The organism is Proteus sp. G3927, from assembly GCF_963894685.1.
Taxonomy (GTDB): Bacteria; Pseudomonadota; Gammaproteobacteria; order Enterobacterales; family Enterobacteriaceae; genus Proteus; species Proteus mirabilis.
The window spans coordinates 1-49,769 of the sequence record NZ_CAWQGX010000008.1 but is presented as its reverse complement, the minus strand read 5'-3'; the positions used below and the strand labels follow the sequence as shown (position 1 = coordinate 49,769).

Genomic DNA, 49,769 nt, shown 5'->3' with positions numbered 1-49,769 from the left:
CACATAACACGTATCTCTTAGGTAAGGAGGTGATCCAACCGCAGGTTCCCCTACGGTTACCTTGTTACGACTTCACCCCAGTCATGAATCACAAAGTGGTAAGCGCCCTCCCGAAGGTTAAGCTACCTACTTCTTTTGCAACCCACTCCCATGGTGTGACGGGCGGTGTGTACAAGGCCCGGGAACGTATTCACCGTAGCATTCTGATCTACGATTACTAGCGATTCCGACTTCATGGAGTCGAGTTGCAGACTCCAATCCGGACTACGACAGACTTTATGAGTTCCGCTTGCTCTCGCGAGGTCGCTTCTCTTTGTATCTGCCATTGTAGCACGTGTGTAGCCCTACTCGTAAGGGCCATGATGACTTGACGTCATCCCCACCTTCCTCCGGTTTATCACCGGCAGTCTCCTTTGAGTTCCCACCATTACGTGCTGGCAACAAAGGATAAGGGTTGCGCTCGTTGCGGGACTTAACCCAACATTTCACAACACGAGCTGACGACAGCCATGCAGCACCTGTCTCAGCGTTCCCGAAGGCACTCCTCTATCTCTAAAGGATTCGCTGGATGTCAAGAGTAGGTAAGGTTCTTCGCGTTGCATCGAATTAAACCACATGCTCCACCGCTTGTGCGGGCCCCCGTCAATTCATTTGAGTTTTAACCTTGCGGCCGTACTCCCCAGGCGGTCGATTTAACGCGTTAGCTCCAGAAGCCACGGTTCAAGACCACAACCTCTAAATCGACATCGTTTACAGCGTGGACTACCAGGGTATCTAATCCTGTTTGCTCCCCACGCTTTCGCACCTGAGCGTCAGTCTTTGTCCAGGGGGCCGCCTTCGCCACCGGTATTCCTCCACATCTCTACGCATTTCACCGCTACACATGGAATTCTACCCCCCTCTACAAGACTCTAGCCAACCAGTTTCAGATGCAATTCCCAAGTTAAGCTCGGGGCTTTCACATCTGACTTAATTGACCGCCTGCGTGCGCTTTACGCCCAGTAATTCCGATTAACGCTTGCACCCTCCGTATTACCGCGGCTGCTGGCACGGAGTTAGCCGGTGCTTCTTCTGCGGGTAACGTCAATTGATAAGGGTATTAACCTTATCACCTTCCTCCCCGCTGAAAGTACTTTACAACCCTAAGGCCTTCTTCATACACGCGGCATGGCTGCATCAGGCTTGCGCCCATTGTGCAATATTCCCCACTGCTGCCTCCCGTAGGAGTCTGGGCCGTGTCTCAGTCCCAGTGTGGCTGATCATCCTCTCAGACCAGCTAGAGATCGTCGCCTAGGTGAGCCTTTACCCCACCTACTAGCTAATCCCATATGGGTTCATCCGATAGTGCAAGGTCCGAAGAGCCCCTGCTTTGGTCCGTAGACATTATGCGGTATTAGCCACCGTTTCCAGTAGTTATCCCCCTCTATCGGGCAGATCCCCATACATTACTCACCCGTCCGCCGCTCGTCAGCAAGAAAGCAAGCTTTCTCCTGTTACCGCTCGACTTGCATGTGTTAGGCCTGCCGCCAGCGTTCAATCTGAGCCATGATCAAACTCTTCAATTAAAAGTGTTTGATGCTCAAAGAAATCGAAAACTTAGCTTATTCATTATATGAATTAACTTGTTAGTCACTCTTCAAGACTTGATACATCTAATTTTTTAGAAGATATCGTCTCTGCGAGTGCCCACACAGATTGTCTGATAATTTGTTAAAGAGCAGTGCAACTATCGCTGCCGTTTCCGGTCTTCTGCGTTGTTGCGAGGAGGCGTATATTACGCTATTCCTCTGAAGAGTCAAGAGTTTTTTCAAACTTTTTTCTTTTCTCTTCCCTTTCCGTCGTTGCTGTTGTCAGCTCATCGTCGGTCAGTGGGTGCGCATTATAGGGGCTTCTCAGATTAGCGCAAGTGTTTTTTGAAAAAAATTCACCGTTCGATTAAAACCCCAACAATACGTACAAAAAACAGGTCACAACGAACAGATATCACTCAATTTTGGAAAATTTTGTCGCAAATTCGCTAACTTTATTCCAATCAGTATATTCGATTTCTTTTGTTGGATCGGTTTCACCCTTAGTCATCTTCATAATAAGCTGGATCATCACTCTATCAATCCATTTATAACGTGGGTAAAGAAGCGCGCCTGCAAAAACACCTGTTAATCTAGGCTTCCATGGAGTCTTATCTAAAAACTTACGCATATAAGCATTGGTTTCGGGTGTACTCTTTTCAGCTTTTCTTGCCGTAAGGTTCACCCCAAAAAAGGCGGATGGCATACTATTTAATTGAGAAAGGTGTTGGGTAATAAATTTATCCAGTACTTTATTAAAATAGCCATATCTAATTGATGCCCCAACTAACACTTTATTATAAGCAGATAAATTAAGGCTATGGTGAACAGCAGTTAAATCCCTTACATCACATTCATAGCCCTGTTGTCTTAGTTCATTAGCTATGTGCGTCATTATTTTTTTAGTTTGACCATCTGTACTGCAGTACAGCAACAGCGCGCTCATACATCACTCCTTGTTTTTGGTTAATCACGCCAAAATGTTGGTGTAAATAAAACCAATAATGTGAAAACTTCTAATCGGCCAAATAACATGGTGACAACAAGTATCCACTTAGCGGCTGGATTCATTGTTGTAAAGTTATCAGCAACAATACCTAATCCTGGACCCAAATTATTAAGTGTTGTAGTAATAGCAGAAAAAGCAGAAAACTCATCAACACCTGTCGCTATTAATAGCATTAAACTAATAATAAACACTAAAGCATATGCTGAGAAAAAGCCCCAAACCGCTTCTATAATACGCTCTGGTAATGCTCGATGTCCTAGTTTAATCGTATAAACCGCATTAGGGTGTACAAGACGTTTTAATTCACGAGAGCCTTGTAAAAATAGCAGTAAGATACGGATTACTTTTAATCCCCCCCCCGTTGAACCAGCACAGCCCCCGATAAAGGCAGAGCACAACAGTAACAGAGGTAAAAAAGTTGGCCACTGGGCAAAACTATCTGTTGCAAACCCTGCGGTTGTTGCCATTGAAACAACTTGGAAAAAAGCTTGATTAATTGTTGTCCATCCAGAGTCATATACCGAATAGAGCCATAGAATAAGGCTACAAATAATCACTAATCCGAGCTGTATAAAGATAAACATGCGAAATTCAGGATCACGCCAATAAATATTGAGGCTTCGCCCTGTTAAAACCGAAAAGTGTAAAGCAAAGTTACACCCTGAAATTAATAGAAAAACACCAATAATGACGTTAATTGTTGGACTATTAAAATAGCCAATGCTTGCATCATGGGTAGAAAATCCACCGATTGCAATGGTAGAAAAACTATGCGAGATAGCATCAAACACGTCCATACCCGCAATCCACAACGCAAGGGCACAAATAATAGTGAGTAAGACATAAATCAGCCACAATGCTTTTGCAGTTTCTGCGATCCTTGGGCGCATTTTATTGTCTTTCAAAGGCCCCGGCATTTCTGCCCGATAAAGCTGCATTCCCCCAACGCCTAACAGTGGAAGAATTGCCACCGCTAATACGATGATCCCCATTCCCCCTAACCATTGCAGCATTTGGCGATAAAATAAAATCGCTTTAGGTAAGCTATCCAACCCAACAAGTGTCGTAGCCCCTGTGGTTGTTAATCCGGAAAAAGATTCAAAAAAGGCATCGGTAATCGATAGATGAGGTTGTTCCGAAAAAATAAAAGGCAATGCCCCTACGCTGCCTAACACAGTCCAAAATAAAACCACAATAAGAAAACCTTCTTTGGGTTTTAGATCACTTTTATTGTTTCGATTGGGGATCCACAACATTAGCCCAATAATAAGAGCGACAATAAATGTTTGACTAAATGCTCGTCCTGCACCATCCCGATAGATCAACGCAACGATACCGGGGATGATCATCGTGACAGAGAATAAAATAACAAGTAGCCCAACAATTCGGGTTATTGAACGAAAATGCATTTAGCGATTTCCTTGGTAGCAACGATTATTCATTCGGTTCTAAACATATTAATTGCATACTGCCACGACTGATATCGCGTAGTTTACTTTCAACTTTTTCACTCTCTACTGCTGGCAATGATAGTTCAAAAGTGACTTTATCAGTATATTCACTAGAGAGGATCTTCCCTTGATATTCTGCAACAACTTGCTCAAGTAATGACACCAAGGAATATTCACACTCCACAAGAAATCGGCGCTGAGGTACTTTAGTTTTCGTTGGCAAAAGTTTTAATGCCTGCTGTACCCCACTGCCATAAGCACGTACTAATCCACCAGTGCCTAATTTGATCCCGCCGAAATAACGTACCACAACCGCAGTCACCTCTCCCATACCACTCCCTAACAGGGGTGCTAGAATAGGTTTTCCGGCCGTGCCTGTTGGTTCACCATCGTCAGAAAAACCTAACTGCTGTGAATCATCAGGTCTTCCGGCAACAAATGCCCAACAATGATGCCGAGCATCGGGAAACTGCGCTTTAATTGATTGGATATACGCTTTGGCAGCCTCAATCCCTTCAGTATGAGCAATAAATGTAATAAAACGGCTCTTCTTTATTTCTTCACTGAATTCTACCGTTTCAGCGGGGATCAAATAAGCTTTCATCAGGCTAAATGTAAGTCTCTTGTCATATTTTCAATTTTGTTATCGTGAATAATAATATTATCTTCAATACGAATGCCACCAAAAGGCTTGAAGTGTTCAATCAAATGCCAATCAAAATGACTACGATATTTCCCTTCACGCCAAGGTGCTAATAACGAATCAATAAAATAGAATCCTGGCTCAATGGTAAGTACCATTCCCGGCTCTACAATACGTGTACAACGTAAGAAAGGATACATGGCTGGCGCAGCTAAATGAGTCCCTTTATCATCCTGCATAAATCCACCCGCATCATGAACTTGTAAACCTAGCGCATGGCCTAATCCATGTGGTAAGAAGGGAGTTGTTAATCCTTCACTCACCATCTCTTCTTCGCTAATCCCCTTAACGATACCGTATTTATGTAATAATCCGGCAATACGTTGATGCATTTGAATATGATATTCGCTGTAGCGTACTCCCGCTTTCATTGTCGCTATCAATGCCTGTTGCGCATCATTCATATCTTTGACTAAAGCAGTAAATTCATGATTTTCTTTCGCTGAATAAGTACGCGTAATATCCGCAGCATACCCATTATACTCTGCTCCCGCATCAATAAGGAAACTACGATATTCATCTGGCGATTGATGATCTAATTTGGTGTAATGCAAAACAGCAGCATGTTCATTTAATGCAACAATATTGCCATAAGGTACATCTGTGTCCCGATGTCCTGTTGCCATTAAATAAGCCATATTAATATCAAATTCACTTAACTCAGCTTGGAATGCCTCACGAGCGGCGATATGTCCATTGACTGCCATTTTCTGCGCTTCGCGCATACATGCCAGTTCATAACCCGTTTTATAAGCACGATAATAATGATAATAGTTAAGAAGAGATTGGTTATTAACATTATCAAGACTGACACCTAATGAATCAGCCCGTTGTGTATTTGGCCCAATATAAGCAGTATTTTTATTAATAAAAGGTGCTAGCTCTTTTTGAATATCATCGACATTTTTTAAATGGATCAGCTCAATTTCATGGGTCCAATAGCTACTTGGTAAAGCTTCAACACTATGCCAATAATCAACAGGTGAATAGAACCAGAGTTTTGGTTTATTGACACCATCAACCAATAACCAACAATGTGGCACATCAGTTACTGGCACCCCCGCTTTAAAGTGTGCATTCACTTTAAAAGGGTAATCACTATCATCAAGGAAAACACCAATAGGTTCACCAGAGTGAATCAAGACATTATCAAGGTGGTGTCTAGATAAAGCATCACGAGTACGATTTTGTAGTGTTTTGATATGTTCTTGATACAGAGAAAGCAATTTTTCCATTACTAATCACCTATCTTTATTTATTGTTAATTATTCAGCTTAACACGCCAACTCTTTTACAGGGTAACACCATAGCAAAAATAGCTTACCATGACTTATTACTATGTTTTTACGATCCTTAATTATGCTGATTTATTCATTTAAACCAATCATATAAAAATCAATATATTAGATAATTTCATTGTGATCAGCCCTACATTTCCTTAATCAAATATTTGCAATTAATTAACATTGTATTCACACTCTAATTATCTGGTCATACCAGTTTATACTTTAGGGAGAATACAAATGCTCTATCAAAGCGAAAATATTCAAGCCGATTGGGTGAAGCAAGGTATTGTTGAGCTCGTTTTCAATGCTAGCGGTTCTATTAATAAATTAGATACAAAAACGGTGGCAATGTTAAGCGAAGCGTTAACAGTATTAGAAAACACATCTGATCTAAAAGGGGTTATTTTACGTTCAGAAAAACCCGCCTTTATTGTTGGTGCCGATATTACCGAATTTTTATCACTTTTTGATGCACCGGTTGAAGAACTGACACAATGGCTACATTTTGCTAATCATATTTTCAATCGATTAGAAGATCTCCCCGTTCCTACTGTTTCTGCCATTAATGGCTACGCCCTAGGCGGTGGCTGTGAATGTGTATTAGCAACGGATTTTCGTATTGCATCACCGGATTTACGCATTGGTTTACCCGAAACAAAACTTGGTATTATGCCGGGTTTTGGTGGCTCTGTTCGGCTACCTCGCCTTATTGGCGTTGATAATGCCTTAGAAATTATTACCGCAGGTAAAGATATTAATGCCGAAACGGCACTTAAGAATGGCTTAATTCAAGCTATTGTCCCTGTTGATAAGCTAAAAGAAAGTGCCATTTCACTGATAGAGCAAGCCATTGATGGCAAATTTGACTGGCAAGCTGCTCGTCAACCTAAAACTGTGGCGTTAAGATTAACGGAACTTGAACATAAAATGTCATTTGCTGTGGCAAAAGGCATGGTGATGAAAGTCGCAGGCCCTCATTATCCAGCCCCAATGACCGCCGTTAATACGATAGAAAAAGCCGCATTTCTAGATAGAAAAGCGGCACTTGAATTGGAAACAGAAAACTTTGTCAAACTGACCCGCACCGATGTTGCCAAAGCATTAGTGGGTATTTTCCTTAATGATCAATATGTGAAAGGCATTACTAAAAAGCGTCATGCTAGCTTGCCAAAACAAGCGGCAGTATTAGGCGCGGGGATCATGGGTGGCGGAATTGCCTATCAATCTGCACTAAAAGGCATTCCTGTTACCATGAAAGATATTAATGCCAACTCCCTTGAATTGGGTATGACAGAAGCACTCAGTCTGTTACAAAAACGTCAAGAAAAAGGACGTATGAGTGCCGTTGATATGGCAAAAACCCTCGCTTCTATTCATCCTACCCTAAACTATGCCAGTGTAGCTGATGCACAAATTGTGGTCGAAGCGGTGGTTGAAAACCCTAAAGTAAAAGCCTCTGTACTTGCTGAAACCGAAGCGCTCCTTGCTGATCATGCTGTACTTGCTTCGAATACCTCAACAATCCCCATTTCGCTACTTGCCAAATCACTAACACGCCCTGAAAATTTCTGTGGAATGCACTTCTTTAATCCCGTTCACCGCATGCCTTTAGTTGAGATCATTAAAGGTGAAAAAACCAGCGAAGAGACGATTAATCGCATTGTCAGTTATGCTAGCAAAATGGGTAAAACGCCAATCATTGTTAATGACTGCCCGGGGTTCTTTGTCAATCGCGTGCTCTTCCCTTATTTCGCCGGATTTTCTCTTTTATTAAGAGATGGTGCTGATTTTATTGCTGTAGATAAAGTGATGGAAAAAGCCTTTGGCTGGCCAATGGGTCCGGCTTATTTACTGGATGTTGTCGGTATCGATACAGCGAATCATGCTCAAGCAGTGATGGCTCAAGGTTTCCCAGACAGAATGGGAAGTATTGATAAAGACGTTATTGCGCTTTTATATCAACAACAACGCTATGGTCAGAAAAATAATCATGGTTTCTATGACTACACTATTGATAAGCGTGGTAAAAAACAAAAGCAGGTAGATAACGATATTCACAGCCTTATTGAACATCATGTCGGCAAAAAACAGGAATTTAACCAAGACACTATTATTGCTCGTATGATGATCCCAATGATCAATGAAGTTATTCGTTGCTTAGATGAAGGCATTATCGCCTCACCTGCAGAAGCCGATATTGCATTAGTGTATGGTTTAGGCTTCCCTCCTTTCCGTGGTGGTGTCTTCCGTTACCTCGATACCATTGGATTAGCACAATTTGTTGCAAATGCAGAGCAATACTCAGAATTAGGGCCACTTTACCAAATTCCTGAGAGCTTAAAACAAAAAGCATTACGTAACGAAACCTACTATCCAAAGCCTGCAAAAGTAGATGTTAACATCAGAGAACTCGCTTAAGGAGAGAAGAAATGGAAAAGGTTGTCATAATTGATGGTGTTCGCACCCCAATGGGACGTTCAAAAGGCGGGGCATTTCGCCATGTAAGAGCTGAAAATCTCTCTGCGCAATTAATGCAAGCTTTGCTTAAGCGTAACCCTGATATTGATCCCAATGATATTGGCGATGTGATTTGGGGCTGTGTGCAACAAACTTTAGAGCAAGGCTTTAATATTGCACGTAATGCCGCACTATTAGCAGAATTACCGCATAAAGTTCCGGCAGTAACCGTCAATCGTTTATGTGGCTCTTCGATGCAAGCCTTGCATGACGGTGCTCGCCAAATTATGTTAGGAGAGAGCCAAGTTGCTTTAATTGGTGGCGTTGAACATATGGGTCATGTACCGATGACCTATAATGCTGACTTTAACCCAGCATTAAATCTTTCTGTGGCAAAGGCTTCATTCTCAATGGGGTTAACTGCAGAAATGTTAGCAAAATCATTTCAAATATCTCGTGAAGAACAAGACAAATTCGCCTATCGCTCACACCATTTAGCCGCCCTCGCGACCCAAAAAGGCTATTTTGACAACGAACTTGTTGCCATTAATGGTCATGATGCAGCAGGAGATTTTATACGCGTCAGCACGGATGAAGTTATCCGTTATAACCCAAGCCTTGATGAATTAGCACAACTTAGACCCGTGTTTGATCCCGCCACGGGCTCCGTCACTGCGGGGAATTCATCGGCCGTCTCTGATGGGGCATCCGCGATGTTTATCACGAGCGAAAGTTATGCTAAGCAACATCATTTAAAACCCCGTGCAATTATTCGTTCGATGGCGGTAACAGGTTGTGATCCGGCAATCATGGGATATGGTCCCGTTCCTGCCACTGAAATAGCGCTAAAGAAAGCAGGGTTAACCCTCAGTGATATTGATATCTTTGAACTTAACGAAGCCTTTGCAGCGCAATCCTTAGCTTGCATGAAAAAAATGAACTTACTCGATAGCATTGATGACAAAATCAATCTTAATGGTGGTGCTATTGCACTTGGGCATCCATTAGGTTGTTCTGGTGCCAGAATAACCACCACGCTATTAAATATTATGGAGCGTAAAGATGCACAATTAGGATTAGCGACAATGTGTATTGGATTAGGCCAAGGGATAGCAACCATTATTGAGCGAGTTTAATCAAGATGATTTTTCATTTTGAGTAATATCACTTGGTTGACATGTTTGATTGCTTGGTTTTTTAACCATTTTCCCGCCGTCAGGGGCGGGTTTTTTTATGGTTTTTTTATGGTTTTTTTATCGTTATTGCTTATTAAATAAACTCAAAAGCATCACTAAATAAGCGTTCTCTATCAGCATTACGCTCATTACAAAAACGATCTCGCGCTATTTTAGCCATTTCAAAACGTCCTGCGATATAAATATCATAGGATGATAAATCGCCAAAATCTTCACTAATTGCCGTTAATACAGTCCCTTTTCTACCACGCCAAGCGTCATCAGGTTGTTCAACAACAGGTACGACTGATAATGAGGGATACTTTTCCGTTAAATCTTGCAACTCATTAAGATCATAAAGATGTACCTGCTCTCGTCCTCCCCAATAAAGCGTTATCGCACGTTGAGGATTTTCTTGTAATGCCGCTAGCAAGATAGAGTGAGTATAAGAAAATCCTGTTCCTCCTGCGATAAGCAACAAAGGACGTTGGCTCTGTTGTCTAAACCACGCATTACCATGGGGAATATCAATCTTTAATTGTTGAGTTTCTAAAATAAGATCGAGCACAGCCATTGCGTAAAGATTCAGATCTGACGCGCCAATATGAAGCTCAATAAAGTCTTTATTTTCGGGAATAGAGGCAATAGAGAATGGGCGCTTATCTCGCTCATCCATAACCGCTAAAAGGTATTGTCCAGCCTGAAAATCAAATGGGCCATCAGGTAATAATCTTACCCGATACACCGTATCTGTTATCGGCTCAACGAGTGAGACTTTACAGTTCAGTATCGCCATGTTGTTCCTCTATTATTATTTAACAATATCGAGCTGTTCCCAAATAGTATCGACCCGCTGTTTTATTTCATCCGTCATTACGATAGGTCGCCCCCACTCTCTCTCTGTTTCACCGGGCCATTTATTGGTCGCATCTAACCCCATTTTGGAGCCTAAACCTGAAACAGGTGAAGCAAAATCAAGATAATCAATTGGCGTATTTTCCATCATAATGGTATCTCTTGCGGGATCCATTCTAGTTGTGATAGCCCAAATCACATCTTTCCAATCTCTTGCATTCACATCATCATCGCAAACAATCACAAATTTAGTATACATAAATTGTCGCAAATAAGACCAAACTCCCATCATTACGCGTTTAGCGTGACCAGCATACTGCTTTTTCATGGTCACAACCGCTAAACGATAAGAGCAACCTTCAGGAGGTAAATAAAAATCGACAATCTCAGGAAATTGTTTTTGTAATATCGGTACTAATACTTCATTAAGCGCAACGCCTAATACTGCCGGCTCATCCGGTGGACGCCCTGTATAAGTAGAGTGATAGATAGCATCTTTACGACGTGTTAGATGTGTTATGGTAAATACTGGAAAAGAGTCAATCTCATTATAATAACCAGTATGATCACCATATGGCCCTTCTGGTGCAAGCTCACCGGGTTCGATATACCCTTCGAGAATAATTTCGGCACTTGCCGGGACTTCCAAGTCATTGGAAAGGCATTTAACGACTTCTGTTTTATTACCTCGCAATAATCCAGCAAAGGCATATTCAGATAATGTATCTGGTACTGGCGTTACGGCACCTAAAATTGTCGCAGGATCAGCCCCTAATGCAACAGAAACGGGAAAACGTTCTCCTGGGTGTTTTTGACACCATTCTTGGAAATCTAACGCGCCACCGCGATGAGATAACCAACGCATAATCACCTTATTTTTGCCAAGCACTTGTTGGCGATAAATACCTAAATTCTGGCGCTCTTTAAAAGGCCCTCGCGTTACTGTAAGTCCCCATGTAATCAAAGGGGCTGCATCTTCAGGCCAACAATGCATCACGGGGATCTTAGTTAAATCAACATCATCGCCAGTTAACACAACCTCCTGACAAGGGGCTTTGCTCAGGCGCTTAGTTGGCATATTTAAAACTTGCTTAAATTTAGGTAACTTATCAAAAAGATCACGAAATCCTTTCGGAGGATCAGGCTCTTTTAAAAATGCTAATAGCTTACCCACTTCATGTAAGGCTTTAACATCATCTTGCCCCATCCCCATAGCAACACGCTCAGGTGTACCAAATAAATTACATAGCACTGGCATATCAAACCCTTTAGGATTTTCAAATAACAGTGCAGGCCCACCAGCACGTAATGTTCTGTCCGCTATTTCGGTCATTTCAAGGTAGGGATCTATTTCAAAGGTGATGCGTTTTAATTCACCTTTTTCTTCGAGTAATGAAAGGAAATCTCTTAAATCGCGGTATTTCATCATAATCTTACGAGCCAGTGAGTGAGAGAAAAGAGGGCAAAGCCCTCTTTGAAACACTATAAGCTAAACGCATAACTCACTAAAAAGCAATGCCTTTTATATGAGATTGCAAATTATTATTATAAACAGCGAAATGGAACCCATTTTGCCAACATTTTTGTATCAAACTGTTCTGGAAAAGTTTTTCCATGTTGGAAAATTTTAAAGCCTTCATTTTTAGCGCTGTAATAACGTAACTCTTCACCCTGAATATATAAGTAACTACCTTCACGAATGGCAACCACTATCTCGTCTGGGTTCATCGCACAAAACTCCGCAATACGCTCATCTCGAGTTTCGCCCATATGTCCACTAATGGTGGCATCAATATAGTGCGGGTTAATTTGTACAGGGAATAATCCCAGTGAAGGCATAACAACAGAACAGCGCACAGGCATATCATTTGTAGTACGGATAGTCGGAGTGGCAACATTACAACCCGCACTCCAACCGATATAAGGGATATTACGTTCACGAACTGCACGCTGGATAGGAACCACTAATCCTTTCTCATGCAGCATTTGGTTTAATAACCACGTATTCCCCCCACTAACTAAAATACACTCAGCATTGTTAATGGCTTCCACTTCTGAATCAAAATGTTCAATACAAGTCACTTCAATACCTAATACTTCTGATAATTCACGAGCACGTTGGTCGTGATCAGAACGAATAACCGCATATGCAATAAGCACGGCAGAACGAATACCACGCTTTTTAATCATGCTGTCGATATTATCTTTGGCGTAACTTAACCATTGTGGGTCCCCGGCAATCTTCCCATTACTCAATAAAAAAACTTCCATTTGAAAACCTCTTTATAATTATGGATCAGGATCTAAGATAATTATCTTGGGAGTTTTTTCTTGTTTTTGCCATCATTTTTTTGTCAACTTGTTACCTCTATCTGAGATAAGATTGAAACTTCTCAAAACCACTGCATTTATTGCGTCTGAACACGGTTTCAGTGATCATTTTCTAGTATAAAATTGCATTTCACTTGTTACATTTACCGACAGATGACTGTTACCTTTATCATAAATTTGCTATTATCCTCCTAATTAAGATCAACTAACCCTTTGTCTCTATTATGAAAAACTGGCACCTTCTGTATTGTAAACGCGGACAAATCGCTCGGGCGATCGAACACTTAGAACGTCAGCAGGTGATCTGCTTTACGCCGATGGTGACAATAGAAAAGTTAATAAGAAATAAAAGAACTTTGGTCACCGAGCCTTTGTTCCCGAATTATCTATTTATTCAATTTGATCCAGAGGTCATTCATACCACTACGATAAATTCTACCCGTGGTGTTAATGCCTTTGTGCGCTTTGGACGCTATCCTGTCACAGTGCCACAAGAGGTTATAGATACCTTACAATCGCCGTCACCGTCTTCAGTTATCTACAGTGAAGAAAATGTGCCGCATAGTGGTGATTATGTATTAATTACGGAAGGTGTTTTTCAGGGGATCAAAGCGATATACCAAGAGCCAGACGGCGAAACTCGCTCTATTTTGCTATTAAAAATATTAAATAATGAAGTGAAAAAATCCGTTGATAATAAAGAGTTTAAAAAAGAGCCTTTCTAAAAAGTTAACCCAGCCTTAGCTGGGTTAATAAATTATGTTTTTAGAAAACTCACTTCCTAAAATTATTTCTGCTGTTCTGTTGCTTGCGCCTCAGCCTCTTCAGCTTCTTCTTCTGGTGTTTTTCTTCTGCCATTATTGACATAAAAACGGGACACCAAGACACCAATCTCAAACAATAAATACATCGGTATTGCTAATAATGTTTGAGAAAAAACATCAGGTGGCGTTAATACCATGCCAATAACAAAAGCACCCACTAAGATATAAGGACGTTTTTTCTTTAATGCATCAGGTGTTGTGACACCACTCCAGCACAGCAAGATGATCGCAATAGGAACTTCAAATGCGGCCCCAAACGCCATAAACAGCGTCATTACGAAACTTAAATACTTACTGATATCTGGAATAAAGTTAACCCCTTCTGGGGTAGTATTCACAAAGAAACCAAATGCAAGTGGAAACACAACAAAATACGCAAACGCCATACCGAGATAAAATAATACGGTACTTGAAACCAGTAACGGTAACATTAAGCGACGTTCATGTTTATACAGTGCTGGTGCGATAAAAGCCCATACCTGATAAAGGATCACAGGAACAGAAGCAAAAACGGATACCATAATAGTCAATTTAATCGGCGTCAAAAAAGTTGAGGCAACATCAGTCGCACTCATATTTGACCCCTGCGGCAACTTATCAAGTAAAGGTGCCGAGATTAATTGATAGATATCGTTAGAAAAATAAACCAAAGCCAGAAAAACCACTAGAACTGAAACTAAGCTGTACATTAGACGCTTACGCAGTTCTATTAAATGGCTGATCAGCGGTTGGGTATCATTTACTGCCATGTTTTAGTGCTCACCATTTGCCTGATCAGTTGTTTTCTTCTCTACTGTTACTGTTTTGGTAACAGGAACATCTGGCTTAATAACATGTTCTGTATTTTCAGTTACCGTTTTGGAACTGTGTTGAACATCGTCATTCGCTTCATTCGCTTCAGCCAGTGCCGCTAAATCAGAAGGCGTAGGTTCCGTAGAGTCGGTTTTTACAGACTGCTCTGTCTCTGTAGATCCTGGCGTTGTAGGTGCTTGATAAGTTTCTTTTAAAGACTGTGCAGCCTCTTTTAACTCATCCATCGACGCTTTTAGCTCAGGGGATAATGTTTGCAAATTCGCTTTCTCTTCCACTTTCTTCAGGCTCTCTTGAAGCTCTTGAAGTTTTAGTTCTTGAGTTAGCTCATTTTGCACATTCGCCGCCAAAGAGCGTAATGCCCTTACCCAGCCAGCAATTGTTTTTACTGCTACGGGCAATCGTTCTGGCCCCAGAAAAACAAGACCTATCACCATGACCAATAGCAGCTGACTAAAACCAATGTCAAACACGGTTTACACCTGCTCTTTATTTTTGCTCTCAGTGGTTGACTTCTCTTCTGTCGAAGTCTTCTGCGCTAAATTTTTAGTATCAAAATCTGCGTCGTTCGTGGTTTTTTCTGCGTTGTTGGTCTCTTTTTGGTTTTCGTCACCCATCGCTTTTTTAAAGCCTTTGACTGAAGCACCCAAATCTGAGCCTAAAGTGCGCAGTTTATTAGTACCAAATAATAAGACTACGATGACAGCGATGATGAGTAATTGCCAAATGCTAATACCGCCCATTTTATGTTCCTCAACTATTTTAGGAGTTATACTTTACAACAGTGCCCATTATATACATCGAATTCAATTTTCGGGAATCTCGAATTCATATTATAAATTGTTCAAAGACAAACTTTGATGTGTTTTTATTGTGCATTACCTGATTTAAACCAGCCCCAAATCCATGCGAGAAGGCCTAAACTGATAAAAACACTAAATAATGTTTTAAAACCAGAAACAAAAAACAGGCTACCGCATAAAAATAGCGTTGTTCCCATACCCAATAAAAAATAGGACTGTCTTTGTTTGACTCTCTGTGAACTTATTTGTTCCGTCAATTTTTCTAGCGTTAACTTCATATTTTTGTGTTGTTTCAGGCTATCATAAACCAATTCAGGCAATTCAGGCATCTTTTCAATCCAGTAAGGCGCCTTACTTTTGATACCATTTACCAACGCAGTAATACCAATTTGACTATGTAGCCAATCTTCTAAGAAAGGTTTTGCCGTTTTCCAAAGGTCAAGCTGTGGATAAAGCTGACGACCTAAGCCTTCAACATACAACAAAGTTTTTTGCAGTAAAACCAATTGCGGTTGTACTTCCATATTAAAACGACGAGCCGTATTAAAAAGATTCAGTAGCACATGCCCAAAAGAAATTTCTGACAAGGGTTTTTCAAAGATTGGCTCACACACTGTGCGAATAGCAAATTCAAAATCTTCTACATTGGTATCAGCAGGTACCCAACCAGAATCAACGTGTAACTCAGCCACACGACGATAGTCACGATTAAAGAATGCTAAGAAGTTTTCCGCTAAATAACGTTTATCTTCTTTATTCAGTGAGCCGACAATACCACAGTCAATGCCAATATAGTATGGATTTTCCGGATGATCATAACTGATAAATACATTACCTGGATGCATATCTGCATGGAAAAAACTGTCTCTAAATACTTGAGTAAAAAAGACTTTAACCCCACGCTCTGCCAATAGCTTCATATTGGTATTTTGGGCATTTAACGCATCAATATCTGAAACAGGAATACCATAAATACGCTCCATCACCATTACATTTTCATGGCAATAATCCGAATACACTTCCGGAATATAAAGCATAGAGCTATTTTCAAAGTTACGACGCAATTGAATGGCATTTGCCGCTTCACGTAATAGGTTTAGCTCATCAAGTAATGTTTTTTCATATTCGCGGATCACTTCTTTAGGCCGTAACCGACGCCCATCGGGTAAAAATGGCAATAAATTCGCTAACCGATACATCAAACGAATATCCGCTTTAATAACAGGCTGAATATCAGGACGGATCACCTTTAATACCACTTCTTTACCATTTTCTTTCAATGTAGCGGTATGAACTTGTGCAATAGACGCAGAAGCAAGAGGTGTTTCGTCAAAATCATCAAACCATTTATCGATAGGGCCACCAAATGATTTTTCAATATATTGTCGCGCTTTTTTACCATCAAAAGGGGCTACTTTATCTTGCAGTAACGCTAACTGATCAGCGATATGAGGAGGAAAAAGATCACGTCGAGTCGATAACATTTGACCCAGTTTTATCCAAACAGGCCCTAATGTTTGTAATGCAAGTCGTAAGCGCTCACCTAATGGTTTATCGGCATGCTGATTTTTGATCCAAAATAGTGCTCGGCACCCCAATCTTGCAGGCAAGGTAATTCGATGTTTAGGAATTAACTCATCAAGCCCATAAGATAAGAAGACTTTAATAATATGATAAAGGCGCTTTAACTCACTGAGGAGCATTATTTTTTCTCCAAGGTGCTTAACCGTTTTTCTAACTCGGCTGTTTGCTGTGCCAGTTGTTCTATTTCATCATAAAAATGGACAGTCTCTAATGTTGAGGGGGCGGTTTTCCACTCTTCAATCAAAGCGTCTCTTAAATAAGCTTTTTGTCGGCCAAATAGTGTAGTGAATAATTTGAGCCCTTTACTTGCTGCAAGCGATAATCCTTCAGCAGCCAAATCACCAATATAAGGCGCTAAATATTGCGCAGGCTCCCAGGGTGCCATATCCAGCAAGGCAGACCAGTTTTGTACCACCTGCATATCGCCTTCAATGGTAATATCACCACGATTAATTAATTCAGACAACTTTTGTCGGTCAGTGAGTTTAATTAAGGTTAATAATTTAGTTTTTATCGTGCAATCAGTCTCATCATTCCATTGAGTTAACACATCAACTTGCTGTTCGCTGAAAATTAAATAGATAGATTGAGGAAACTCATTAATAGAAAGCGCCAAGACTTTGCCCGCAAGGCGATTGCGGGCAGGTTTAAGCACATTTTCCTGATATAAAACATGATTAAGTGCCGTTTCCATCGATGCAGTTATCAGTGGATAGAGCACTTGAGAAGCAATATCATGAGAAAAAGTGGCTTTTTCCATCTTAGAATTTAAACCCTTTGTGTAATGCAACTATACCTCCAGTCATATTGGTATAGGAAACCTGATCAAACCCAGCTTCTTCCATCATTCCTTTTAATGTTTCTTGGTCTGGGTGCATGCGAATAGATTCTGTTAAATAGCGATAGCTATCTGCATCATTCACAATCACTTGACCAATTCTTGGTAATATATGGAAAGAGTAAGCATCATAAATCTTACTTAGCGGATCAAGAACGGGTTTAGAGAATTCAAGGACTAATAGACGTCCACCGGGTTTTAGCACACGGAACATAGAACGTAACGCTTTGGCTTTATCAGTCACATTACGTAAACCGAACGAGATAGTGATACAGTCAAAGTAATCATCAGGGAATGGCAACTCTTCTGCATTTGCTTGTACATAACTGACATTACCAACAATACCGTGATCACGCAGTTTCTCACGTCCCATTTTTAACATGGAGTCATTGATATCAGCTAAAACCACTTCACCATTCTCTCCCACTAAACGAGAGAATTTTGCCGTTAAATCACCGGTTCCACCTGCCAAGTCAAGTACACGTTGATTACGTCTTACACCACTTGCCTCAATGGTATAGCGTTTCCAGACACGATGGATGCCAAAAGACATTAAGTCATTCATTAAATCGTATTTAGATGCAACAGAGTGAAAAACCTTGGCCACCATGGTTTGTTTTTCATCTTTGTCAACGGTTTGGAAACCAAAATCTGTTGTTTCCTTAGATTGTTGAGTCATATTATTTGCCCGCTAATTAATCAAAATTTAGTAAATTCAGTACATTTCTTGCCCGGAAACCGCTATTTTTATTTATGTAAATCAATCAGAAGCTGATTTTTCAACCAGATCATTATCAATGGTCTTTTTTATCTCAACCCCTAAGGATTTAAAGCCTTCTGCTTGGCTGATAAGGTTTCCACGACCTTCAGAGAGTTTTTTCATCGCTAATAGATAGCCCGATTGCGCTTTTTGAATGCTATTACCTAGCCCTTGCATATCATCAACGAAAAGTCTTAATTTGTCATACATTTTAGCCGCTCTATCAGCAATTTCTTGCGCATTTTGGCTTTGGTATTCATAACGCCACAATGCGGCTATTGTACGCAAAGCAACAAGTAAAGTAGATGGCCCAACCAACATTATATTATTTTTCAATGCTTCTTCTAATAAATCTGGAGAATGACCAATAGCAACGAGGTAAGCAGGCTCTATCGGTATAAACATTAAAACGTAGTCTAACGAAGTCACTCCCGGTAGCTTATGATAATCTTTGAGACTTAAGCCTTTAATGTGCGCTCTGATAGAGTTCACATGAGCATGCAGCGCTTGTTTTTGTTCATTTTCATCACTGCTATTAAAGTATCTTTCATAAGCAATCAGCGACATTTTAGCATCAATAATCACATCTCGACGATGCGGTAAATGCACAATCACATCGGGTTGATAACGACTGCCATTTTCATGGCGAATACTGACTTGAGTTTCAAACTCGTGCCCTTCGCGTAAACCAGATGACTCTAAGATCCGCGCTAATACCGTTTCTCCCCAGTTGCCTTGGATTTTATTATCCCCTTTTAAGGCATTAGTCAGATTAACGGCTTCTTGCGCCATTTTGACATTGAGTTGTTGCAGTTGGCGAATTTCATGTACCAGTGTATGCCTTTCTCGCGCTTCTTGTCCAAAACCTTCTTGTACCTGCCGACGAAAACTCTCTAGTTGCTCTCGAAATGGAGAAAGGAGATGGGTTAAACCTTGACGATTAAGCTCTTGCGCTTTACGTCCACTTTGCTCAAAAATGCGGTTAGCCAGATTTTCAAACTGAGTGGCTAGTCGTTGTTCACTATTAAGCAGTAAACGCTGTTTCTCTTCAGCGGATATTCGGCTCTCTTCCCAACGCGTGGTCACTTCCCTTAATTCGGCCTCTTGAGAAGTAATTATTTCACGTTGTGCACGTAACTCTTGCTCTAAGTGCGCTATCTGTTGTTGTAAAGAAGGGATCACCAATGCTTTTTGTTGTGCAACCGCAAGCTGAGTATAATTTTCACGTAATAGGTTTTCTTTTTCGGCTAAGCGTTGTTGGATAAGCCACCAAACGGCGATCCCCCCCACCAAAACACCGCCTAATAAACCGATGATCCCGTATAACAACTGAATATCCACTCAAGTAACCTTTTTATTTTCTAGCGGGCTACGTTAAAACGCATCAGTAACATTGTCTAGCAACAATTTACATCATACGCTGATTTGCGATAAAGGACGCAATTATCCTATCCATTTCGCCAGCCATTGCAGGCCAAACGCCCCTGGAGCCAGAATACCAAATGCCCAGATCATCGCAGAAGCCAAATTCGCCAGCTGAAAATAGCGTTGTGGCATAGCACAAATCCCCGCAACTAAAGGCACTATTGCCCGAAAAGGCCCAAAAAATCGCCCAATAAATACCCCCCAAACACCCCAGCGATTAAAAAATTGATGCCCTCTTACCAAGGTCTGCGGTGAGCGAGAAATCGGCCATAAGTTTCTTACCCCTTCTTTATAGTGATAACCCACCCAATAGGAGATCCAATCACCAAAAAAAGCGCCTAGGGCGGCGGCAAGCCAAATTGGCCAAAAGAGTAGACCACTTTCACCTATTAATGCTCCTAGGCCTAATAGGATAACAGTGGCAGGTATTAATAACGAGATAAAGGCAAGTGACTCACCAAATGCGAGTAAGAACACGATAGGCACAGCCCATATTTCGTGCTCTTTTACAAACAGAGTGATGGTATGAATAATGTCTTGTACTGTCACAATAGAGACCTTAAATTCGGTTAATTTCAGTAAAAAAGCACAACATCTTTAACCGAATATAAATCACTTCACTATTCGAGAAAATAGTTTTGTAAGCTTTCTCTACTTTGCGCATCCAAGCCAATATCTTTTTCAAGCCAAGTATCGATATTGCCATAGTGTTGATTAATACTGGCAAGGGCTGTTTGCAGGAACTCTTCTTGTACTGAATAAACATACGCAAATTTATTCACCACATTTTCACTCAGTGTTTTAGCATGCTCTTCTAAAAGATAAGCGCGGAAAGGCGCTAATGTTTCATTGGTGAGTAAGTAATCTTCCATCACCACATCTAATGAGGCCCCTAAGGCAAATAGAACTAAAGCAGAGCCCACCCCCGTTCTATCTTTACCTACTGCACAATGTTGTATGACACCGCCTTTTTCTGGTTGCTTCAACAACGTTGCCAACTGTTTATAAGCCGGATTATTAATAGGTAGTAATTTATATAGCTGAAACATAAATGCTTTAGCATCAAACTGTTCCAGTATTTCTGGGGTGAGTTTTTCAAGGTTAGCTGACACTTCTTTCGATAATGGATTGGCTGGAGCATGGTAATATTGTGCCCCTTCCCATACTCGATCCGGCTTATCAACAATTTCACCTGTGTCACGATAGTCTAAGATTTGAAAAAGATTTTTATCAATAAGAAGCGCTTGATCGGTATCCGTTAATCTATCCAGTGAACCGGAGCGAAAGAGTAAGCCGGGTTTGATAATACCGCCATTACTGAGCTTTTTTCCCCCTAGATCACGAAAGTTAATCCCACCTGTTAAAGGCAACACCGAAGGATGTGTTTGTAAGATATCAGTCATAATGCCTCTTCTCATTGTTGTATTGTTAAGACCATCAAGACCTTAACAGAAATCTATAACGGTTGACATATTAACATGATGAATTACCGCACAAAAAAAGCCTTTAATACACCAATGTATTAAAGGCTTTAGTATTTCATTTAGAAAACTTATTTCATTAAAGTGCGAGCAGCTTCAATCACGATACCTAATGCATTATTTTCAGTTTTCTTCAGTAATTCAGCATCGGGGATCTCTTGTTGAGTACGGTTAACAATAACACCTGCAACCATACCTGCACGTAAGCCTTGGCTTGCACACATGGTTAATAATGTAGCGGATTCCATTTCATAGTTCATCACACCCATTTCTTGCCACTCTTTCATAGAGCCTTTAAAACGACGAACGACTCGACCAGTATAGGTGTCGTAACGCTCTTGGCCTGGGTAGAAGGTATCAGAAGAGGCTGTAACACCAACGTGAACCGTTGAACCATTGTCTTTAGCCGCTTTATACAGTGCATTCATACATTCAAAGTCAGACACTGCAGGGAATTCCATTGGTGCAAAGTGCAAACTTGCCCCATCTAAACGAACCGCTGCTGTGGTTACTAAGATGTCACCAACATTGATGTGCTCTTGAATAGCGCCCGTTGTACCAATACGTAAGAAAGTACGAATACCTAATTGTGCTAATTCTTCCACTGCAATTGAGGTTGATGGACCACCGATCCCTGTAGAACAAACGATCACTGCTTTTCCATCAATTTCACCACGCCATGAGGTGTACTCACGTAAAGAGGCCAGATGAACTGGGTTATCCATTAATTTGGCAATTTTTTCAACACGCTTAGGATCACCTGGAACAATTGCTAAAGTGGCACCCTGTAGGTCATTTTTGGTTAAACCTAAGTGAAATACATCAGACATATCGGACTCCTCAATGGGACAAAACCAATGTTCATTAAATTAAGTGTTACTTTATCAGTTTTTTAGACCTTTTTAGTGATTGACGTCACCTGTCAGGTAATAAAAAAAGTAACAATTTCATAAAAACGTGATAGCTATCACAAATAACAGTGTCGAATAGTGGCGGCATTATCAATATCGCTTTGGCGTAATAAAATCCTGCATTCTATTCTTGCTTAGTCGGATAAATATCACTTGAGTATAGATGAAGATACTAACTTCACGTACACTACTCGCCTTTAAAATTAACATCTCAATATAACGTAATAATGCGTTGATAGTTATTGGAGCAAGCATGAGCTTATTTAACCAAATCGCAAGCCTGTTGGGCGGTGAGAAAATTAATCAATTCAAAACAGTACTCGAATGGGTAGAAACCCAAGGGGGAATTGAAGGCTTGGTTAAACAGTTTAATAGCGCAGGATTAAGTGAGCTGATCCAATCTTGGATTGGCACAGGCAGTAATTTACCTATTAATGCCGAGCAAATCGTACAAGTTTTTTCATCTCCAGTGATTAATGAATTGGCGGCAAAGATCAATATGAATACCGCTGAAGCCTCTGATATGGCTGCACAATATTTGCCAAAATTGGTTGATAAACTCACGCCAGAAGGTGTTATCCCCAAAGAGTTAGATTTAATGAGCGCCGGTATGGATATGCTTAAAGCAAAAATCTTTGGTGGCTAATAAATTAAATGATGGCTATGGCGCTATTGTTTCTTAACCAATCAAGCGCAATAGCCATCTTGTTTTCTATAATCAATCGCTCTCATCACTGCATTAAAGCGTAATTAGAGAATACCTTCCTCTATTAATGCCTCATGAAAACGTTGTTTTTCTTCTTCTGTTGCTTGAATTCGAGCTAAGGGAACATCTAATACATAAGGAATATTTTGTTGTGGCTCGTACACCGCCAAAACATAAGTTTTGCCTTCCATTTCTAATGTAATAGGTGGCGTTTTCTTATTACCTGAATAAGTAATTGAAGTCTCTTTTCCGGCAACATTGGTTTTATAGGTAGCAATAAATTGTTTATTACTCACAACGACCTTAGCAGGGATAGCCGTTAATTTTAAAGGTTTGGTGCCTACTGAAAGCAATGCTTTTTTGACTTTATTGCTGATCATTTGACGATAAATGAAAAAGATCACGCAAAAAGCAAATAATGCAGTAAAAACTAATGCACTAATTAAGCGTAACCAAATATTATCAATTGCCACATCGACGGTCATTTTAGTCAGATCGTTTTCATCTGCTACTGGCTCAACCAATATATCTTTATTGCCAAAATCAAGAAAAGTAAAATTTCGTGAAACCTCATTACCTTTATAGCGTAAGTCAACACTACAATTGGTTAAAACAAATAGTTTTGAACGGCAAGAGCCATCAACATCGGCATCAATAAATACGGGGTTTTTACTAATTTGATAATCATAAACAATATTAGGAATTTGATAAGCACTAAATACTGTCATCCCTAACATTGCAATCACTAAAAATAAGGTACGGAATAAACCGCCATCCCCTTTTAATGGAGATAATGTTAAAGCTCGAGTAGGAAATGCATTTAATATTTTTTCTGACAGGTGAATACCATTTTGCACAATATCTATATCCATAAAATTAAGTTTTGTGCAGTATAGCAATATTAAAAAATATCAATAATAAGATTATCTCTTATTTTTATTTACCTATTAATAAACATTTTTGATTAATAAGAAAAAAATAGCCTATTATATTGATAACATCAAAATAACAGGCTACTAAAATGTATTATTTAAATATTATTATACGTTCTGGCGTAAATATTTAGCCGCTTCAACCATATTTGCCAATGCTGCACGGGTTTCACTCCACCCCCGCGTTTTTAAACCACAATCTGGATTTACCCATAAACGTTCCGCAGGGATACGCGATTGCGCTTTTCTTAACAATCCTACAATCCATTCTACATTCGGTACATTAGGCGAATGAATATCGTATACCCCAGGACCAATTTCATTTGGATAATCAAAATGTTCAAAGGCTTCTAATAACTCCATATCTGAGCGTGATGTTTCAATGGTGATCACATCCGCATCCAATGCAGCAATCGCCTCCATAATGTCATTAAACTCGCAATAACACATATGTGTATGAATTTGTGTCTCATCATCAGCGATAGCTGCACTGAGCTTAAAGGCATCAACAGCCCAATCTAGGTATGCTTGCCACTCATCACGACGTAACGGTAATCCTTCGCGTAATGCAGGCTCATCTATCTGAATAATACCGATACCGGCTTTTTGTAAATCATCCACCTCATCACGTAACGCTAACGCAATTTGTTTAGCGATAGTTTCACGGCTGACATCCTCACGCGGGAAAGACCAACATAAAATAGTCACCGGCCCAGTTAACATACCCTTAACAGGCTTATCGGTTAATGATTGAGCATAAGTCGCCCAATCTACCGTAATCGGTGCAGGACGACTAATATCACCAATGATCACCGGCGGTTTTACGCAGCGGGAGCCGTAGCTTTGTACCCAGCCATTTTGAGTAAAGACATAACCTTCAAAATGCTCGCCAAAATATTCAACCATGTCATTACGCTCAGCTTCACCATGAACCAACACATCAAGCCCTAAGCGCTCTTGTTCATCTATGGCTTGCTTAATATGCTCGCTAATATTAGTGCGATAAGCAGTGGTATCAATACGCCCTTTTTTAAAGTCTAAACGTACTGTGCGGATCTCGGTAGTTTGTGGGAATGAACCTATGGTTGTCGTTGGCCACAGAGGGAGATTAAACCGAGCGCGTTGCACTTTAGCTCGTTGTTGATAAGGCGATGTTCTCTCACTGTCTTGTGCATTAATCGCCTGCAAGCGTGCGGCCACTTTTGCATTATGTACACGACTAGAGTGTTCACGTTGACGAATGGGGACACTGTATTGGGCAAGTTGTTCGTCATATTCACCTTCTGGTGCATTTAATGCTTTTGCGAGTAACGCCACTTCTGCACATTTTTGCACCGCAAAGGCAAACCAGCTTTTCACTTCATCATCAAGCTTAGTCTCCGCACTTAAATCAATTGGACTATGCAACAAAGAGCATGATGTGCCAATCCATAATGGACGCTTACCTTTTAATGCAACTACTTGTTGATAACGGGTAGTTAGATCCGCTTTCCAGACGTTGCGACCATTAATGACCCCTAACGATAACACCCAGTCTTTAGGCAATGCTTGGTGTATAACTTGCAATGCGTCCTGTCCTGCACATAGATCAATATGTAGTCCATTTACCGGTAAGTTTTTAATAATATCAAGATGATGAGTAATACCATCAAAATAGGTAGTCAATAATAGTTTAACCTGTCCAGTCAATGCTTGATAAGCAACTTGATAAGCATTTTGCCACTCAATGGGTAAATCAAGTACCAGTGCAGGCTCATCAATTTGTACCCATTCGATACCTTTTTGCTGTAACTGACTCAATACTTGCTGATAAACAGGTAAAATAGCGTCTAACAGTGACAATCTATCAAACTCAGGTCCTTTAACTTTTCCTAACCATAAGTAGGTGATCGGCCCCAAAAGTACCGGTTTCACATTATGACCTAATGCTAAAGCCTCATCGACTTCATCAAGTAGCTGTTGCCACGCCAGTGTAAATGATTGTCCTTGCTGAAATTCTGGCACGATATAGTGATAGTTAGTATTAAACCATTTTGTCATTTCTGAGGCGGCCGCAGGTTTACCCGTTGGTGCTCTGCCTCTCGCCACTCGAAATAGAGTATCAAGATCTAGGCGACCATCTTCATTACGATGGCGTGGCGGTATATTGCCTAATAGGAGACTAGTACCCAAGACTTGGTCGTACCAAGCAAAATCGCCAACGGGTAATAATTCGACTCCTGCATTAGCTTGCTGTTGCCAATGACGAGCGCGTAATTCTTTACCAACTGCCAGAAGTTCTGCCTGAGAAATATTACCAGCCCAATAGCTCTCTTGTGCCTTTTTTAGCTCTCTATTTAAGCCAATACGTGGGAAACCTAATGTGTGATTGCGAATTGTCATAATAAAAAATCCTGTTTTTAGCCGTCTAGATGTTTACACATCCATAATCTACAGGTAGTGTATAAACCACAAGCGCAAATTTTTCATTCACAACCTGAAGGTTTCTCATGATAGAAATAAAACACTTAAAAACGATATTGGCACTTAAGCAAACAGGCTCTCTTGCCAATGCGGCAAATCAGTTACATCAAACACAATCCGCACTCTCTCACCAGTTTAGTGAATTAGAGCATCGTCTTGGTTATCGTATTTTTGTCCGTAAAAGCCAACCACTACGATTTACACCACAAGGCGAAGTGTTATTAAGATTAGCGCAAGAAGTCCTACCCATTGTGCGCCGAGCGATAGAAGAGTGTAATGAGCCGGGTAATGCTCATTTAAATATTGCTATTGAATGCCATAGCTGTATTCAATGGTTAACACCCGCATTACAGCAATATCGCCAAACATGGCCGGATGTGAATGTCGACTTCCATTCAGGTGTCACTTTTGATCCACAACCGGCTTTATTACAACGAGAATTAGATGTCGTACTCACTTCTGATATCTTGGATAACCAACGCCTGCACTATACCGCGTTGTTTGATTATGAAGTTAAGCTTGTGTTATCTCCTGATCACCCGCTGGCTAATCGCTTACATATTCAACCACAAGATTTGATCTCAGAAACACTGTTTATCTATCCCGTCCAAAGAGAGCGTTTTGATATTTGGCGTCATTTTTTACAGCCCGCAGGGATCACACCACATTTTAAACATGTAGATAACACCTTACTTCTTATTCAAATGGTGGCAGCAGGAATGGGTATAGCGGCATTGCCGCACTGGGCCGTAGAGAATTTTGAAAAACAAGGATTAGTGGTCACAAAGACCTTAGGAGAAGGATTATGGAGCCGGTTATATGCAGCTAACCGTACAGGTGAGCAACATCAACCGGCAATACGAGAGTTTATACGCTTAGCAGGTCAACATGCCGTTAATCATCTGCCTTTTGTAAAACAGGTTGGTGTATCCAACGCCGATGGAACCAAAGTGATGCAACAATCAGGCTCGCGCCTATGATGAAACTTGGCCAATTAGGATGCTGTTGCCAAATAGAGAAGTTGACTAATAATCCCGCTGGAACCATCATATTATTCATAATCGCAAGGGTTCCAGCATCTACCTGTGTCGCCCCATAGTTCCACATAAAATAGCCTATTCCAGAAGCGCCAATACCTAACCAAAGCAATACCCCCCACTGTAACGATGTGGTTGGCATTTTTTGCCAATCGGCAAAACATAACGAGCCGACTAACACAACCACCACCGCCCCGATATAAAACCAAGAGAATGCGTGATGTTGAGGAAGTGGATGCATTTCCATTAATCGTTTATAGCCTACCTGTCCTATGGCGAAGAAAATATTGGCTAACTGAACCAATAATAATCCCAGCCAGAAGTCATCACTAAGATGATCATAACGAATAATGGCCGCCCCTAATACCGCCAGTAGTGCGCTAAAGGCATAGCCCCAACGTAAACGTTGTCTTTCAAGTAGATCATAAATTAAGGTGACATAAAGTGGTGTTAATACAGTAAAGAGTAAAAACTCAGCTACGGTTAAATAGTTATAAGCGTGGAACACAAACAGGTACATAATACCCAATTGGCATGCGCCTACTCCCATATACAATAAAATCACTTTAAGGCGAATGCCTTTCCAACGTAGGAAAGGCAAAAAAACGATGGCAGCTAACACCACTCTAATCAATACTGAGATCCAACTATCAACCTGACCTGCGAGATATTCACCAATCAGACTAAAAGAAGCCGCCCATAACAACGTTGTAATAACCAGTAGCCACATAATTAACTGTCTTTCTCAACTAACAGCGCTTCCATTAAATCTAATTCATGAAGCAAAAGTTGTAGTGTTTCGTTACTAATTTTACGCGTTGCACGTAAGTGATAAAGCTCACCACGCTCTGCACGCAATGCCGTTAGGCGAAAACGTCTTTCCAGATCTTCCACCAACATATTGTGCATCATCTCGTCCTGATCCGCGGTACGTCGTCTTAAATAACCGGCAACTCGAGAAGCTACTTCATTAATTTCTTCCGCATCAAGTTGCTCTTCTGTACTTGCAGCTAAACGCTCTTCCATCTTATTGAGGCTAACAATAGCGACTTCTGCCATGACTTTCTTAGCATAACGTACTTCATTTTTATCCGCTTCTTTATCGGTAGCTTTAATCCCTTTTAGTAAGAAAGGTAATGAAATAATACCGACCAAAATCGATAATAGGATCACCCCAGCCGCGATAAAGATTATCTGATAGCGCCCAGGGAAAGTACTGCCATCAGTTAAAAATAGTGGTATAGAGAGCGCACCGGCTAAGGTGATAGCACCACGTACCCCGGCAAAAGAAGACAGCCATAATTCTCTCGTCGTATAAGTGGCGAAATCAAGGGGATGTTTTTTCATAAAGAGATGGCTGATTTTCTTCATTAGCCATAACCATGTAAAACGTAAAATCAGTAACGCAAAATAGATAACAAAGACGGCGGCAAACAGCATCCATACTTCAACTTCAGGATCGAGATCAGCTTGAATAACCGAGCTTGTCCAAATAACAGGAAGCTGTAAACCCAGCATAATAAAGACCAGTCCGTTAAAGACAAACTCTAACATTGACCAGACACTATCTGCACGCAAGCGCATCGCCAATGGTGCATTGCGGATCACACCTGATTTACTGATAGTCATACCTGCGGCCACGGCAGCAAGGATCCCGGAAAAGCCAATATGTTCAGCAATCAAATAAGAAGCAAAAGGCAACAGCAACATAAAGACAATTTGAGTGGCAGGATCATCACCACTCCAACGGCTCATCAATCGCAGAGATTTACTATAGACTAACGTTACCGCAATACCCGCTAATAAACCGCCTATTGCCACTTTAAAAAACTCAAAGGTTGCGCCACCCACGGTAAATATCATCGTGCCCATAGCCACAGCAACGGCAAATTTCAGCGCCACCAGACCCGAAGCATCATTCATTAAGGCTTCGCCTTCTAAAACCCCCATGATCCGCTTCGGTATTCGCCCCTTACCGACAATCGAGGATAATGCCACCGCATCAGTTGGCGAGAGAACCGCGGCGAGCGCGAAAGCAGAAATAAGTGGAATACTAGGCATTATCCAGTAAATAAGGTAACCAATACCTACTACTGTCACCATCACCAAAACCAGCACAAGGATAAAGATCTCTCGACCATTTTGGATAAATTCACGTGTGGGGGTTTTCCATCCATCAACAAAAAGTAAAGGAGGGATCAGTAAAACTAAGAAGAGTTCAGGATCAAAGGTGACATGTAAACCAAACTGAGGCCAAGCCAAAAGTGCCCCGATCACAATCTGGATTAATGGTAATGGAATGCGAAAAGGAATAACTTTGGTAATGACACCTGAAACAGAAACTACCAATATTAAAATTAAAATAGTAAAGAAAATTTCCATGCTACCCTTACATGCTTATTTTTATCTAAGAATCTGCCATCTTTCCTGATATGAAAAGAACCCTTGCTGAATGATAAAGAAACGCATCATAAAAGTTTATCTACCATGCCTATCTTTACCTTTCCTATTTTAAACTGAACCCACATCGACTAATGAAGAATGATATAAAATTAAGATTAATCGTATCTTACAAAAAAGCTAACATATTAATGCATAGTGTTATCTATTAACGGCATCAGAAAGAGAAAAAGTATGCTGTTATTGCTGTTTTCTGTTCTAGTCATACTCTTAAGAGGATCAAAAAGTAAAATAGGCTCTATCATTGAAAAATGAAAACAGCGTCAAGCCCCCACAGAGTTATTCGATATTTTTTAGCTGAGCCATCATCACAACATCACAATATTTACCTTCTCTGAAGGCTGCATTACGACGAATGCCTTCCACTTCAAAACCTAATTTTTTATACAAATGAAGGCCTCTTTCATTATCAGCATAAACTTCTAGCTCGATACGTGTTGCAGCCAACCAATTAAAAGCATAATCAATTGCCGTATTAATGAGTGCTTTACCTATACCTTTTCCTGAAAACTCAGCACCAACACCAATACCAAAGCTGACGATATGCCGACGACGAGGATGATTGTCGATGATCAACGCTAAATGACCTGCGATTTGACCGTCAAAAGAAGCAACAAAATGTGGAATATTTTGTTCAGAAAATTCAATTAGCCTTTTTTTCCACATAGTGACTGATGGATAAGGGAACTGACAAGTACAAATATATAAGTCTGGATGTGTATACAATTGCTGTATTGCTATAGCATCTTCAGGCTCACCATGTCGTATTTCTATCTGATGCATTTATTTTACCAAAAAATTAACAATGAGTCTTAACCTCGACAATAGCGAATAAAACTAGATAAATAAATAGCAAAAAAGCGGAATAAAAATATATTCCGCTTTTTATGTTTAAACCTGATGATTTTAATTAAATTGCCCAGTGTCCGGCATAAAATGCCACTAAAGCAATAGCAATTAGAACTGTACCAATATTAAGTTTTCGCCACTCACCGGCAAAAATACGGCCAATCACTAAACAGCCAAAACCCAACATAATGCCTGTAACAATATTACACGTTAATACGATAAATACCGCGCACACCATACCTGACATCGCATCGACAAAATCACTAAAATCTAACTTAGTGACATTACCTAACATCAATAAACCCACATACATTAATGCAGGGGCTGTCGCATAGGGGGGAACTAAATAAGATAGCGGTGATAAAAAGAGGATCAATAAAAAGAGAATACCGACCACAGTTGCGGTGAGCCCTGTTTTACCACCTGCTGCAGTACCCGCTGCGGACTCAACATATACTGCTGCAGGTGCTGCACCAATTGCCCCAGCAAATATACTGCTCACGGAATCAGAAGTTAACGCTTTACCACCATTGATAATTTGTCCTCGTTTATCAAGTAAATTAGCTTGTCCCGCCACTGCGCGAATGGTTCCTGTCGCATCAAAAATAGCCGTCATCACTAAAGCTAATACACTAGGTAAAACAAGTGGTTGTAATGCGCCTTTAATATCCATGGCAAATAATAGTGCAAGGCCCTCTTCGCCTAATTGTGGCATTTTAAAGAACCCTTGGTATTTCACGTTAGGATCAAAAATCAATCCAATAATCGAAATCGCAATAATGACTAATAACACACCACCGGGAACTTTACGTTTTTCTAGACCAAAAATAGCAGCAAGACCGGCCAATGACATTAATACTGAAAAAGAAGTAAATTCTCCCATCGCAACAGGTAATCCGGCTAATGGATTTTTCACCACTAACCCAACACTATTGGCTGCGATCAAAAGTAAAAATAGCCCGATACCAATACCGGCGCCATGAGCGATACCAATCGGAATATTTTTTAAGATCCACGTTCTGATCCCTGTTAAAGAAAATAGGGTAAATAGGCACCCCATCAAAAACACCGCCCCCAAAGCAACAGGTACAGAGATATGTTGACCAAGTACCAAACTAAAGGCGGTAAACGCCGTTAATGAAATGGCACAACCAATCGCCATAGGTAGATTTGCCCACAATCCCATTAACAGAGAACCAAATCCTGCCACTAAACAGGTTGCGATAAATACCGCCGTGTGGGGGAACCCCGCTTGCCCTAGCATACTGGGTACGACAATAACGGAATAGACCATCGCCAAAAAGGTTGTTAAACCGGCGATCATCTCTTTACGAACCGTAGTGCCCCGGGCGGTAAGCTTAAAATAATTATCCAGTTTACCTGTGGTTGCTGATTGATTAGCAGACATTACATTCCTCTGACATAAAAAACAGTTCACCCTCCCCAACGAAAACGATTACGTCTAAAATTATTATCACCTCCAATGGTAAAAAAATCATCAGAGGAGTGAAAAAGCAAACGTTTGTTTATTAATGTGGATAGAGTGAGAGAATTTGACGCAAACGATTATCTGGTGCTTTTAGGGTAAGAATCAAGAAAAAAAATACTTTTTTAGCAAAAATGTCATAAAAAGACATTCTAGTGTTCGCAGAAAAAAGAAAAGAGGAGAATAGTGATATATTTCTCCTCTGGTTAAACTGTTTTAGCAACGCAATCACCCTAAAAGGTGAAGCGTACTTATAATCCACTGTTTTTATTAATATCATTGATGTTTATATTAATAATGCTTGGTTTGATACTATAAATATTAATTAAATATTTCTTATGTTTTTATCATTTTTGAACTTACTGTTTTAACAGCATCTTCCCTTGTTTGGCGATAATATTGACTCAGTATTCATCACACTCTGCTTGAAAAACATACACCTCCTTGTGATAAAACTAGATGAAAATAGTGCCATTTGGCAAATCTTTCTTATTTCATTTTATTATTTCTGGATTATTCTTAATAAATCACCAATAAAAACCTTTGAATAGTATGTATCGCATTGATTATTAAAATAAAGATAATAAAAGAAAAAATAATTGAATGAGTGATAAAACAGCAGGAAATTATTGTCTAATTTAATGAAAATAGCGCCCTCTTTTACCTACAATAAGGTAAAAAAGAGCATGCAATTATGATGTATGACGATTTAGTGCGTCGACATGCAAGTTAAAGCGATCCATCGTCGAAACTAAAAATAATCCCGTCATAACCACCAATAAAAAAGGTAACGCAGATGGGGAGATTTCAGACATAGCACCGGCTAAAATGGGACCAGAAAGATTACCAATGCCCCATAACATCGCCGCTGAAGCATTTGCTATCATCAGATCATTTCCTGAAAAGTATTGCCCAATTTGTACCAATGCAATGGTATAAATGGCTCCCGCCGTTGCACCAAGCACTAATAATAGTGGCCAAATAACTAAAGTATGTGGCATAGCAATGGGTAATAATAAGCTTGCTAATAATGTAATGACTCCACAAATTCGGTATAGCCGTGTTCTATTCATATGATCAGCAAGCCAACCAAATGGCATTTGCATTATTGCATCTCCCGCCAAAATAGCACTGATCATCATGGCGGCAATCGCTTCACTATGACCAACACTTAGCCCATAAATAGGGAACATAGACAACACTGTGCCATCAAAAAATGCAAAAAAGATAATGCCACCACATATCGCAGGCGCCACTTTAATAAAACGAAGAATAGAAAAGTGCGACTCTTCTGAGTCTTTAGCTAATTTATCGCCCACTTTCTGATCCATCATTAAAAATAGCACGATAGAGATAATATGAAGCAATACGCTGATTAAGATCGGTGTTTTATCAGCAACGCCATATAACGCAATAATTGAAGGGCCTAGCAACTGGCTGATAGTAAACACGGTCGTATAAATCGCTAAAATACGACCTCGCTTGTTATCCGGTACAAGTTCATTGATCCATGTCTCCCCCAAACAGATCATCACACCACTGGCAATCCCGGTGATTAGTCGTAATGGGAACAGGAATTCTAATGGCAAACTCCCCATTAAAGGCAATAGACTAATGGCTGATATAATCGTTGCTAATAACATCGCTAAACGTTTACCAAGCCATTGCACAATATAGCGTGCAAAGGGTGAGATGATTAACATTCCCATTGCAGGTGCGGCTGAAATCAGACCAATAATAGATTCACTGATCCCCGCCAAGTTTAGCCGTAAAGCCACCATCGGAATAGTTAATCCAATAACAATCCCTATCACCGCAATACTGACTGTAATAGTAGTAATAGCAAAAAGCTCGGACTGACGATAATTTTGTTGCAACATATTATTTTGTTTCTACACGCTGGAGAAACCTCATCGTAGTGAATATTGAATGAATGGAAAATATTGCCTTATTATAGGGGATAAGAAATAGATAAACATGCTTTAAAATATCGCCTGATACGCGCACCCTGTTCACAAAATATTGTCTAAATAGTCTGTGCTTTTCCCGTCTGTGAAGAATTGATGTTATCATCTACAGGAAATTATACTTTTAAACTGACAATATTTTGAATTGGCAATGAACCCACAATCACCGAAAAAGACAAACGAATACCTTGGTAATAAGGTTAAGCAGTTAAGACAATCTCGAAACTTGTCACTTAATGAGTTATCAAGAAAATCAGGCATATCTAAAGCGGCATTGTCCAAATTAGAGTCTGGCGATTCTAATCCTCGCATCGATACCTTAGAAGCTATCGCGATAGCCCTTGGATTTCCATTAGGTGATTTATTTAGTTTTACCCGCGAAGAATATCCTCGCTTAGAGCGACATAAGCCTATCGTTGGCGACTATGCACAAGAATTTAAATTCCGTATTGGCATCGGCAATATTACTGAAATTTGGCATATTGAGATGAAGCACGGGGCAATTATTAATAGCCCAGCCCATGCCGACGGCACCCAAGAGCATATTATGGTCTATTCTGGCAAACTGATGATGCGTTTTGCTAACGATGAAACCGTATTATTAGAAACCGGCGATTTTTACGCCTTTCATGGTAATGCGCCACACTCTTATATTTGTGTGGAAGGCCATATGCGTGCATCAGTTATCATGTCTAGCCCCAATCAACAACACTATCATCATCGCCCTTAAGACAAATACCCATTATATTTCACCGCCATTTAAACTATTATTCTAAGTATTATTAATAATGGCGGGGATAAATAGCATGGGTGCAGGCCACGAGCACGGTGATGTCAAAGCGCTACCTGAATCACGTCTGTTAATTGCTTTTGCATTAACAGGCTCTTTTATGGTGATTGAGTTTATTGGTGGCTACTTAACAGAAAGTTTAGCCTTGATTTCTGATGCAATGCATATGATGACAGATGCATTTGCACTCTTACTTGCTCTTATCGCGATCCACGCAGGTAGAAAAGCAGCAGATCTATTCAGAACTTATGGCTATGCTCGTTTTGAAATATTGGCTGCTGCGATGAATGCACTGATCTTAATGGCGGTGGCTTTTTATATTCTTTATGAGGCTTATCAACGACTCTCTTCCCCTCCTGACATTCAGTCTATGGGTATGCTTGTTGTGGCAATCGCAGGGCTTATCATTAATTTTATCTCAATGAAAATGCTCACCAGTGCAAAAGATGAAAGCTTAAACGTTAAAGGGGCTTATCTTGAAGTGTGGGCGGATATGTTAGGCTCAGTGGGCGTCATTATTGGGGCGGTAATTATTTGGCTAACCGGTTGGCAATTAGTTGATTCTATTATTGCGGTATTAATCGGCTTTATGGTCTTTCCGCGCACATGGATCTTATTAAAAGAGTGCCTGAATATTTTATTAGAAGGCGTGCCTAAAGGCATTAATTTAACTGAGGTAATAGACACCATTAATAATACCGCAGGGGTGGCTAGCTCCCATGATTTGCATTTATGGGCACTGACGCAAAGCAAGTTGATCCTCAGTGGTCATATTGTCTATCAACCCAATGTAGATAGTGAAGCATTACGCCTTGCTATTGATAAGCAACTACGTGAACAATTTCATATCAATCATATTACCTTACAGATGGAAAGTGAGGATAAACAACATCTGGAAGATAATCATCATTAGATATTTAGGTTCTGGCTCTCTCGTACCTAAAAAGAGCCAGAACAAACAGTGCAATTAATTTAAATAACTTTCCATCTGTTCAAAAACGCGCAGATCATCACTAAAACGCACTTCTTTTACGTCCTCAAGTTTTTCCACTTGACTCACCATCTGCATTAAACGCTCATCTTTTTGTACTAATAACCAAATACGACTTTTATCGCTGTTTTTCATTGGTAAACATAAAATACCATCGACGTTAAATGCACGACGCGCAAATAGCCCACAAATATGGGTCATCACACCGGGATGGTTACGAACAATAAGTTCTAGTGCGATAGGTTGTGATTGTAGTGACATAAATTAAGCTCCTATCATCTCGATATTTGCCGCCCCCGGCGGAACCATTGGAAATACTTTTTCGTTAATATCAATCATGGCATGAATTAAACAAGGCCCAGGTTTAGCAATTGCCGCTTGTAGCGCCGCCTGAGGATCTGCTTCTTGATTTAAATCACAAGTATCCAACCCAAATCCTTGAGCAATACGAATAAAATCCGTTTGATAAGGGTAGGCTGCGGCATAAATACGCTCATCAAAAAAGAGTGTTTGTTGTTGGTGTACTAACCCTAATGCTTGATTATTTATCAAAATAATCTTTACATCTAACTGATGCTCAGCGGCTGTTGCTAGCTCCTGAATATTCATCATGATGCTACCATCCCCTGAAAAACAGAGGATCTTTTTATTTGGCTCTGCCAATGCGGCCCCTATCGCTGCCGGCAACCCAAATCCCATCGTCCCCAAGCCTCCTGATGTTAACCATTGGCGCGGTCGATTCAGTGGATAAGCTTGAGCAACCCACATCTGGTGCTGCCCTACATCGGTGGTAATAATCGCTTCATCATCAACACAATTTGCCGCGGCAAGTACGATGCCGTAACCGCTAAGAATATTGTGTGAGTTTTTCATTTCTAAGGGATATTCTTGTTTTAAGGTATTGACTCTATCTATCCATTCGTTGCGCTGATTGATATTAATTAAAGGTAATAACAGCGACAGCACCGCTTTAGCATCTGCATGAATGGCAATATCAGGACGTTTGATCTTACTTATCTCTGCCCTATCAATATCAACATGAATGATCTTCGCATTGGGGCAAAACTTTTCTGCTTTACCAATTGCCCTATCATCAAATCGCGCCCCCAATACGATCAGCAGATCGGCTTCTTCTAAAATAAAGTTAGTACTCCGTGCCGCATGCATACCTAACATCCCTAAATATAGCGGGTGTGTTGGTGGCATTAAACCTAATCCCATTAACGTCATCGTGGTGGGTAGGCTATTTTTCTCCGCCAACTCAATCGCTTCTTTACACGCTTCAGAGCTAATAATACCGCCCCCTAAATAAAGCACAGGATTTTTCGCTTGGTTAATCATTTGCGCGGCTTGGATCACCAAATCGGTATTAAAGGCTGGAGCTGCATCTTTTTGTGGTATCGGTGGCAATTGATCTAAGGTGATAGTCGCTTGTTGAATATCTTTAGGTACATCAACCCATACAGGTCCAGGGCGACCTGACATTGCCAAACGAAACGCATCACAGATAATTTCCGGCAACTGTGCGATATCGCGGACTAAATAGTTGTGTTTGGTAATAGGAATAGACATCCCATAGGTATCAACTTCTTGAAACGCATCAGTCCCAATCATGGCAGAAGAGACTTGCCCCGTAATGCAAACCAAAGGAATTGAGTCTAATTTTGCATCAGCAATGGCTGTAACTAAGTTTGTCGCCCCCGGTCCACTTGAGGCAATACACACCGCAGGCTGACCATTTGCTCTAGCCATACCTTGGGCAATAAAACCCGCCCCTTGTTCATGACGTGTCAAAATATGGCGAATAGACTGACTTTGGCTTAATGCATCATACAAAGGAAGAGCGGCTCCGCCGGGGATCCCCGCAACCGTAGTGATACCTTGCCGTTCCAGTAAATAAACAATTAATTGCGCACCAGTGAAGGTTTTTCCTGTGGCATTATCTTGTTGAGCACCCATTGTTCTGTGTCCTTTTTACTAAGCCGGACTTTATGGGCGGTAGATATGAAAAACCCCGCCCGGTTAATACGCCGGCGGGGTTGCGAAACTGTGTTGATTCGGACCCGTTACGGCGCTTTGCCGACGACCACCACCACACGCACAACAACCACAGCCGCGATGTGCGCTGTTAGTCGTAGAGTTTGTAGTAGAGTAGTGATGATCATGGGTTACCTATCAATTAATGTAATGATGTGTTTGTCTGTTATCTGTATCTAAAAAAACATAACTTCTATAAATTAACAACCTTTTTTTTCAGTTTATTTTTTATCACCGCTCAAAACGAGAGCTAGATCACTTGTTAATCCAAGTAGTAACTCCGTGTTGTAACAGCATAAAAAACCAGAAAAAAACACCAACCAAGAATAAAGAATCGACGCAATGCCATAGTATGGCTATCAGTTAAAACAATCTCGCCAACATCATGAAAGCGCTGCATAAAATTAAAAACAACGTTGCATACTGAAATACCCTATCCGGCATTTTAATTAATAGCCATTTTGATAGAGGAATAGAGATCAAAGAGCCAAGAAACAGCAACAATGCTAAATGAATATCGGTATGACCATCTTGCATATAAGCCAATGCAGAAGAGCCTGATAATAGGGTGGTTGTAAAAATCGAAGTACCTATCGCTTGTTTTATCGATAGATTGGCGTAACGCAATAATAAAGGTAACACCACCACACCACCGCCTACCCCTGTGGCACCTAAAACAACACCTGCTGCAACCGCCGGCAATAACAGTGCCTTAATATTAAGAGGTGCTAATGGGGTTATCTGTTTAGCTATCACAGGTGAAGAGAAAAACATTCTTTGAATAAATAAAAAGAGAGAAAAAATAATGGCAGCAACCACCAACGCATTAATCCCCCACTCAACTTGCTGCTGATATTGCGCTAATGAACCTAAATAATTGACGAGTAAACTCGCTAAAAAAGTACTTGGCAACATAATGGCAAGGACTATCATGGCTCGTTTAAAGGGAATATTCCCCAAACGGAAATGCATATATGAGGATGTCACTTTCATCAACATTGAAAGTAAATTTGCGGTTGCCACCGCCATTAATGCATTCATACCAAAGAAATACGTTAATATAGGTAAAACAATAACACCACCACCTACCCCCGTTGTGCTAATAATTAAGCCAATCGCCGCACCAACAGCTAATATGGTGATAAATAACATTATTGATTTCCTTGCATTACAGCTTGTCGCCCTTTTAATAGCGCTTTTTCCGCTGAGCCTTTTGCCAGTGTCATATATTTAAAAAACAGCACATCAAAAGCGACCATTTGCAATACTTGCGGTGTGATCACCCCCAATTGTGAATGTTGCTCATCATAAAAATAAGGTAATGTGTAATTCGCTAAGCGCGTAGCTTCATCTTGCCCAAAACGTGTTAAAGCCACTGTGATACAGCCTTCTTGATTTGCCGCTTTCAGCATACGATTAATATCCGCAGTATTACCTCTTGCAGTAACAGCAATCGCCAGATCATCCACGGATAAATTCGCTGAATAAGCAAGTTGCGCATGGAGATCTGCACTAAATAAGGTGTTTTTATTCACTCGGATCAGTTTATGGAAGATATCGCTCGCAACGATCGCAGATGCGCCCACACCAAATAAAACGATCCGTTTAGCGCTGATCATTTTCTCAGCGAGTAGATCTATCGTCGCTGCATCCAGTAACGCTATCGAATCCTGAATGGCAGTAGTAAATAGATGTCCTGTTTTAGCAATAATCTGCTCAGTCGAGTCTGTTTTGGCTAAATTGGCATAAAGAATATCACTACTGCTTTTTTGTTGTTTTTCCTCTGAGAGATAATCAATTTTAAATTCAGGATAACCGCCATACCCCATTTGGCGGGAAAAACGGATAACAGAAGCACTACTGACACCGGCTTTTTGTGCCAATTCTGCGGCATTCATACTGGCAATATTATCGCTATTTTCTAATAAATAGTGGGCGAGACGTTGCTCTGTCCCTTTGCCTTGTAAGCGCAAATTTTCAAGTTTCTTAGTCAGTGTTGACATTCTATTATCCTTTTTCTTTTCTTCTTCTGACTTATTTTTCTGGATCGGTAAATCCGATTAATATACTGGCAATAAAACCGACAACCCAAGCCCCCAATACTGCGATAAGGAATTTGATGATCTGCCCATCCCCCACCAGTGGAATTAATGATAACCCAGCAGTACCAAATGGAATAATGATCCCAACCTGAAAATAAGCCATTAATGCACCACCCGCAGCCCCGCCAATACAACCAGCAATAAAGGGCTTACCTAAAGGTAAAGAGACACCAAATAATAAAGGCTCACCCACGCCGAAAATTCCGACAGGCAATGCACCCATTAATGTTTTCTTTAAGCGTTGGTTTTTAGTACGTAAATAAACCCAGAAACAAGAGCCTACTTGCCCCATTCCACCCATTGCTAAAATAGGGAATAGGTAATTTAACCCAAAGGTATTTAAAATTTCAGTGTGGATCGGTATTAAACCTTGGTGTAGGCCGGTTAGTAATAAGAATAAGAAACTGCCCCCTAACGCTGCGCCTGTCACAACCGCACCGCCACCATGATTTAATAGTGATAAGGAGACGCCTTGCGCTAATAGTTGATTCAGATAATGACCAATAGGTTGGAATACCATAATTGCCACTAACGCAGAAACTAAAATAGTAACAAAGGGGGTTAAAATAAGATCAAGACTCTCTTTTACAATACTGCGAAACCATAGTTCTAATTTTGAAGAGAATACCACCACCATTAAGACCGCGAAGATCCCACCACTATTAGGCTGTAATTTCTCACCAAATAATGTGATATCAGCCAGTCCCGGCATGGCTAATAATCCCGCCATAACAGCACCTATGGAGGTTGAAGCCCCTAACTCTTTAGCCGTATTTATACCTATCATAATAGAGAGATAAGCAAATACGGTGCTTCCGATCAGTTTAAATAGCTTAAAGAGTTCAGGAAACTGATCAACTAAGCCGGGAGCCACTAAACGGATAATATTAATTAGCCCCATAATTAAACCACAGCCAATTAATGCTGGGATAGTAGGAACAAAAATAGCCGCCAACGTATTTAGCATACGACGAATGGAAAACCCTTTTTTCACTGGTGTTGACGCAGGGGTTTCTTCGCTATTATCTGTGTTTTTTTGCATACGTTTATTCATGATTGAATAAACTTTGGCGGCCGTTCCCATTCCTACTATGACTTGATGTTGCTCGCCATTAAATACCACGCCTTTGACACCTTCGACTTGTTTTAATGCTTCGGTATTAAATAGCGAACTATCTTTTAAGATCAAACGAATACGGGTCATGCAATGTGTTAAGGTTGCGATATTGCTAAACCCACCAGCCTGTTTTTCTATTTCTGATGCTAAGGTGTCGAGATGTTCTATTTTATTAGCCATAATTGTGCCTGCTAGAGTTCAGAGGATTGACTGATATTGTTATTCATTAAATAGGGCTAACTGTTGTTGTAAAGAGTGGTAAGGATAGCGTTGTGTCATTTGCTCAACCTTCTCTACACTCAGATGAAGCTCATACATTAAAATGGCTTTTCGCGGATGATAATTAACCATTTTTAATAACTCCGCTGCTTTTTGTGTTGTGATCCCACACACTTCACTCACAATACCTTCAGCACGTCGCTGTAATTTTTCATTACTGGCCACGACATCGACCATCAGGTTTTTATGCACCTTACCTAAACGAGTCATTACACTGGTACTTAGCATACCTAAGATCATTTTTTGAGCCGTGCCACTTTTCATTCTTGTCGAGCCTGTTAACACTTCGGCGCCGACATCTGGCGCGATGGATAAATCGGCTATTTCACTCATCATACCTTTACCGCGGGTAGTAATTGAGAGCGTTAATGCATTGATCTGCTTTGCATACTGTAATGCAGCCACTGTAAATGGCGTGCGACCACTGGCAGCGATACCAATAACGACATCGTTAGAATTTACCTCACGGCGTTGCAACTCTTCGATAGCAGCTTGTTGATTATCTTCAATATTCTCAACGGCTTGGAGCATAGCATCATGCCCACCAGCAATAATGGCTTGTACCAGTGAGGGAGAAACGCCAAAAGTAGGCGGGCATTCCGCACTATCTAATACCGCTAATCGACCACTTGTTCCTGCGCCGACATAAAAAATGCGTCCCCCTTGACGTAGACGTTCACAAATTTTGTCTACGGCTTTCGCGATTGCGGGTAATTCTTTCTTTACGGCATAGGCCACGGTGATATCGGCACTATTAATTAACGAAACTAACGCTAAGGTACTTAGCTCAGAAAATTGTGTGGTCTCTTGGTTACTTTCATTTTGAAGACATAAACTCAATGCATCATCTTTCATTGTAATAACCTTAATGAAATATTATTTCAATTAAAATTACATCTAATGAAATTTTAATTCAATCTTATTGATGACTATTTTGTGAACAAAATCACAATACCGTAAAAACATTCAACTAAAAACAAACTTAACGCGATGTAAAAAAGATAACTAATTGATAATAAAGCTCTCCTGATTTTAAACAGGAGAGCTGTGAGAGGTATGGCTCATTGATGGCTATTTTGCTGAGCTTAAAAATTCGCTAAATTCTTCAATACTAGGATAAGAAGATTGAGTGCCTTTTCCTGTGACACTTAAACCCGAAAACATAACCGCTTTATTTAACGCTTCTTCAATATTGCCGGTATGCACATAGTAATGAGAAAAACAGCCAATAAAAGCATCTCCAGCACCGCTGGTATCAACGGCATTAACTTCAATGGCGGGGATATATTTCTCAATTTCCCCATTCACCCATAACGCCCCTTTTTCACCTAATGTAACAATGATATTTTTAAACCCTTTTTCGAGTAAAAAGTAGGCTGCTTCTCGAATTTCATCCAACGTATTAATTGGCATACCCGTTAAAATTTCCAGCTCTGTCTCATTGGGGACAAAAAAATCACATTGTGCGGCGATAGTGAGATCTAAAGCTTTCGATGCTGGTGCAGGGTTAAACAATACAGGGATATGATGTTTATTACCGAACTCAATCGCGTGATAGACCGTTTCAAGCGGGATTTCTAATTGCAGCACAATCATACGACATTTTTTTAAACTCACCGCGGCTCTATCGATATCTTCAGCAGATAGATGCTGATTCGCGCCTTTTACGATCAAAATACTATTGGATGATTGAGAGGTAACAAAAATAGGTGCAACACCGCTGGTGGTTCCGGGCACTTTTTCAACATAACGAGTATTAATACCATAAGACTCTAAATTCATGATGGTGTTATCTGCGAAAATATCATCTCCCACTTTGGTTAACATCATCACCTTAGAATTTAATTTTGCAGCGGCAACCGCTTGATTTGCCCCTTTCCCGCCGCAACCAATCTTAAATGCTGGCGCCTCAAGGGTTTCTCCCTCTTTTGGCATCCTATCTATATAGGTGATCAAATCCACCATATTTGAACCAATCACTGCGATATCCATAGTGCCCCTCTCACCCTAATGAAAAAGTTAAAATGTTAGAATAGTTACATTCAGATAGATATATAACAATATCGTGTTATTTAAATATCATTTGTGATTGTTATCCCGTTAAAAGCTCACTATTATGTTGCCAAACTAACATGAGTGATAAATAACAATCTTCTCTTAAGGAAACGATTATGCGTCCATTAGCTAATTATATCGATCATACTCTACTTGCTGCAGATACAACTGAAGCACAAATCAAACAATTATGTGCTGAAGCTGTTGAACACGGTTTCTTCTCTGTGTGTATTAACACTTCTTATATCCCTTTAGCAAGAACTTGCCTAACCGGAAGTGATGTAAAAGTATGTTGTGTTATCGACTTCCCATTTGGTGCAGGCCTAACAGCAACCAAAGCATTTGAAGCGGCAGAAGCTATTCGCCAAGGTGCTCAAGAAGTCGATATGGTTATCAACATTGGCATGTTAAAAAGTGGTCGTTTTGATTTTGTAAAACAAGATATTGCCGCGGTAAAAGCCGCTTGCGGAAATACAACACTAAAAGTTATTCTAGAAACATGCCTATTAACTGACGACGAAGTACGTTTAGTTTGTGAAATGTGTTGCGAAGTCGGTGTTGATTTTGTTAAAACATCAACTGGATACAGTACAATGGGTGCCACAGAACACCATGTCGCTTTAATGCGTCAAACTGTCGGTGACAAAATGGGCGTAAAAGCGTCAGGTGGTGTACGTGATCGCCAAACTGCCTTAAAGATGATCAAAGCGGGGGCAACACGTATTGGTGCAAGTGCCAGTGTTGCGATTGTAACAGATTCAGATGCACCAGAATCAAATTACTAATAGCCTAGCGTATCGTTATATGGGATACGCTATTCGATAATAGAAGGATCCTTAGGTGATAGAGACCAAACAGCATGAACGTTTGCGTCGCCTTAGCGAATGCATAAAACGCTCAGGCCGCATCCATCTCAAAGATGCCGCGAGGATCCTTGAAGTATCTGAAATGACCATTCGTCGTGATCTCAGTTCAGATGTTGAAAACCCCTATCCGATGTCACTGCTTGGTGGCTATATTGTCGCATTGGCACAACCTCATAGTAACCTAATCACATCGACTAGTGATATTATCACCCCGGATCAAACCCAAGAATTACATATTCCTAATCTTGCTGCGGGCATGGTGTCTGAAGGTGATGTACTATTTTTTGATAATGGCCAACTTATTCCGACATTAATTGAGCTTATTCCTGAGAGTTTACACTTTACTGGTATTTGTTATTCGCACCGCGTTTTTCTGGCATTAAGCCGAAAGAAAAATGCGACCGTACTACTGTGTGGTGGCGAATATCGCCCTAAAAGCGACTCATTTTATAATCCCCTCCAGCCTTGTTACCTTGATAACATAAACCCGAAAAAAGCCTTTATTTCCGCAGAGGGTGTCCACCTCGATTTTGGTGTTTCTTGCTACAACATCGATGATCTTCATATGAAAAGAAAAGCGATGGATAAATCGATTCGCAAGATCTTACTCACCAAATACCATGCCTTCGATGAAACCGCCACAGGCAATATGGGCGATTTAGCGCAATTTGATGTCGTGATCACCGATAGAAAATTAACAGATGATTACGAAGCCTATTGCCGAAAAAGCTCAGTTAAAATTATTTATTAACCCAAAAGAAAAATCTCACTGTTCCCTAATTTACTTTTTTTGGTAAACAGAAAGAAAAATCACGCTACTTTTTTAATTGCTAAAGTGAAAAAAAGTGATTACTATTCGCCTGATTTATTATTTTCCATTTCACAGAACTGCAAGGAGGTATCCCATGACAACAACAAATATGAATACTCTTTGCGGACAATCTCAAAAGTAATCCTTTCTTTTTACTGTCCGCCAATCACGTTATTTTTTATCCTTTACAATATATGGATTGGAATATGGACAAGTGTGTTCATTATTTATCTGATCGCGTTTGTTATATCGCCTCAGATAAAACTTGGATTGAAAGTAAAGCAATCCAACAACTAGTAACAACCGCTCAACTTCCTGAAATGGCTTATGTCACTGGCATGCCAGACTTACATCCCGGTCGTGGTTATCCCATTGGAGCGGCTTTTTTTTCTGTTAACCGTTTTTACCCTGCTTTAGTCGGTAATGACATTGGCTGTGGTATGACACTGTTTCAAACAGAATTTAACCATAGCAAACTCAATTTAGATAAAATAGAAAAAAAATTGAGCGAAATGAGTGATATCGCGCCCATCGAATGGTTGATAGATAATTTACCTGCAGATATGCAAAATCATCCATTTGCTCACTCATTAGGCTCTATTGGTGGTGGAAATCACTTTGCTGAATTCCAACAAATTGACCAAGTTATTAATCAAGCATTGTTTACAAACAGTGGTATTAATAAAAAACAATTATTGCTATTGGTGCATAGTGGTTCACGTGGTTTAGGGCAATCTATTTTACGTGCTCACACAGAGCAATTTGGCCATCAAGGATTGGTCGCGAATACAGACGCTGCCAATGGCTACTTACAAGCCCATGACCATGCTCTTAATTATGCTAAGCTCAATCGCCACTTGATTGGCCATAGAATGATGGAACAAATTCATACACAAGGAACGGTTATTACTGATGTTAACCATAATCTGGTAGAGCCTTGCGAATTATATAATCAACAGGGATGGTTACATCGCAAAGGGGCGACGCCCGCCCATCACGATATTGTGGTTATTCCTGGTTCACGTGGTGATCACAGTTATCTCGTTAAACCTATTATCTCTGAATTAAGCCTCCATTCTCTACCACATGGTGCGGGTAGAAAGTGGATGCGAACTGAGTGTAAAGGCCGTTTATCACATCGATTTACGCCATTACAGCTCTCACGCACAGCACTAGGTAGCCGTATTATTTGTGCTAATAAACAATTAATTTATGAGGAAGCGCCTCAATCGTATAAATCAATTGAAACTGTTATAGAAAGTATGAGGAGTCTTGGTTTAATTGAGGTTATCGCCCGCTTAAAACCGGTTATTACTTATAAAACCAGTGGGGAGATAGCATAATGTTATTACAATTTTCTTCAGCACAAGGCCCCGAAGAATGCTGTATAGCGGTAGAAAAAACATTGAATTATTTTCTAACCGTCACAGAGCAGCGGCAAGTTGATGTGATAATTCTTGAGCAAGAGCCATCTCGTTATGGTTTAAAGTCAGTATTAGTATCGCTTAAAGGTGCAGAGGCTAAAGCTATCGCACAACAATGGTCAGGCACTGTACAATGGCAATGTACAAGTACTTTAAGACCTAAACATAAACGCAAAAATTGGTTTATCGGTATCGCTTATTTTGACCCACCACAAGAAATCCAAGACACCGAAATTTTATTTGAAACCATGCGTGCCAATGGCCCCGGAGGACAACATGTTAATAAAACGAGTTCAGCTGTCAGAGCGACGCATATTGCAACAGGCATTAGCGTCAAGATCCAGTCTCAGCGAAGCCAACATGCTAATAAAAAATTAGCGAAACAGCTTATTGCTTGGCATCTAACTCATTATCTATCCCAACAGCAAGCTTCATTTAATAACCAGAGACACCTAGCTCATCACCGAGTGATCCGTGGTAATGCAACTCATTGTTTTTATGGACGTGAGTTTTTACCAATAACGAAATAACTCATATAAAACTAAAGCCACGTTATTAAATCGTGGCTTAACTGACTAATAAATCTAATAATTAAACCATCACTGTGATCCTAAATAATAAAATCGGTTATACACCTTAGTAGATAGCGAAAATAAAAACGCATCAGCGATGTTAAATGCCATCAGTATAAGATAGAGGGTTATTATTAATTCACTTTAGTGACGATTAGCCATCTATCACGACTTTTAATTACTATTTCATTTAACATTAGACCTGATTTTATACTATAAAAACAAAGCATTAACACTATAGAGTGGTAATAGAAAACATTTTAAAACGATCAAATATGCATCATCAATTATTGATTTATGACGTTCAATAAAGATATATACTTATATTTTAATATCAAAGATGCCTAAAAGTAATTTCTTATCATTACTATATTACTCAATAAACTACTACTATATGAGTATTTTTTAACAAAGCACTATTGTGATAATATTATTAGTGATAATAATTATTTAATTGGCTATCCCTATTTTGCTGACTAACAGTTGATTTTAGTAATAAACTTTGTGGTGACACTTTCAAAATAATCGCAATACATATTAATTCATCAACGGTTATCTTAGTATAACCATTTTCTAATTTTAGATAATATTGCTCTGTCATCCCTAACTGTAATGCAATTCTCGAACTTGATATATTTAATTCTTTTCTTCTATTTTGTATTCTTTTCCCTACCACTGTATTGATCATCATATACGCCCCTCAATGACAGGTAACCCTAATGATGATTCTAGTACAAATTGATAAAAACGATCAATAAAAAGATTACGATAGCCAACAGCTATCAAAAAACAAGCATTGATCGGTAGTAACAATACTTAGATAGATATACCTATAAATGCGTTTTTTAAGTATTAAATTTTAATAATTTACCTTAATAAAGATTATTATCTAAACAAAAGCCTAATTTACAGTTAATGTAATGTTAAAAAATTAATACTTGTATGTATAAATAAAAATATATTTTAAATTTAAAGATAAAAATAATCTCCACCAATAACTATATTTATAAAAATATATCAAATATGATATTACTTATAATATTACCATAGCATAAAAATGCTTTCTTATAAGCATTTCAAAGAATAGAATAATTAGCTATTTTTACTTATAGATATTTTGAGTCTATTATTTGCTTTTTTTTAAATACGACTAAAAATAGTACAAAATGTAAGAATGGTTGTTATTCTATAATAAAACAGATTTACCTATTAGAATCTTTAAAATAAAGATAAAACCATTTTTAATAGTAAAATCAAAAAAAATGAGCGATTAGAGGATGTTTTACCATTTTATTTTTATATTGTATTTAATAGAGTGAGGAAGATGTTTGAGACATTAAAATCACTATTGTTACGTTAAGTATCAAGATGTTGCAAAGAAATTAAAAAACAATGTTATTATAACAGATATGAATAATTAAACATATTTCTGTACTTCTTCTATAAAATAAGATTTTATACGACTATATTAATAAACTTTCGCATTCGCTATCATTCAGCCATTCACTTATTATCTAAAATACCCATGTATACTCAAAAAATCCTACAACAGAAAATTCTAATATCACGATCTGGCGTAAAGGTGATAACAGAGCGCCCCATAAACCACTGTTACTCTTATTAGCGCTTTCCGAGTACCGCAAAGGCCATCCACGACTATTTAATTATGGTAATGAAATTCATCAACAGTTATTAGAATTATTGATTAATTTTGGCCCATCTCGCCGTGAGCATTATCCAAATCTGCCTTTCTGGCGATTAGTTCGCGATGGTTTTTGGGAATTGCAACAACCAAAAGAGAGCGATCTATCAAAAGATAATAAGCAACCATCGAAAAATAAATTAATTCAGCAAAATGTGTTAGGTGGATTTGACCAAGAAAGCTATCAGCTTCTTATAAAAAAGCCAAGTTTAATCAATAAGCTAGCACAACAGATTTTAAGTGAACACTTCCCTGATAATGTTCAAGAAGTTATTGCTAACCGTCTTGATTTTCCACTACAAGAAATTCGCCAAAACCGAGATCCCACTTTTAGAAAAAATATCTTACGTGCTTACAATTATCAGTGTGCTATATGTGGTTATAATCTACGTTATGATAGCGCCGTGGTTGGCCTAGAAGCCGCTCATTTGACATCCTCCACGCCCTAAAGGACGTGGATCCCTACTGCGTTCAGACTGATGTCTGAATCACCTCGGCGGGTTCCTGCTTCGACGGGCGGTCTGACTGCACCCTCCCTCCACAGGCAAGCACGGCATGTCCTGCCGCTAAAATGTTACGTGCCCCGTTGATATCAGCATTCGCTGTATATCCACATTCAAGGCACTCGAATTGACTTTGTGACTGGCGGTTTTCCTTTGCTGTATGACCACAGCAAGTGCACTTCTGACTGGTGTAGGCTGGTGGTATTGCCAGTACCTGACCTCCTCGCCAGAGCTGCTTGTACTCAAGCTGACGGCGCATTTCATACCAGCCCTGTTCCAGTATTGAGCGGTTTAAACCAGATTTAGCTTTTACGTTCCGTCCATGCCGTTCTGTCGTACCTTTTGCCGA

45 protein-coding genes, 1 rRNA gene and 1 pseudogene are annotated in these 49,769 nt (G+C 40.0%); 12 read left to right on the top strand and 35 right to left on the bottom strand.

Features of this window, described 5'->3' with window-relative positions:
* Positions 1–22: 22 nt before the first annotated feature.
* The 5 genes from AACV00_RS02120 to pepQ all read right to left on the bottom strand — a co-directional run bounded on the left by AACV00_RS02120 (position 23) and on the right by pepQ (position 5,966).
* Positions 23–1,565 (bottom strand): 16S ribosomal RNA (locus tag AACV00_RS02120).
* A gap of 418 nt (positions 1,566–1,983) precedes the next feature.
* The gene (gene hemG, locus AACV00_RS02115) at positions 1,984–2,514 is read right to left on the bottom strand and encodes a menaquinone-dependent protoporphyrinogen IX dehydrogenase (RefSeq protein WP_004246101.1); all 531 of its coding nucleotides are present in this window, start codon (positions 2,512–2,514) and stop codon (positions 1,984–1,986) included.
* Positions 2,515–2,534: 20 nt separating this feature from the next.
* The gene (trkH, locus tag AACV00_RS02110; protein ID WP_161680100.1) at positions 2,535–3,986 is read right to left on the bottom strand and encodes a Trk system potassium transporter TrkH; all 1,452 of its coding nucleotides are present in this window, start codon (positions 3,984–3,986) and stop codon (positions 2,535–2,537) included.
* 25 nt (positions 3,987–4,011) lie between these two features.
* On the bottom strand, positions 4,012–4,632 hold the full coding sequence (locus AACV00_RS02105) for an IMPACT family protein (RefSeq protein ID WP_004246103.1): 621 nt from the start codon (positions 4,630–4,632) through the stop codon (positions 4,012–4,014).
* Entirely contained in the window at positions 4,632–5,966 is a 1,335-nt protein-coding gene (pepQ, locus tag AACV00_RS02100) for a Xaa-Pro dipeptidase (protein ID WP_161680102.1), read from the bottom strand. Before pepQ ends, AACV00_RS02105 begins: the two co-directional genes overlap by 1 nt.
* Positions 5,967–6,254: 288 nt before the next feature.
* Between pepQ and fadB the strand changes: the two genes are divergently transcribed.
* Both fadB and fadA read left to right on the top strand, forming a co-directional pair.
* A complete protein-coding gene (fadB, locus tag AACV00_RS02095; RefSeq protein WP_004246105.1) occupies positions 6,255–8,435 on the top strand; it encodes a fatty acid oxidation complex subunit alpha FadB in 2,181 nt (726 codons plus the stop codon).
* A gap of 11 nt (positions 8,436–8,446) precedes the next feature.
* A complete protein-coding gene (gene fadA / locus AACV00_RS02090; protein ID WP_004246106.1) occupies positions 8,447–9,610 on the top strand; it encodes an acetyl-CoA C-acyltransferase FadA in 1,164 nt (387 codons plus the stop codon).
* Positions 9,611–9,743: 133 nt separating this feature from the next.
* On the opposite strand, the gene fre is transcribed toward fadA, so the two are convergent.
* From fre to pepE, 3 genes are all read right to left on the bottom strand, one after another.
* On the bottom strand, positions 9,744–10,445 hold the full coding sequence (gene fre, locus AACV00_RS02085) for an NAD(P)H-flavin reductase (RefSeq protein ID WP_004246107.1): 702 nt from the start codon (positions 10,443–10,445) through the stop codon (positions 9,744–9,746).
* Between the two features lie 15 nt (positions 10,446–10,460).
* A complete protein-coding gene (gene ubiD / locus AACV00_RS02080; protein ID WP_012368791.1) occupies positions 10,461–11,930 on the bottom strand; it encodes a 4-hydroxy-3-polyprenylbenzoate decarboxylase in 1,470 nt (489 codons plus the stop codon).
* 119 nt (positions 11,931–12,049) lie between these two features.
* Complete coding sequence (gene pepE / locus AACV00_RS02075; protein WP_004246111.1) at positions 12,050–12,775, bottom strand: dipeptidase PepE; 726 nt, start codon at positions 12,773–12,775, stop codon at positions 12,050–12,052.
* 284 nt (positions 12,776–13,059) lie between these two features.
* Here pepE and rfaH point away from each other — a divergent pair, with 284 nt between their 5' ends.
* Positions 13,060–13,560 carry a transcription/translation regulatory transformer protein RfaH gene (gene rfaH / locus AACV00_RS02070; RefSeq protein ID WP_004249522.1) on the top strand — a complete coding sequence of 167 codons (501 nt, stop codon included), beginning with the start codon at positions 13,060–13,062 and terminating at the stop codon, positions 13,558–13,560.
* A 62-nt stretch (positions 13,561–13,622) separates the two neighbouring features.
* Here rfaH and tatC read toward each other — a convergent pair whose 3' ends face one another.
* From tatC to udp, 10 genes are all read right to left on the bottom strand, one after another.
* Positions 13,623–14,408: a Sec-independent protein translocase subunit TatC gene (gene tatC, locus AACV00_RS02065; protein ID WP_004246116.1), complete on the bottom strand. Its 786-nt coding sequence runs from the start codon at positions 14,406–14,408 to the stop codon at positions 13,623–13,625.
* A gap of 3 nt (positions 14,409–14,411) precedes the next feature.
* Positions 14,412–14,942: a Sec-independent protein translocase protein TatB gene (gene tatB / locus AACV00_RS02060; RefSeq protein ID WP_004249526.1), complete on the bottom strand. Its 531-nt coding sequence runs from the start codon at positions 14,940–14,942 to the stop codon at positions 14,412–14,414.
* Between the two features lie 3 nt (positions 14,943–14,945).
* Complete coding sequence (tatA, locus tag AACV00_RS02055; protein ID WP_004246118.1) at positions 14,946–15,212, bottom strand: Sec-independent protein translocase subunit TatA; 267 nt, start codon at positions 15,210–15,212, stop codon at positions 14,946–14,948.
* A 125-nt stretch (positions 15,213–15,337) separates the two neighbouring features.
* Positions 15,338–16,975, bottom strand: a complete 1,638-nt coding sequence (ubiB, locus tag AACV00_RS02050) for a ubiquinone biosynthesis regulatory protein kinase UbiB (RefSeq protein WP_004246119.1) — start codon at positions 16,973–16,975, stop codon at positions 15,338–15,340.
* On the bottom strand, positions 16,975–17,616 hold the full coding sequence (locus tag AACV00_RS02045; RefSeq protein ID WP_004246120.1) for a ubiquinone biosynthesis accessory factor UbiJ: 642 nt from the start codon (positions 17,614–17,616) through the stop codon (positions 16,975–16,977). Before AACV00_RS02045 ends, ubiB begins: the two co-directional genes overlap by 1 nt.
* A gap of 1 nt (position 17,617) precedes the next feature.
* A complete protein-coding gene (gene ubiE / locus AACV00_RS02040; protein ID WP_004246121.1) occupies positions 17,618–18,373 on the bottom strand; it encodes a bifunctional demethylmenaquinone methyltransferase/2-methoxy-6-polyprenyl-1,4-benzoquinol methylase UbiE in 756 nt (251 codons plus the stop codon).
* Between the two features lie 81 nt (positions 18,374–18,454).
* Entirely contained in the window at positions 18,455–19,795 is a 1,341-nt protein-coding gene (gene rmuC / locus AACV00_RS02035; RefSeq protein WP_004246122.1) for a DNA recombination protein RmuC, read from the bottom strand.
* A 102-nt stretch (positions 19,796–19,897) separates the two neighbouring features.
* On the bottom strand, positions 19,898–20,428 hold the full coding sequence (locus AACV00_RS02030) for a DedA family protein (RefSeq protein ID WP_004246124.1): 531 nt from the start codon (positions 20,426–20,428) through the stop codon (positions 19,898–19,900).
* A 71-nt stretch (positions 20,429–20,499) separates the two neighbouring features.
* On the bottom strand, positions 20,500–21,282 hold the full coding sequence (locus AACV00_RS02025; protein WP_004249528.1) for a tyrosine-protein phosphatase: 783 nt from the start codon (positions 21,280–21,282) through the stop codon (positions 20,500–20,502).
* A 149-nt stretch (positions 21,283–21,431) separates the two neighbouring features.
* Complete coding sequence (gene udp, locus AACV00_RS02020; RefSeq protein WP_004246127.1) at positions 21,432–22,190, bottom strand: uridine phosphorylase; 759 nt, start codon at positions 22,188–22,190, stop codon at positions 21,432–21,434.
* Between the two features lie 334 nt (positions 22,191–22,524).
* Here udp and AACV00_RS02015 point away from each other — a divergent pair, with 334 nt between their 5' ends.
* Positions 22,525–22,917, top strand: coding sequence for a YidB family protein (locus tag AACV00_RS02015; RefSeq protein ID WP_036894111.1), 393 nt, complete (start codon positions 22,525–22,527; stop codon positions 22,915–22,917).
* Positions 22,918–23,021: 104 nt separating this feature from the next.
* On the opposite strand, the gene AACV00_RS02010 is transcribed toward AACV00_RS02015, so the two are convergent.
* Positions 23,022–23,849 carry a hypothetical protein gene (locus tag AACV00_RS02010; protein WP_004246130.1) on the bottom strand — a complete coding sequence of 276 codons (828 nt, stop codon included), beginning with the start codon at positions 23,847–23,849 and terminating at the stop codon, positions 23,022–23,024.
* 168 nt (positions 23,850–24,017) lie between these two features.
* Positions 24,018–26,291 carry a 5-methyltetrahydropteroyltriglutamate--homocysteine S-methyltransferase gene (metE, locus tag AACV00_RS02005; protein WP_161680104.1) on the bottom strand — a complete coding sequence of 758 codons (2,274 nt, stop codon included), beginning with the start codon at positions 26,289–26,291 and terminating at the stop codon, positions 24,018–24,020.
* 107 nt (positions 26,292–26,398) lie between these two features.
* Between metE and metR the strand changes: the two genes are divergently transcribed.
* Positions 26,399–27,352 carry an HTH-type transcriptional regulator MetR gene (gene metR, locus AACV00_RS02000; protein WP_004246132.1) on the top strand — a complete coding sequence of 318 codons (954 nt, stop codon included), beginning with the start codon at positions 26,399–26,401 and terminating at the stop codon, positions 27,350–27,352.
* Here metR and AACV00_RS01995 read toward each other — a convergent pair.
* The 5 genes from AACV00_RS01995 to AACV00_RS01975 form a co-directional block, all read right to left on the bottom strand.
* Positions 27,267–28,139 carry a carboxylate/amino acid/amine transporter gene (locus AACV00_RS01995; protein WP_004246133.1) on the bottom strand — a complete coding sequence of 291 codons (873 nt, stop codon included), beginning with the start codon at positions 28,137–28,139 and terminating at the stop codon, positions 27,267–27,269. The two genes, metR and AACV00_RS01995, sit on opposite strands and share 86 nt — an antisense overlap.
* 2 nt (positions 28,140–28,141) lie before the next feature.
* Complete coding sequence (locus AACV00_RS01990; RefSeq protein WP_004246134.1) at positions 28,142–29,791, bottom strand: Na+/H+ antiporter; 1,650 nt, start codon at positions 29,789–29,791, stop codon at positions 28,142–28,144.
* 357 nt (positions 29,792–30,148) lie between these two features.
* Complete coding sequence (locus AACV00_RS01985) at positions 30,149–30,652, bottom strand: GNAT family N-acetyltransferase (protein ID WP_004246135.1); 504 nt, start codon at positions 30,650–30,652, stop codon at positions 30,149–30,151.
* Between the two features lie 127 nt (positions 30,653–30,779).
* Positions 30,780–32,126, bottom strand: a complete 1,347-nt coding sequence (locus AACV00_RS01980; protein WP_004246136.1) for an NCS2 family permease — start codon at positions 32,124–32,126, stop codon at positions 30,780–30,782.
* 770 nt (positions 32,127–32,896) lie between these two features.
* The gene (locus AACV00_RS01975; protein ID WP_036919674.1) at positions 32,897–34,084 is read right to left on the bottom strand and encodes an MFS transporter; all 1,188 of its coding nucleotides are present in this window, start codon (positions 34,082–34,084) and stop codon (positions 32,897–32,899) included.
* A gap of 238 nt (positions 34,085–34,322) precedes the next feature.
* Here AACV00_RS01975 and AACV00_RS01970 point away from each other — a divergent pair, with 238 nt between their 5' ends.
* Both AACV00_RS01970 and AACV00_RS01965 read left to right on the top strand, forming a co-directional pair.
* On the top strand, positions 34,323–34,901 hold the full coding sequence (locus tag AACV00_RS01970) for a helix-turn-helix domain-containing protein (protein WP_004246138.1): 579 nt from the start codon (positions 34,323–34,325) through the stop codon (positions 34,899–34,901).
* Between the two features lie 76 nt (positions 34,902–34,977).
* The gene (locus AACV00_RS01965; protein WP_036919671.1) at positions 34,978–35,874 is read left to right on the top strand and encodes a cation diffusion facilitator family transporter; all 897 of its coding nucleotides are present in this window, start codon (positions 34,978–34,980) and stop codon (positions 35,872–35,874) included.
* 54 nt (positions 35,875–35,928) lie between these two features.
* Here the strand turns inward: AACV00_RS01965 and ilvN are convergent, their stop codons facing one another.
* The 8 genes from ilvN to rbsK all read right to left on the bottom strand — a co-directional run bounded on the left by ilvN (position 35,929) and on the right by rbsK (position 43,479).
* The gene (ilvN, locus tag AACV00_RS01960; protein WP_004246140.1) at positions 35,929–36,213 is read right to left on the bottom strand and encodes an acetolactate synthase small subunit; all 285 of its coding nucleotides are present in this window, start codon (positions 36,211–36,213) and stop codon (positions 35,929–35,931) included.
* 3 nt (positions 36,214–36,216) lie between these two features.
* A complete protein-coding gene (gene ilvB / locus AACV00_RS01955) occupies positions 36,217–37,911 on the bottom strand; it encodes an acetolactate synthase large subunit (RefSeq protein WP_004249538.1) in 1,695 nt (564 codons plus the stop codon).
* 107 nt (positions 37,912–38,018) lie between these two features.
* Entirely contained in the window at positions 38,019–38,117 is a 99-nt protein-coding gene (gene ivbL / locus AACV00_RS01950) for an ilvB operon leader peptide IvbL (protein WP_004249539.1), read from the bottom strand.
* Between the two features lie 235 nt (positions 38,118–38,352).
* Positions 38,353–39,141 (bottom strand): sulfite exporter TauE/SafE family protein, encoded by a 789-nt coding sequence (locus AACV00_RS01945; protein ID WP_036919668.1) that lies wholly within the window; start codon positions 39,139–39,141, stop codon positions 38,353–38,355.
* Entirely contained in the window at positions 39,141–39,992 is an 852-nt protein-coding gene (locus AACV00_RS01940) for a MurR/RpiR family transcriptional regulator (RefSeq protein ID WP_036894102.1), read from the bottom strand. The genes AACV00_RS01945 and AACV00_RS01940 overlap by 1 nt, the downstream gene beginning before the upstream one ends.
* A 31-nt stretch (positions 39,993–40,023) precedes the next feature.
* The gene (locus AACV00_RS01935) at positions 40,024–41,388 is read right to left on the bottom strand and encodes a PTS transporter subunit EIIC (RefSeq protein WP_004246145.1); all 1,365 of its coding nucleotides are present in this window, start codon (positions 41,386–41,388) and stop codon (positions 40,024–40,026) included.
* Positions 41,389–41,427: 39 nt separating this feature from the next.
* Complete coding sequence (gene murQ, locus AACV00_RS01930) at positions 41,428–42,342, bottom strand: N-acetylmuramic acid 6-phosphate etherase (protein ID WP_004249544.1); 915 nt, start codon at positions 42,340–42,342, stop codon at positions 41,428–41,430.
* Positions 42,343–42,558: 216 nt separating this feature from the next.
* Positions 42,559–43,479 carry a ribokinase gene (gene rbsK / locus AACV00_RS01925; protein ID WP_004249546.1) on the bottom strand — a complete coding sequence of 307 codons (921 nt, stop codon included), beginning with the start codon at positions 43,477–43,479 and terminating at the stop codon, positions 42,559–42,561.
* 179 nt (positions 43,480–43,658) lie between these two features.
* Here rbsK and deoC point away from each other — a divergent pair, with 179 nt between their 5' ends.
* The 4 genes from deoC (at position 43,659) to prfH (ending at position 47,173) form a co-directional block, all read left to right on the top strand.
* Positions 43,659–44,327: a deoxyribose-phosphate aldolase gene (gene deoC / locus AACV00_RS01920; protein ID WP_004246148.1), complete on the top strand. Its 669-nt coding sequence runs from the start codon at positions 43,659–43,661 to the stop codon at positions 44,325–44,327.
* A 55-nt stretch (positions 44,328–44,382) separates the two neighbouring features.
* Positions 44,383–45,159, top strand: a complete 777-nt coding sequence (locus AACV00_RS01915) for a DeoR family transcriptional regulator (RefSeq protein ID WP_004246149.1) — start codon at positions 44,383–44,385, stop codon at positions 45,157–45,159.
* A gap of 266 nt (positions 45,160–45,425) precedes the next feature.
* Complete coding sequence (locus AACV00_RS01910) at positions 45,426–46,562, top strand: RNA ligase RtcB family protein (RefSeq protein ID WP_237584913.1); 1,137 nt, start codon at positions 45,426–45,428, stop codon at positions 46,560–46,562.
* The gene (gene prfH / locus AACV00_RS01905) at positions 46,562–47,173 is read left to right on the top strand and encodes a peptide chain release factor H (RefSeq protein ID WP_004252939.1); all 612 of its coding nucleotides are present in this window, start codon (positions 46,562–46,564) and stop codon (positions 47,171–47,173) included. The genes AACV00_RS01910 and prfH overlap by 1 nt, the downstream gene beginning before the upstream one ends.
* A 475-nt stretch (positions 47,174–47,648) precedes the next feature.
* Here the strand turns inward: prfH and AACV00_RS01900 are convergent, their stop codons facing one another.
* Positions 47,649–47,906: a helix-turn-helix domain-containing protein gene (locus AACV00_RS01900; RefSeq protein ID WP_036919663.1), complete on the bottom strand. Its 258-nt coding sequence runs from the start codon at positions 47,904–47,906 to the stop codon at positions 47,649–47,651.
* A gap of 834 nt (positions 47,907–48,740) precedes the next feature.
* Between AACV00_RS01900 and AACV00_RS01895 the strand changes: the two are divergent.
* A pseudogene (locus AACV00_RS01895) lies at positions 48,741–49,348 on the top strand (phosphorothioated DNA-binding restriction endonuclease); the annotation flags it as partial.
* Positions 49,349–49,388: 40 nt separating this feature from the next.
* Here AACV00_RS01895 and AACV00_RS01890 read toward each other — a convergent pair.
* On the bottom strand, positions 49,389–49,769 hold a 381-nt coding region (locus AACV00_RS01890; protein WP_161680106.1), incomplete at its 5' end, for an RNA-guided endonuclease InsQ/TnpB family protein.

Excerpts from the sequence above, each read along its gene's own strand:
- AACV00_RS01910 (WP_237584913.1), top strand. The coding sequence starts at position 45,426 with ATGGACAAGTGTGTTCATTATTTATCTGATCGCGTTTGTTATATCGCC.
- AACV00_RS01990 (WP_004246134.1), bottom strand. The coding sequence starts at position 29,791 with ATGGAAATTTTCTTTACTATTTTAATTTTAATATTGGTAGTTTCTGTT.
- AACV00_RS02105 (WP_004246103.1), bottom strand. The coding sequence starts at position 4,632 with ATGAAAGCTTATTTGATCCCCGCTGAAACGGTAGAATTCAGTGAAGAA.
- AACV00_RS02025 (WP_004249528.1), bottom strand. The coding sequence starts at position 21,282 with ATGACTGATATCTTACAAACACATCCTTCGGTGTTGCCTTTAACAGGT.
- ubiD (WP_012368791.1), bottom strand. The coding sequence starts at position 11,930 with ATGAAATACCGCGATTTAAGAGATTTCCTTTCATTACTCGAAGAAAAA.
- trkH (WP_161680100.1), bottom strand. The coding sequence starts at position 3,986 with ATGCATTTTCGTTCAATAACCCGAATTGTTGGGCTACTTGTTATTTTA.
- fre (WP_004246107.1), bottom strand. The coding sequence starts at position 10,445 with ATGGCGATACTGAACTGTAAAGTCTCACTCGTTGAGCCGATAACAGAT.
- ubiB (WP_004246119.1), bottom strand. The coding sequence starts at position 16,975 with ATGCTCCTCAGTGAGTTAAAGCGCCTTTATCATATTATTAAAGTCTTC.
- udp (WP_004246127.1), bottom strand. The coding sequence starts at position 22,190 with ATGTCTGATGTATTTCACTTAGGTTTAACCAAAAATGACCTACAGGGT.
- AACV00_RS01985 (WP_004246135.1), bottom strand. The coding sequence starts at position 30,652 with ATGCATCAGATAGAAATACGACATGGTGAGCCTGAAGATGCTATAGCA.
- AACV00_RS02045 (WP_004246120.1), bottom strand. The coding sequence starts at position 17,616 with ATGGAAAAAGCCACTTTTTCTCATGATATTGCTTCTCAAGTGCTCTAT.
- metE (WP_161680104.1), bottom strand. The coding sequence starts at position 26,291 with ATGACAATTCGCAATCACACATTAGGTTTCCCACGTATTGGCTTAAAT.
- rfaH (WP_004249522.1), top strand. The coding sequence starts at position 13,060 with ATGAAAAACTGGCACCTTCTGTATTGTAAACGCGGACAAATCGCTCGG.
- AACV00_RS01935 (WP_004246145.1), bottom strand. The coding sequence starts at position 41,388 with ATGGCTAATAAAATAGAACATCTCGACACCTTAGCATCAGAAATAGAA.
- tatC (WP_004246116.1), bottom strand. The coding sequence starts at position 14,408 with ATGGCAGTAAATGATACCCAACCGCTGATCAGCCATTTAATAGAACTG.
- fadA (WP_004246106.1), top strand. The coding sequence starts at position 8,447 with ATGGAAAAGGTTGTCATAATTGATGGTGTTCGCACCCCAATGGGACGT.
- AACV00_RS01995 (WP_004246133.1), bottom strand. The coding sequence starts at position 28,139 with ATGTGGCTACTGGTTATTACAACGTTGTTATGGGCGGCTTCTTTTAGT.
- rbsK (WP_004249546.1), bottom strand. The coding sequence starts at position 43,479 with ATGGATATCGCAGTGATTGGTTCAAATATGGTGGATTTGATCACCTAT.
- fadB (WP_004246105.1), top strand. The coding sequence starts at position 6,255 with ATGCTCTATCAAAGCGAAAATATTCAAGCCGATTGGGTGAAGCAAGGT.
- ivbL (WP_004249539.1), bottom strand. The coding sequence starts at position 38,117 with ATGATCATCACTACTCTACTACAAACTCTACGACTAACAGCGCACATC.
- pepE (WP_004246111.1), bottom strand. The coding sequence starts at position 12,775 with ATGGAAGTTTTTTTATTGAGTAATGGGAAGATTGCCGGGGACCCACAA.
- AACV00_RS01940 (WP_036894102.1), bottom strand. The coding sequence starts at position 39,992 with ATGTCAACACTGACTAAGAAACTTGAAAATTTGCGCTTACAAGGCAAA.
- AACV00_RS01965 (WP_036919671.1), top strand. The coding sequence starts at position 34,978 with ATGGGTGCAGGCCACGAGCACGGTGATGTCAAAGCGCTACCTGAATCA.
- pepQ (WP_161680102.1), bottom strand. The coding sequence starts at position 5,966 with ATGGAAAAATTGCTTTCTCTGTATCAAGAACATATCAAAACACTACAA.
- AACV00_RS02010 (WP_004246130.1), bottom strand. The coding sequence starts at position 23,849 with ATGGATATAGATATTGTGCAAAATGGTATTCACCTGTCAGAAAAAATA.
- hemG (WP_004246101.1), bottom strand. The coding sequence starts at position 2,514 with ATGAGCGCGCTGTTGCTGTACTGCAGTACAGATGGTCAAACTAAAAAA.
- ubiE (WP_004246121.1), bottom strand. The coding sequence starts at position 18,373 with ATGACTCAACAATCTAAGGAAACAACAGATTTTGGTTTCCAAACCGTT.
- AACV00_RS01900 (WP_036919663.1), bottom strand. The coding sequence starts at position 47,906 with ATGATGATCAATACAGTGGTAGGGAAAAGAATACAAAATAGAAGAAAA.
- ilvB (WP_004249538.1), bottom strand. The coding sequence starts at position 37,911 with ATGGGTGCTCAACAAGATAATGCCACAGGAAAAACCTTCACTGGTGCG.
- AACV00_RS01975 (WP_036919674.1), bottom strand. The coding sequence starts at position 34,084 with ATGTTGCAACAAAATTATCGTCAGTCCGAGCTTTTTGCTATTACTACT.
- tatA (WP_004246118.1), bottom strand. The coding sequence starts at position 15,212 with ATGGGCGGTATTAGCATTTGGCAATTACTCATCATCGCTGTCATCGTA.
- deoC (WP_004246148.1), top strand. The coding sequence starts at position 43,659 with ATGCGTCCATTAGCTAATTATATCGATCATACTCTACTTGCTGCAGAT.
- prfH (WP_004252939.1), top strand. The coding sequence starts at position 46,562 with ATGTTATTACAATTTTCTTCAGCACAAGGCCCCGAAGAATGCTGTATA.
- AACV00_RS02015 (WP_036894111.1), top strand. The coding sequence starts at position 22,525 with ATGAGCTTATTTAACCAAATCGCAAGCCTGTTGGGCGGTGAGAAAATT.
- AACV00_RS01980 (WP_004246136.1), bottom strand. The coding sequence starts at position 32,126 with ATGTCTGCTAATCAATCAGCAACCACAGGTAAACTGGATAATTATTTT.
- murQ (WP_004249544.1), bottom strand. The coding sequence starts at position 42,342 with ATGAAAGATGATGCATTGAGTTTATGTCTTCAAAATGAAAGTAACCAA.
- AACV00_RS01970 (WP_004246138.1), top strand. The coding sequence starts at position 34,323 with ATGAACCCACAATCACCGAAAAAGACAAACGAATACCTTGGTAATAAG.
- ilvN (WP_004246140.1), bottom strand. The coding sequence starts at position 36,213 with ATGTCACTACAATCACAACCTATCGCACTAGAACTTATTGTTCGTAAC.
- metR (WP_004246132.1), top strand. The coding sequence starts at position 26,399 with ATGATAGAAATAAAACACTTAAAAACGATATTGGCACTTAAGCAAACA.
- AACV00_RS01945 (WP_036919668.1), bottom strand. The coding sequence starts at position 39,141 with ATGTTATTTATCACCATATTAGCTGTTGGTGCGGCGATTGGCTTAATT.